The organism is Noviluteimonas gilva, from assembly GCF_009740395.1.
Classification (GTDB): Bacteria; Pseudomonadota; Gammaproteobacteria; order Xanthomonadales; family Xanthomonadaceae; genus Noviluteimonas; species Noviluteimonas gilva.
Map to the genome: position 1 here is coordinate 1,361,957 of NZ_WOXT01000001.1, position 54,801 is coordinate 1,416,757.

58 protein-coding genes (2 of these 58 only partly in view) are annotated in these 54,801 nt (G+C 66.8%); 27 read left to right on the plus strand and 31 right to left on the minus strand.

Going from position 1 to position 54,801, the window contains the following annotated elements; genetic code table 11:
- On the minus strand, positions 1-787 hold the 5' portion of the coding sequence (locus GN331_RS16740; protein ID WP_156641089.1) for a peptidylprolyl isomerase. 617 nt of this gene lie to the left of the window's left edge; only the first 787 of its 1,404 coding nucleotides appear in the window; the start codon lies at positions 785-787; its stop codon lies beyond the left edge, outside the window.
- Positions 784-3,147, minus strand: a complete 2,364-nt coding sequence (gene lptD / locus GN331_RS06530) for an LPS-assembly protein LptD (RefSeq protein WP_331713383.1) — start codon at positions 3,145-3,147, stop codon at positions 784-786. The genes GN331_RS16740 and lptD overlap by 4 nt, the downstream gene beginning before the upstream one ends.
- Positions 3,148-3,353: 206 nt before the next feature.
- Between lptD and msrB the strand changes: the two genes are divergently transcribed.
- The gene (gene msrB / locus GN331_RS06535) at positions 3,354-3,785 is read left to right on the plus strand and encodes a peptide-methionine (R)-S-oxide reductase MsrB (RefSeq protein ID WP_156641091.1); all 432 of its coding nucleotides are present in this window, start codon (positions 3,354-3,356) and stop codon (positions 3,783-3,785) included.
- Here the strand turns inward: msrB and GN331_RS06540 are convergent.
- From GN331_RS06540 to GN331_RS06550, 3 genes are read right to left on the minus strand one after another with little or no spacing between them, the layout of a single operon-like run.
- Positions 3,782-4,705 carry a histone deacetylase family protein gene (locus tag GN331_RS06540; RefSeq protein WP_156641092.1) on the minus strand — a complete coding sequence of 308 codons (924 nt, stop codon included), beginning with the start codon at positions 4,703-4,705 and terminating at the stop codon, positions 3,782-3,784. The two genes, msrB and GN331_RS06540, sit on opposite strands and share 4 nt — an antisense overlap.
- Positions 4,705-5,268, minus strand: coding sequence for a cob(I)yrinic acid a,c-diamide adenosyltransferase (locus GN331_RS06545; RefSeq protein WP_156641093.1), 564 nt, complete (start codon positions 5,266-5,268; stop codon positions 4,705-4,707). Before GN331_RS06545 ends, GN331_RS06540 begins: the two co-directional genes overlap by 1 nt.
- 36 nt (positions 5,269-5,304) lie before the next feature.
- Positions 5,305-5,892, minus strand: coding sequence for a DUF6580 family putative transport protein (locus tag GN331_RS06550; RefSeq protein WP_156641094.1), 588 nt, complete (start codon positions 5,890-5,892; stop codon positions 5,305-5,307).
- A 69-nt stretch (positions 5,893-5,961) separates the two neighbouring features.
- Between GN331_RS06550 and ubiH the strand changes: the two genes are divergently transcribed.
- Positions 5,962-7,170, plus strand: a complete 1,209-nt coding sequence (gene ubiH, locus GN331_RS06555) for a 2-octaprenyl-6-methoxyphenyl hydroxylase (RefSeq protein WP_156641095.1) — start codon at positions 5,962-5,964, stop codon at positions 7,168-7,170.
- On the plus strand, positions 7,167-8,360 hold the full coding sequence (locus GN331_RS06560) for an FAD-dependent oxidoreductase (protein ID WP_156641096.1): 1,194 nt from the start codon (positions 7,167-7,169) through the stop codon (positions 8,358-8,360). The genes ubiH and GN331_RS06560 overlap by 4 nt, the downstream gene beginning before the upstream one ends.
- Before the next feature lie 72 nt (positions 8,361-8,432).
- Here GN331_RS06560 and GN331_RS06565 read toward each other — a convergent pair whose 3' ends face one another.
- The 5 genes from GN331_RS06565 to GN331_RS06585 form a co-directional block, all read right to left on the minus strand.
- The gene (locus GN331_RS06565; protein ID WP_156641097.1) at positions 8,433-8,954 is read right to left on the minus strand and encodes an EF-hand domain-containing protein; all 522 of its coding nucleotides are present in this window, start codon (positions 8,952-8,954) and stop codon (positions 8,433-8,435) included.
- A gap of 89 nt (positions 8,955-9,043) precedes the next feature.
- A complete protein-coding gene (gene rlmM / locus GN331_RS06570; RefSeq protein WP_331713384.1) occupies positions 9,044-10,111 on the minus strand; it encodes a 23S rRNA (cytidine(2498)-2'-O)-methyltransferase RlmM in 1,068 nt (355 codons plus the stop codon).
- A 2-nt stretch (positions 10,112-10,113) separates the two neighbouring features.
- Positions 10,114-10,689 carry a nucleoside deaminase gene (locus GN331_RS06575; protein WP_156641098.1) on the minus strand — a complete coding sequence of 192 codons (576 nt, stop codon included), beginning with the start codon at positions 10,687-10,689 and terminating at the stop codon, positions 10,114-10,116.
- Positions 10,689-11,012 (minus strand): hypothetical protein, encoded by a 324-nt coding sequence (locus GN331_RS06580; protein WP_156641099.1) that lies wholly within the window; start codon positions 11,010-11,012, stop codon positions 10,689-10,691. Before GN331_RS06580 ends, GN331_RS06575 begins: the two co-directional genes overlap by 1 nt.
- Entirely contained in the window at positions 11,009-12,763 is a 1,755-nt protein-coding gene (locus GN331_RS06585) for a glutamine--tRNA ligase/YqeY domain fusion protein (RefSeq protein ID WP_331713385.1), read from the minus strand. Before GN331_RS06585 ends, GN331_RS06580 begins: the two co-directional genes overlap by 4 nt.
- Before the next feature lie 139 nt (positions 12,764-12,902).
- Here GN331_RS06585 and GN331_RS06590 point away from each other — a divergent pair, with 139 nt between their 5' ends.
- From GN331_RS06590 to GN331_RS06605, 4 genes are all read left to right on the plus strand, one after another.
- Complete coding sequence (locus GN331_RS06590; protein WP_156641101.1) at positions 12,903-13,166, plus strand: putative signal transducing protein; 264 nt, start codon at positions 12,903-12,905, stop codon at positions 13,164-13,166.
- A 104-nt stretch (positions 13,167-13,270) separates the two neighbouring features.
- Positions 13,271-15,340 carry a diguanylate cyclase gene (locus tag GN331_RS06595; protein ID WP_156641102.1) on the plus strand — a complete coding sequence of 690 codons (2,070 nt, stop codon included), beginning with the start codon at positions 13,271-13,273 and terminating at the stop codon, positions 15,338-15,340.
- A 95-nt stretch (positions 15,341-15,435) separates the two neighbouring features.
- Positions 15,436-16,092, plus strand: coding sequence for a glutathione S-transferase family protein (locus GN331_RS06600; protein WP_156641103.1), 657 nt, complete (start codon positions 15,436-15,438; stop codon positions 16,090-16,092).
- 12 nt (positions 16,093-16,104) lie between these two features.
- Complete coding sequence (locus tag GN331_RS06605) at positions 16,105-17,010, plus strand: DMT family transporter (protein ID WP_156641104.1); 906 nt, start codon at positions 16,105-16,107, stop codon at positions 17,008-17,010.
- 3 nt (positions 17,011-17,013) lie between these two features.
- Here GN331_RS06605 and GN331_RS06610 read toward each other — a convergent pair whose 3' ends face one another.
- Positions 17,014-17,646 (minus strand): hypothetical protein, encoded by a 633-nt coding sequence (locus GN331_RS06610; protein WP_156641105.1) that lies wholly within the window; start codon positions 17,644-17,646, stop codon positions 17,014-17,016.
- Positions 17,643-18,620: a DNA-binding transcriptional regulator OxyR gene (gene oxyR / locus GN331_RS06615; RefSeq protein ID WP_156641106.1), complete on the minus strand. Its 978-nt coding sequence runs from the start codon at positions 18,618-18,620 to the stop codon at positions 17,643-17,645. The genes GN331_RS06610 and oxyR overlap by 4 nt, the downstream gene beginning before the upstream one ends.
- A gap of 150 nt (positions 18,621-18,770) precedes the next feature.
- Between oxyR and GN331_RS06620 the strand changes: the two genes are divergently transcribed.
- From GN331_RS06620 to pip, 10 genes are all read left to right on the plus strand, one after another.
- On the plus strand, positions 18,771-19,307 hold the full coding sequence (locus tag GN331_RS06620; RefSeq protein ID WP_156641107.1) for a peroxiredoxin: 537 nt from the start codon (positions 18,771-18,773) through the stop codon (positions 19,305-19,307).
- Between the two features lie 115 nt (positions 19,308-19,422).
- On the plus strand, positions 19,423-19,956 hold the full coding sequence (ahpD, locus tag GN331_RS06625; protein WP_156641108.1) for an alkylhydroperoxidase, AhpD family: 534 nt from the start codon (positions 19,423-19,425) through the stop codon (positions 19,954-19,956).
- A 158-nt stretch (positions 19,957-20,114) separates the two neighbouring features.
- Complete coding sequence (locus GN331_RS06630) at positions 20,115-22,964, plus strand: TonB-dependent receptor plug domain-containing protein (RefSeq protein WP_197427024.1); 2,850 nt, start codon at positions 20,115-20,117, stop codon at positions 22,962-22,964.
- A 175-nt stretch (positions 22,965-23,139) separates the two neighbouring features.
- On the plus strand, positions 23,140-25,242 hold the full coding sequence (locus tag GN331_RS06635) for a DUF6531 domain-containing protein (protein ID WP_156641109.1): 2,103 nt from the start codon (positions 23,140-23,142) through the stop codon (positions 25,240-25,242).
- 42 nt (positions 25,243-25,284) lie between these two features.
- Positions 25,285-25,656 carry a hypothetical protein gene (locus GN331_RS06640; protein ID WP_156641110.1) on the plus strand — a complete coding sequence of 124 codons (372 nt, stop codon included), beginning with the start codon at positions 25,285-25,287 and terminating at the stop codon, positions 25,654-25,656.
- Positions 25,653-27,878, plus strand: a complete 2,226-nt coding sequence (locus GN331_RS06645) for an RHS repeat-associated core domain-containing protein (RefSeq protein WP_156641111.1) — start codon at positions 25,653-25,655, stop codon at positions 27,876-27,878. The genes GN331_RS06640 and GN331_RS06645 overlap by 4 nt, the downstream gene beginning before the upstream one ends.
- 989 nt (positions 27,879-28,867) lie before the next feature.
- On the plus strand, positions 28,868-29,107 hold the full coding sequence (locus GN331_RS06650) for a hypothetical protein (protein WP_156641112.1): 240 nt from the start codon (positions 28,868-28,870) through the stop codon (positions 29,105-29,107).
- 188 nt (positions 29,108-29,295) lie between these two features.
- Positions 29,296-31,992 carry a M1 family metallopeptidase gene (locus GN331_RS06655; RefSeq protein WP_197427025.1) on the plus strand — a complete coding sequence of 899 codons (2,697 nt, stop codon included), beginning with the start codon at positions 29,296-29,298 and terminating at the stop codon, positions 31,990-31,992.
- Positions 31,993-32,039: 47 nt separating this feature from the next.
- Positions 32,040-32,888: a peptide chain release factor N(5)-glutamine methyltransferase gene (prmC, locus tag GN331_RS06660; RefSeq protein ID WP_156641114.1), complete on the plus strand. Its 849-nt coding sequence runs from the start codon at positions 32,040-32,042 to the stop codon at positions 32,886-32,888.
- A gap of 49 nt (positions 32,889-32,937) precedes the next feature.
- Positions 32,938-33,879, plus strand: coding sequence for a prolyl aminopeptidase (gene pip, locus GN331_RS06665; RefSeq protein WP_156641269.1), 942 nt, complete (start codon positions 32,938-32,940; stop codon positions 33,877-33,879).
- Between the two features lie 40 nt (positions 33,880-33,919).
- On the opposite strand, the gene GN331_RS06670 is transcribed toward pip, so the two are convergent.
- Genes GN331_RS06670 through GN331_RS06680 form a run of 3 tightly spaced genes read right to left on the minus strand, consistent with a single transcriptional unit; the run spans position 33,920 to position 36,006 of the window.
- Positions 33,920-34,480, minus strand: coding sequence for an NUDIX hydrolase (locus tag GN331_RS06670; protein WP_156641115.1), 561 nt, complete (start codon positions 34,478-34,480; stop codon positions 33,920-33,922).
- 9 nt (positions 34,481-34,489) lie between these two features.
- Complete coding sequence (locus tag GN331_RS06675; RefSeq protein ID WP_156641116.1) at positions 34,490-35,416, minus strand: 5'-3' exonuclease; 927 nt, start codon at positions 35,414-35,416, stop codon at positions 34,490-34,492.
- Entirely contained in the window at positions 35,413-36,006 is a 594-nt protein-coding gene (locus GN331_RS06680) for a nitroreductase family protein (protein WP_156641117.1), read from the minus strand. The genes GN331_RS06675 and GN331_RS06680 overlap by 4 nt, the downstream gene beginning before the upstream one ends.
- A gap of 105 nt (positions 36,007-36,111) precedes the next feature.
- Between GN331_RS06680 and GN331_RS06685 the strand changes: the two genes are divergently transcribed.
- The 3 genes from GN331_RS06685 (at position 36,112) to GN331_RS06695 (ending at position 40,131) form a co-directional block, all read left to right on the plus strand.
- Entirely contained in the window at positions 36,112-38,271 is a 2,160-nt protein-coding gene (locus tag GN331_RS06685) for a DUF1631 family protein (protein WP_197427026.1), read from the plus strand.
- Positions 38,272-38,334: 63 nt separating this feature from the next.
- Positions 38,335-39,438 (plus strand): NAD(P) transhydrogenase subunit alpha, encoded by a 1,104-nt coding sequence (locus GN331_RS06690; RefSeq protein ID WP_156641119.1) that lies wholly within the window; start codon positions 38,335-38,337, stop codon positions 39,436-39,438.
- Between the two features lie 72 nt (positions 39,439-39,510).
- Positions 39,511-40,131 (plus strand): MuF-C-terminal domain-containing protein, encoded by a 621-nt coding sequence (locus GN331_RS06695; RefSeq protein WP_156641120.1) that lies wholly within the window; start codon positions 39,511-39,513, stop codon positions 40,129-40,131.
- Here GN331_RS06695 and GN331_RS06700 read toward each other — a convergent pair.
- Genes GN331_RS06700 through GN331_RS06710 form a run of 3 tightly spaced genes read right to left on the minus strand, consistent with a single transcriptional unit; the run spans position 40,128 to position 41,516 of the window.
- The gene (locus tag GN331_RS06700) at positions 40,128-40,556 is read right to left on the minus strand and encodes a DUF3106 domain-containing protein (protein ID WP_156641121.1); all 429 of its coding nucleotides are present in this window, start codon (positions 40,554-40,556) and stop codon (positions 40,128-40,130) included. The genes GN331_RS06695 and GN331_RS06700 overlap by 4 nt on opposite strands.
- A 4-nt stretch (positions 40,557-40,560) precedes the next feature.
- Complete coding sequence (locus GN331_RS06705; RefSeq protein WP_156641122.1) at positions 40,561-40,944, minus strand: hypothetical protein; 384 nt, start codon at positions 40,942-40,944, stop codon at positions 40,561-40,563.
- Positions 40,941-41,516: an RNA polymerase sigma factor gene (locus GN331_RS06710; RefSeq protein ID WP_197427040.1), complete on the minus strand. Its 576-nt coding sequence runs from the start codon at positions 41,514-41,516 to the stop codon at positions 40,941-40,943. The genes GN331_RS06705 and GN331_RS06710 overlap by 4 nt, the downstream gene beginning before the upstream one ends.
- A gap of 206 nt (positions 41,517-41,722) precedes the next feature.
- Here GN331_RS06710 and GN331_RS06715 point away from each other — a divergent pair, with 206 nt between their 5' ends.
- Both GN331_RS06715 and GN331_RS06720 read left to right on the plus strand, forming a co-directional pair.
- The gene (locus tag GN331_RS06715; RefSeq protein WP_156641124.1) at positions 41,723-42,025 is read left to right on the plus strand and encodes an NAD(P) transhydrogenase subunit alpha part 2; all 303 of its coding nucleotides are present in this window, start codon (positions 41,723-41,725) and stop codon (positions 42,023-42,025) included.
- Positions 42,022-43,458, plus strand: a complete 1,437-nt coding sequence (locus GN331_RS06720; RefSeq protein WP_331713386.1) for an NAD(P)(+) transhydrogenase (Re/Si-specific) subunit beta — start codon at positions 42,022-42,024, stop codon at positions 43,456-43,458. The genes GN331_RS06715 and GN331_RS06720 overlap by 4 nt, the downstream gene beginning before the upstream one ends.
- On the opposite strand, the gene GN331_RS06725 is transcribed toward GN331_RS06720, so the two are convergent.
- From GN331_RS06725 to GN331_RS06735, 3 genes are all read right to left on the minus strand, one after another.
- A complete protein-coding gene (locus GN331_RS06725; protein WP_156641125.1) occupies positions 43,459-43,950 on the minus strand; it encodes a hypothetical protein in 492 nt (163 codons plus the stop codon).
- Positions 43,947-44,402: a hypothetical protein gene (locus GN331_RS06730; RefSeq protein ID WP_156641126.1), complete on the minus strand. Its 456-nt coding sequence runs from the start codon at positions 44,400-44,402 to the stop codon at positions 43,947-43,949. The genes GN331_RS06725 and GN331_RS06730 overlap by 4 nt, the downstream gene beginning before the upstream one ends.
- Before the next feature lie 105 nt (positions 44,403-44,507).
- Positions 44,508-45,023 carry a hypothetical protein gene (locus tag GN331_RS06735; RefSeq protein ID WP_156641127.1) on the minus strand — a complete coding sequence of 172 codons (516 nt, stop codon included), beginning with the start codon at positions 45,021-45,023 and terminating at the stop codon, positions 44,508-44,510.
- A 108-nt stretch (positions 45,024-45,131) separates the two neighbouring features.
- Between GN331_RS06735 and pdxR the strand changes: the two genes are divergently transcribed.
- Positions 45,132-46,571, plus strand: a complete 1,440-nt coding sequence (gene pdxR, locus GN331_RS06740) for a MocR-like pyridoxine biosynthesis transcription factor PdxR (RefSeq protein ID WP_156641128.1) — start codon at positions 45,132-45,134, stop codon at positions 46,569-46,571.
- Between the two features lie 3 nt (positions 46,572-46,574).
- On the opposite strand, the gene GN331_RS06745 is transcribed toward pdxR, so the two are convergent.
- Positions 46,575-46,988 carry a hypothetical protein gene (locus tag GN331_RS06745; RefSeq protein WP_156641129.1) on the minus strand — a complete coding sequence of 138 codons (414 nt, stop codon included), beginning with the start codon at positions 46,986-46,988 and terminating at the stop codon, positions 46,575-46,577.
- Between the two features lie 95 nt (positions 46,989-47,083).
- On the opposite strand from GN331_RS06745, the gene sufT reads away from it, so the two are divergent.
- Positions 47,084-47,635, plus strand: a complete 552-nt coding sequence (gene sufT / locus GN331_RS06750) for a putative Fe-S cluster assembly protein SufT (RefSeq protein WP_156641130.1) — start codon at positions 47,084-47,086, stop codon at positions 47,633-47,635.
- A gap of 19 nt (positions 47,636-47,654) precedes the next feature.
- On the opposite strand, the gene GN331_RS06755 is transcribed toward sufT, so the two are convergent.
- The 3 genes from GN331_RS06755 to wrbA are packed head-to-tail and all read right to left on the minus strand — an operon-like array spanning position 47,655 to position 49,073.
- The gene (locus GN331_RS06755) at positions 47,655-48,140 is read right to left on the minus strand and encodes an asparaginase domain-containing protein (protein WP_156641131.1); all 486 of its coding nucleotides are present in this window, start codon (positions 48,138-48,140) and stop codon (positions 47,655-47,657) included.
- 19 nt (positions 48,141-48,159) lie between these two features.
- Positions 48,160-48,486: a DUF2069 domain-containing protein gene (locus GN331_RS06760; RefSeq protein ID WP_156641132.1), complete on the minus strand. Its 327-nt coding sequence runs from the start codon at positions 48,484-48,486 to the stop codon at positions 48,160-48,162.
- Entirely contained in the window at positions 48,483-49,073 is a 591-nt protein-coding gene (wrbA, locus tag GN331_RS06765) for an NAD(P)H:quinone oxidoreductase (RefSeq protein ID WP_156641133.1), read from the minus strand. The genes GN331_RS06760 and wrbA overlap by 4 nt, the downstream gene beginning before the upstream one ends.
- A 52-nt stretch (positions 49,074-49,125) precedes the next feature.
- Here wrbA and GN331_RS06770 point away from each other — a divergent pair, with 52 nt between their 5' ends.
- Genes GN331_RS06770 through GN331_RS06780 form a run of 3 tightly spaced genes read left to right on the plus strand, consistent with a single transcriptional unit; the run spans position 49,126 to position 51,251 of the window.
- Positions 49,126-50,391, plus strand: coding sequence for a YihY family inner membrane protein (locus GN331_RS06770; protein WP_156641134.1), 1,266 nt, complete (start codon positions 49,126-49,128; stop codon positions 50,389-50,391).
- A complete protein-coding gene (locus GN331_RS06775; RefSeq protein ID WP_156641135.1) occupies positions 50,375-50,980 on the plus strand; it encodes a TlpA family protein disulfide reductase in 606 nt (201 codons plus the stop codon). The genes GN331_RS06770 and GN331_RS06775 overlap by 17 nt, the downstream gene beginning before the upstream one ends.
- 1 nt (position 50,981) lies before the next feature.
- Positions 50,982-51,251: an acylphosphatase gene (locus GN331_RS06780; protein WP_156641136.1), complete on the plus strand. Its 270-nt coding sequence runs from the start codon at positions 50,982-50,984 to the stop codon at positions 51,249-51,251.
- Positions 51,252-51,254: 3 nt separating this feature from the next.
- Here the strand turns inward: GN331_RS06780 and ppk2 are convergent, their stop codons facing one another.
- The 6 genes in view from ppk2 to hemA are tightly spaced (at most 5 nt apart) and all read right to left on the minus strand, a layout consistent with a single transcriptional unit that may run on beyond the window.
- Positions 51,255-52,031 (minus strand): polyphosphate kinase 2, encoded by a 777-nt coding sequence (gene ppk2, locus GN331_RS16525; RefSeq protein WP_331713388.1) that lies wholly within the window; start codon positions 52,029-52,031, stop codon positions 51,255-51,257.
- Positions 52,028-52,378, minus strand: coding sequence for a helix-turn-helix domain-containing protein (locus GN331_RS16530; protein WP_197427027.1), 351 nt, complete (start codon positions 52,376-52,378; stop codon positions 52,028-52,030). Before GN331_RS16530 ends, ppk2 begins: the two co-directional genes overlap by 4 nt.
- A gap of 5 nt (positions 52,379-52,383) precedes the next feature.
- Positions 52,384-52,902 carry a molybdenum cofactor biosynthesis protein B gene (gene moaB, locus GN331_RS06790; protein ID WP_156641137.1) on the minus strand — a complete coding sequence of 173 codons (519 nt, stop codon included), beginning with the start codon at positions 52,900-52,902 and terminating at the stop codon, positions 52,384-52,386.
- On the minus strand, positions 52,899-53,348 hold the full coding sequence (locus GN331_RS06795) for a GNAT family N-acetyltransferase (protein WP_156641138.1): 450 nt from the start codon (positions 53,346-53,348) through the stop codon (positions 52,899-52,901). Before GN331_RS06795 ends, moaB begins: the two co-directional genes overlap by 4 nt.
- Complete coding sequence (prfA, locus tag GN331_RS06800) at positions 53,348-54,433, minus strand: peptide chain release factor 1 (protein ID WP_156641139.1); 1,086 nt, start codon at positions 54,431-54,433, stop codon at positions 53,348-53,350. Before prfA ends, GN331_RS06795 begins: the two co-directional genes overlap by 1 nt.
- Positions 54,430-54,801, minus strand: the final stretch of a protein-coding gene (gene hemA, locus GN331_RS06805) for a glutamyl-tRNA reductase (protein ID WP_156641140.1). It continues 927 nt past the right edge of the window; only the last 372 of its 1,299 coding nucleotides appear in the window; its start codon lies beyond the right edge, outside the window; it ends in the stop codon at positions 54,430-54,432. Before hemA ends, prfA begins: the two co-directional genes overlap by 4 nt.

Consider the following 54,801-nt stretch of genomic DNA (forward strand, 5'->3'; position numbering starts at 1 on the left):
GGCCGATGACCTGGCCGACCTGCATCGAACGAATCACGTTGGCGAAGGTCGGCGGGATTTCATCCAGCCCGCGCCAGCCCAGGTCGCCGCCTTCCAGCGCGTTGGGCGCGTCGGAGTAGCGCACCGAAGCCGCGGCGAAATCCATCTCGCCCTTGTCGATCAGCGCCTTGACGCCTTCGATCTTCTTCTGGCCCGTCGCGATCTGCTCGGCCGTCGCGCCGTCGGGCAGCGCCACCAGCAGGTTGGCGAGGTGGTACTGCGTGTTGTTGGCCTGCGCGGCGACGGCGGCGTCGACTTCCGCTTCGCTGATCGACACGCGGCCCTGCGCGAAGCTCTGGCGCAGCTGCTGGATCATGATTTCGTCGCGGATCGAGCGGCGGAATTCTTCCCACGTCTGCGACTGCGTGACCTGCGCGCGCAGCTGGTCGACCGTGATGTTGTTGCCTTCGGCGATGCGGCCGAGGGCGCCGTCGATGTCCTGGTCGCTGACCTTGATGCCCGAATCGGCGGCACGCTTGGTCTGCAACTTGTTGAGGATCAGGCGCTCGAGGACCTGGCGCTCGAGCACGTCCTGCGGCGGCAACTGGTCCGGGCGGTCGGTGTACTGGCCCTTGATGTTGGCCACCGCGTGGTCGAGCTCGCTCTTGAGCACGACGTCTTCCTCGACGACCGCGACCGGCCGATCGATCGGCACCAGCGACTGCGCATACGCGAAAGGCGCCAGCGCAAGCGCGACGGCGAAGACACCGGCCAGACGACGGCCGGCGGAAAGAAACGTTTGGGTCATGGCGTGGGATCCGGGTCGTCAGGGGGCTGGCCAACGGCGGTTTCCGGCGGCACCAGGTACAGATCGCCGCGATTGTAGCCAAGGATGGCCCTGCGCAGCGTCTTGCGGGTGTCCTGGCCGGCCGAGCCGAGGCCTTTGAGTTCGATCTCCAGCAGGATGCCGCGGCTGAGATCGCCTTCGCGATTGTGCACGTACCGCCGCCCCACAAGCCGAACGGCGATGCAACAGCTGTCCCACTGGACGCCGAGGATCTGCTCCAGCGGCTTGCTGTCGGCGATGGAGTAGTAATGCCGGCCGACCACGCTCCAGGTGGGGTTGATCGGGTACAGGAAGGAGAAGTCGGCCTGTTCGGAGACGTCGCGGCGGAAGCGGTAGGCCAGGTTGACGATGCCGTCGTCGGGCAGCATGTAGCGGCCGCGCACGCTCAGCAGGTCCTTCTCGCGTTCCTTCGGGTTCCACTGGTAGGAAGCGCCGAGGTTCCAGCGGTCGCTCGGCGCCCAGCCCACGTCCGCGACCCAGGCCGAGCGGCCCTGTTCGATCGGGCGTTCCCGGGGCAGCACGACGCGCGAGTCGTCGAAATACCGGATCTGGCCGATGCTCGCCGACAAACGCTCCTTGCCGTCGGCTTCGCGCAGCAGGCGCGTGGTGAGGGCGAGCGTCAGCTGGTTCGCATCCGCCTGCCGGTCCGCGCCGGAGTAGCGGTTGTCGCGGAACAGCTGGCCCCAGCTGAAGGTGAGCGCGCCGGTGTCGAAGACCGGCAGGTCGTCCTGGTTGCGATACGGCGCGTTGAGATAGAACAGGCGCGGCTCGAGCGTGTGCAGGTACGGGCGCCCGTCGATGGTGGTCGCGCGGTCGAAGTACAGGCCCGTGTCGATGCTGCCGATCGGCACGCTGCGCGTGGGCGAACGCGCCACGCGCGTGGCGGCGGCGTAGTCGCGGTCGACCTGGTAGGCGGTGTAGCGCCACGCGAGCGTCGGCTTGAAGAACCAGCTCGCGCCTTCCAGCGGCAGCGAGATGTAGGGTTTGACGTCCAGGCGCGAGCCACCGCCCGAACCGAACTGGCGCGGCACGCCCGGCCGCGCCGGCTGCGAAACGAAGGCCGCATCCTTCTGGAAGCGCACCGCGGAGGCTTCCACGCCGATGTCGAAGATCGTGTCGCGCCACTGGTAGGTCGCGTAGGCGCGCGGCACGCGGTCGAAGGGCAGGCTGGATTCGCTCAGCGTGTAGTCGGCGAGCTGGTAGGTGTCGGCCATCAGGCCCGCGGTCCAGTTGCGCCCGCGGCCGTAGATGCCCACGTCGCTGTGCGCGTTGTACACCGCGATGCCCTGGATCGAGTTGTTGAAATCCTCGAAATAGCGCGGATCGCTGATGTGCATGATGTTGGCGCGCGTTTGCCAGTTGCGCGACAGGTTGCGGTAGCCGTTGACCGCGAAATACCCGCGCGAGCCGAAGCCCGGCTCGTCCTCGCGCAGCTTGTCGTTGGGCATGTAGGCGCCGGAGATCGTCGCCATGCCGGTTTCGTGCAGGTAGCGGAACTCGGCGCCGAGCATCGACCCGCGGTCGGTCATGATCCGCGGGTACAGCGTCATGTCGTAGTTCGGCGCCAGGTTGATGTAGATCGGCTGCTTGTAGTCCAGGCCGTTGCGGTCGGAATTGGACAGCGACGGGAACAGCAGGCCCGTGCGGCGGCGATCGTCGATCGGGAACATGAACCACGGCACGTACAACACCGGCACCCTGCCCACGCGCAGGATCGCGTGGTGCGCGGTGGCGAAGCCTTCCTCGGAATCCACGTCGATGCGGTCGGCGCGCAATTCCCAGTGGCGGTCGTTGGGATCGCAGGTCGAATACGTGGAGTCGTGCAGCACCGCCTGCTGGCCGTGCATGTCGATCTCCGACGACTCGCCGTTGCCGCGGCGCGAGACCAGCTGGTACTTCAGGTCCTGGATCTTGTGTTCGTCGAGCGCCTGGTTGCCTTCGGCGTGTTCCGCCGTCAGGCGCATCGAGGCGTCCTGGTAGCGGATGTTGCCCTCGGCGATGTAGCGCTGCGTGTCGCTGTCGTATTGCAGGCGGTCTGCGCCCAGGAACTGGTCGCCGCGGCGCAGCGCGACGTTGCCTTCGAACTCCGGCGCGACATCCGTGCCCGACAGCGTGTCGCCTTCGATGTCCGTCGGCTGGGCGGCGCGGTTGCCGATGTTGATGCCGGTGGCGGGCACGTCGTCGAACGGCGCGATCGCGTCGCGCACCGGGCACAGCGAGAAATCGAGCGGCATGTCCTCCGTCGACTGCGCCCAGGCCTGCGCGGAGAGCGACAAACCGATGCACAGGGCGAGGGTGGACGGACGGAGGCTGGGTCGCACGGACATCCCGGTCGTTGCGTTGAGTCGGCGGGCAGGATGCCGCATGGCCCCGGAACGGGCAATGCACGCATCCCTCCGCGCCATCGCAGCGTATCTGTTCGTGCAGGCCGAAAAAGCCTCCGCACCGTTTCACTTCCCCTGAACACCCCGCGAGCGCGCAGCCGCCACACTCTGCGCGAGCCTCGCCTGTACCGATGAGGAATTCCATGGACAAGACCGCCCCGAACACCCATCCGACCGCTCGGAGCGATGCGCAGTGGCGCGAGCAGCTCACGCCGGAGCAGTACGCGGTGTGCCGCTGCGCGGGGACCGAGCGCGCCTTCACGGGCAAGTACTGGGACCACAAGGCAGACGGCGTCTATACGTGCGTGGCCTGCGGCACGCCCTTGTTCCTTTCCGAAGCCAAGTACGACTCCGGCAGTGGCTGGCCGAGTTATTTCGAGCCCGTCTCGCCGAGCGCGGTGACCGAACACGTCGACGATGGCCACGGCATGCGCCGCGTCGAAGTCCGCTGCGCGAGTTGCGAATCGCACCTGGGCCACGTCTTCCCCGACGGCCCGCCACCCACCGGCCTGCGCTACTGCATCAATTCGGCCGCGCTGGATTTCCACCCCGTGTCCGAGGTCGGCGGGGGCTAAGCCGGCTGGAGCCCCGACAGCGCCGCCACGTGCGCGACGCTGCATTCGGCGAGCGCCTGCAGGTCGTATCCGCCTTCGAGCATCGAGAGCATCCGGCCGCCCGCGTGGCGGCCGGCGATCGTCGCGAGTTGGTTGGTGAGCCAGGCGTAATCGTCCGCCTGCAGTTGCAACTGCGCGAGCGGGTCGCGCCAGTGCCCGTCGAAGCCGGCGGAGACGATCACCAACTGCGGGCGGAAATCTTCGAGCGCGGGCAGCAGGCGATCGCGCCACGCCGCGCGGAAGCGATCGCTGCCCGACCCCGGCGGCAACGGTGCATTGAAGATGTTCCCGTCGCCGCGCTCCTCGAGGTAACCCGTGTCGGGATACAGCGGCGACTGATGCGAACTCAGGTACAGCACGCGCGTGTCGTGTTCGAAGATCGCCTGCGTGCCGTTGCCGTGGTGCACGTCGAAATCGATGATCGCCACGCGTTCGAGCTTGCCGTGTTCGATCGCGTGCGCGGCGGCGACGGCCGCGCTGTTGAACAGGCAGAAGCCCATCGCCACGTCGCCGGTCGCGTGGTGGCCCGGCGGACGCACCGCGCAGAACGCGCGCTTGGCATCGCCGTGCAACACCGCCTCCGTCGCAGCCACGGCGGCGCCGGCCGCGCGCAACGCGGCTTCGGCGGACGCGGGCGACAGCACGGTGTCGGGATCCAGGTGCACGCGCGAGGTCGGCTGCGTGTCGAGCACGGTCGACAACAATTCGGGTGTATGCACGCGCAGCAATTGGCCGCGCGTGGCGCGCGGTGCCTCATGCCAGTCGAGCGTGGGAAATGCGGCGTGCAGCGCGTCGAGCACGGCGCGCAGGCGTTCGGGGCGTTCGGCATGGCCCGGGCCGGTGTCGTGCGCCAGGCACGCCGGGTGGGTCCACGCCTGCATCACTTGCGGCGCTCGTGTTTCCAGAGGACTTCGCCGTGGCCCGAATCGCGCGCGAGCACGCGCGCAATCACGAACAACAGGTCGGACAAGCGATTGAGGTAACGGATCGCCTCGGGGCGCACGGCGTCGTGGCGCGCGAGCGTCACCGTTTCGCGTTCGGCGCGACGCACGATGGTGCGTGCGAGATGGCAACGCGCCGCGGCTTCGCCACCGCCGGGCAGGATGAAATCCTTCAGCGGCGGCAGCGGATCGTTGAAGGCGTCGAGGTGTTTTTCGAGCGCATCGACGTCGCTTTCCTGGATCGCCGCATGCCCCGGGATGCACAGCTCGCCGCCGAGGTCGAACAACTGGTGCTGGATCGTCGTGAGCAGCGTGGCGATGGCCTCGCCCTGCGGCGCCGGCAGGGGCGATGCGAGCAACAGGCCGATCGCGGAGTTGGCTTCATCGACGGTGCCGTAGGCCGCAACGCGCGCCGAATCCTTCGCAACGCGCGTGCCGTCGCCGAGACCGGTCGTGCCGTCGTCGCCGGTCTTCGTGTAGATCTTGCTGAGGCGATTGCCCATTGAACTGACGTACTCGCTACGAGCCGTCGCGGGCGGTCAAACCGTCTGCGCGTGCAGCGCTGGCACGTGGCGGCGCAACAGCGCGAACCCGCCGAACAGCAGCGCCGAATAGAACAGCGTGCCGAGCACCGTCCACTGGAAGAACGGTAGTGCCTGCACGTAGCAGGGGAGGATCCCCGTCGTGCACGCGGGGTAGCCCGGCACCATCTGCGCCGTCAGCCACACGCCGAAGTTGCTGACCAGGAAGAACAGCACCGAGCCGGCCAGCGAATAGCCGAGCACGCGCGCGCCGGTCACCTTGCCCCGCAATCCGAAGCCCATCAGCGTGGTGAGCACGATGCAGGCGTAGACGATCCAGAAGCTCGGCGTGGAGAAGTAGTCGGCGTAGGAGCCGCCCATCTTCTGCGCGAGCACCAGGTCGGAGACGAACATGCCGGCCAGCGGCACGAGGATGGCCCACTTGCGCGCGGCGAAATAGGCGCCGCCGAACAGCGCGATGGCCTCGACCGGCGAGAAATTCGGCGGATGCGGCAACAGGCGCGTCAGCGCGGCGATCAGGATCAGGCCGGCCAGGGCGATGGGACCGGGCGCGATGGCGGCGGAAGTCGAAGGCTCGCGATTCATGCGTGACGGGCGATGGAGCGGATGGACCGTTAGCATACTCCACCCGACTCCACGGACCGGTCACGCCCCATGCCCAGCACCCGTTTCGATGTGGCCATCGTCGGCGGCGGGCTGGTGGGCGCGAGCCTTGCCATCGCGCTGGACCGCATCGGCCGCAGCGTCGCGCTGGTGGAAGCCGCGCCGGCGGGCGCGCCGCCGGCCGTGTTCGACGAGCGAAACCTGAGCTTCGCCGAAGCGACGGTCCACGGCCTGCGCGCGCTGGGCGTGCTGCAACACCTGCGCGCGCCCGCGGGTGCGATCCGCCGCATCCACGTCAGCCGCGTCGGCGACTTCGGTCGCGTCGTGCTCGATGCCGCCGAACACGGGCGCGAAACCTTCGGCCAGGTCGTGGTCGCCCGCGATTTCGGTCTGGCGCTCGAAGCGCGCTTGAACGAATGCACGCACGTGACGCGCTTCCGGCCGATGCGTTTCGAAGGCACGTCGATGGGCGAAGGCGTGCGCGTGTTGCACCTGCGCGATGGCGACGGCAACGCGAGCGAGATCGAAGCGCAACTGCTCGTCGGCGCCGACGGCACGCGCAGCGGCGTGCGCGAAGCGTTGCACATCGGCGCGGAGGAACACGATTTCCAACAGACCTTGTTCGTCGCGCGCGTGCGCGCCGAACAGGCGCCGGATGGCACCGCCTACGAACGATTCGGTCCGAATGGACCGACCGCCCTGTTGCCGCGCGGCGATGGGCATTTCGGTGTCGTGCACGGCGTGCCGCGCGAGGAAGCCGACGTCGTCGCTGCGTTGAACGAAGCCGCGTGGCTCGAACGCCTGCAATCCGCGTTCGGCTGGCGCGTCGGACGCTTGTTGTCGAGCGGCGCGCGCAGCGCGTATCCGATCGTGCAGGTCGTCGCGAAGGCGCTGATCGCGCAGCGCGCCGTCATCGTCGGCAATGCCGCGCAAACACTGCATCCGATCGGCGCGCAGGGCTTCAACCTGGGCTTGCGCGATGCGTTGACGCTCGCCGAATTGATCGAAGCCGGCGGCGATCCCGGCGATGCCGGGTTGCTCGCCGAACATGCGCGGCGTCGCGCGGACGATCGCGAACGCACGCTGGAATTCTCCGGCGGCCTCGCGCGCCTCACGGCGAACGAAGGCGAAGCGACGCGCCCCTTGCGCAGCCTTGGGTTCGGCGCCGTGCAGCATCTGCCGGCCTTGCGCGCGCAACTGGTCGGCGGTGCGCTTGGTTATCGCGGCGACGTCCCGCGGCTGTGCCGGGGCGAAGCATGAGCCGTCGCGGGCGTCTCGATGCGGTGATCGTCGGCGGTGGCGTCGTCGGTTGCGCGGCCGCGCTCGCGTTGGCGAAGCAGGGGCTGGACGTCGCCTTGCTCGAAGCGCACGTGCCCGCCGCGTGGTCGCCCGCCAAACGCGACCTGCGTGTCTACGCCTTCGCACCCGACAACGCAGCGCTGCTCGACCGCATCGGTGTGTGGCGCGGCGTGTGTGCAGGCCGGCTGCAGCCGTATCGTCGAATGCGCGTGTGGGATGCGGCGGGCGGCGGCGAGTTCGCGTTCGATGCGGACACGCTCGCGCGCGCCGAACTGGGCTGGATCGTCGAACACAATCTGCTCGTCGATCGCTTGTGGAACGCGTTGCCGGGCGCCGGCGTGCGCGTGCTTGCGCCTGCGCGCGCCGAAGCGATCGAACCGCACGACGAAGGCGTGCGCGTGCGCCTGGACGATGGCGTGACGCTCGATGCGCGCGTGCTGCTCGCCGCCGACGGCGCCGACTCCGCCGTGCGCGCGATGGCCGGTTTCGAAACCGATCTCCACGATTACGCACAGAAGGGCGTCGTCGCTTACGTCGCGAGCGAACGCCCGCACGAAGACACCGCGTGGCAACGCTTCCTGTCGACGGGGCCGCTCGCATTGCTGCCGTGCACGCGCGGCGAACACGGCGAACACCTGAGTTCGATCGTCTGGACGTTGCCCAACGCGGAAGCCGAACGCATGCTCGCGCTCGACGCCGACGCCTTCGGCATCGAGCTGACGAACGCCTTCGAACACCGCCTCGGGGCGCTCACGCTGCATTCGAATCGCGCTGCGTTCCCGCTTCGCCGCCAACTGGCGAACGACTACGCGAAGGGGCGCGTGCTGTTGCTGGGCGACGCCGCGCACGTCGTGCATCCGCTCGCCGGGCAAGGCGTGAATCTCGGCCTGCGCGACGTGGCCGCGTTGGCGCAGTTGATCGAAGACGCGAACGCGAAGCGCACCGACTGGACCGCGCCGCATCGCATCGCGCGCTGGGCGCGTGCGCGCCGCAGCGAGAACGTGACGAATGCGCACGCCTTCAGCGCGATCAACGCCCTGTTCTCGAACGACGACATGGCGAGCACGTTGTTGCGCGGGCCCTTGCTCGGACTGGCGGGAAAGATGCCGCCGCTCGCGCATGCCCTGTGGCGACACGCGGCCGGCGTCTGACGCACACAAAAACGCCGGCGTATCGCCGGCGTTTCCGTCCTCCGCTACCGCATGCTCGCGTGGAGCATGCGCCTACTGCAACCAGCCTTTCATTTCTTCCCTGGACAGGCGTCCGTTGTGGTTGCCATCGACCACCTGGAACTCGCGCATCAGGTCGGCGTTGCCGCTGGCGCGCACTTCCGAACGACTCACGTTGCCGTCGCCATTCTTGTCGAGCGCGCTCCAGTCGACCTTGTAGTTCGATGAGACCGAATCGGGCGCATGTTCGCGCACGGTGGGCGGCGGCGCATCCGGCGGTGGCGGCGCGTCCGGCGGCGGTGGCGGCATGGGCGCGTCGGGCGGCGGCGGAGGCGGCGGCATCGGGGCTTCCGGTGCGCCGGGCGGTGGCGGCATCGGCGGCGCGGGCGGCATCGGCGGTTGGTCGGTCGGCGGCACCGGCGGAACGGGCGGCGCCGGAGGCGTGGGCTCCGTCGGTGGCGTCGGCAGCGTCGGCGGTGGCGGCGGGGTCGGCGTCTCCGGATAGGTTTGTGCGAACGCCGGCGCGATCGCGAGCGCGGCGAGCAATCCAAGAATCAACGGCGTCTTCCGAATCATTGCGGGGCACTCCCTGCGTTGGACTCGGCGACCGTAGGAGTGCGCGGATCAAACGCCCGTCAATTCACGCGACCGCCGATCGCGTTCGTTCAGGTGCTGCCGCGCGCCATCGCGAAGACCGTGATCTCTTCGCGGTCGTGGTAGAGCTGCTTGGCGCGGATGCGCATCGGGCGCTGACTCTGCTGTTCGAACAACGCCAGGCAGTCGCGCGTTTCATCCCAGCGCTTCTTCATCGGCAGTTTCAGGTTGAACACCGCGTGCCTGCACCAGCCTTCGCGAAACCACTGCGCCATGCGCGCGGCGACGCGCTTGGGCGACTCGACCATGTCGCACACCATCCAGTCGAGCGGCTTGGGCGGTTGCCATTGGAAGCCGTCCGCGCGCAGGTGCTCGACCAAACCGGTGTCGAGGACGTGTTGGCGCAAAGGGCCGTTGTCGATCGCGGTGACGCGCAGGCCGTGGCGCGTGAGCACCCACGTCCAACCGCCCGGCGCCGCACCGAGATCGGCCGCGCGCATGCCTTGCTGCAACCAGCGCGCGCGTTCGTCGGGTTCGAGCAACACGAGGAAGGCTTCGTCGAGCTTCGAGGCCGAGCGCGATGGCGCGTCCGGCAGCGTGCGCAAACGCGGAATTCCCAGCGGCCAGGGCGAGGCATCGCGTGGATGGCCGCTCGCGAGCAGGACGTGATCGTTGGCGAGGAAGCACACATGCAAGCGCGGCAGCGCGGCATCGGGCTGCATCGTCAGCAGCTTTGCCTTGCGCAGCGCCGGGCGCAACGCATTGCCGAAACTGCGCGCAAGACCGGCCAGTTGCCGCGCCTCGTCGGAATCGGGATGTTCGACGATCAGATCGCCGAAGGCCGCGCGTTCGAACAGCGCAGCCACGATCGGCGTGATGCGGTCCTTCGCATCCAGCCCGCGCAAGTCGGCGAGCAGGCGCAGCTTCTGCCGCGCGAAGATGATGTCGCGCAAGGGCAGGGCCTGCGCGAGCGCGTGGCCCTGCGTGGTGAAGAACTGCACGAAGCCGGTATTGCGTTCTGCGCGCGCCCATCCGGCATCGCCGGCGTGCGCCGCGCGTTCGCCGAGTTCGGCGGCCAGTTCCGGTTCGAAACCGGGGCGGCAATAACAGAGCAGACCGTTGGCGCGTTCGACTTCCACGCTCAGTAGAACGCGCCGCCGGCCGCGCCGTAGCGACGCAGCACGTCGCACGCCGCGTCGCGATGCAGGTCGCGCGTGACGGCGATGCCGCGGCGTTCGAGTTCGCCGACCCAGTCGGCCGGCAACGGACCTTCGTCGAATTCGGTCAGGCGCATGACGTCTTCCGAACGCGCGCCGATGAGCAGCGCATCGATGCCCGCCCAGAACGTCGCGCCGTAGCACTGGCAACACGGCTGCGCGGAGGTCGCGAGCACGATCGGGCCCGCGCCTTCGCCCGGCGCGGATTCGTTGAGGCGCATGCGCTGCATGCGTTGCTGCGCGAGCATGTACGCCATGATTTCGGCGTGCGCGACCGAGCACGCGTGCGGCTCCACGCGATTCACGCCGACCGCGATGATGCGATCGTCGGGGCCGAAGACGGCCGCGCCGAACGGACCACCGGTTTTCGCATCGACGTTGCGCGCGGACAGATCGATCGCCAGCGCGACCTTGTCGGCGTCGCTGGCGTAGACGTGCGAAGTGTCGACCGCCTCGTGCACCCAGGCCGGCAGCGTGAGATGAACCTGTGCGTAGAGCATCAGCGCACCGACGAGGCCGGTGCGGGATCGATGACCGGATCCACCGCGTCGCGCTTGGCCAGGCACTTGTCCTGCACGCAACGGCACTGCGTGCCGATGCACTGCGGCTTCGCGCTGCAATCGGCGTCGACGGTGCAAGTGTTGTCCACCATGCGCTGCGGCGGCAACGGGCCGCCGGTGCGCCGCGGCATGGACACCGGGGGCGGCGACGCGGTCGATGCCGCAGCCGGTGGCTGCTGTTGCGAGGCATCCTGTGCCGCGGGCGCCGCGCACGCCGCGAGCACGAGGCACGTTGCGATCAGGAGCGTCCGCGCCAGGTTCATGCCTTGGTCGTCCAGGTGTCGCGCAGCGTGACGCTGCGATTGAAGACCGGCGCGTCGCTGCGATGGTCGCGGCGATCGGCCACGAAATAACCGATGCGTTCGAACTGGTAATGCTGTTCCGGCGCGGCGAGCGCGGCCGCCGGTTCGACGTACGCGCGCACGATGGTGCGCGAATCGGGATTCAGATGATCGCGATAGGTCTTGCCGTCGGTGTCGTCGTCCGGATCGGGCACGTTGAACAGGCGGTCGTACAGGCGCACTTCCGCGGGCACCGCGTGCTGCGCGCTCACCCAATGGATCGTGCCCTTCACCTTGCGATCGGCGCCGACCATGCCGGGGCGCGATTCGGGATCGAGCCAGCCGCGCAGTTCCACCACGTTGCCGTCGGCATCCTTGATCACTTCATCCACGCGCGCGATGCCCGCGCCGCGCAGTCGGATATCGCCGCCGGGCACCAGGCGCTTCCACCCCTTCGGCGGGACTTCGGCGAAGTCGTCCTGTTCGATCCACAGTTCGCGCGAGAACGGAATATCGCGTTCGCCCTGCGTTTCGTCCTTCGGGTGGTTGGAGAAGCGCAGCGTTTCGGTGTGGCCTTCGGGCAGGTTCGTCAACACGAACTTCAACGGCGCGAGCACCGCCATGCGGCGCGGCGCGTGCGCGTCGAGATCTTCGCGCAGCGTGTTCTCGAGCACCGAGAAATCGATCATCGAGTTCTGCTTCGACAAGCCCAGGCGCGAAACGAACAACTTCAGCGCCGACGGCGTGTAACCGCGACGGCGGATGCCCTGCAGGCTCGGCATGCGCGGATCGTCCCAGCTCTCGACCAGGCCGTCCTGCACCAACGCCATCAGCTTGCGCTTGCTCATCACCGTGTAATTGATGTTGAGGCGCGAGAACTCGATCTGGCGCGGCTTGCTCGCTTCGAAGGGCAGGCCCTTGCCGGTGAGCGGCGCGACGAGTTCGGGGTGGTGCGCGAGGTCGACCTTGTCCACGCACCAGTCGTACAGCGGGCGGTGGTCTTCGAACTCGAGCGTGCACAGCGAATGCGTGATGCCTTCCACCGCGTCGCTCAGCGAGTGCGCGTAGTCGTACATCGGGTAGATCGGCCAGTCGTTGCCGGTCTGGTGGTGTTCGGCGTGCTTGATGCGGTACAGCGCCGGGTCGCGCAGGTTGATGTTGCCCGCGGCCATGTCGATCTTCGCGCGCAGCGTGCGCGCGCCGTCGGGGAACTCGCCGGCGCGCATGCGGCGGAACAGGTCGAGGTTTTCTTCGATACTGCGGTCGCGATACGGGGAGTTGCGGCCCGGCTCGGTCAGCGAGCCGCGGTATTCGCGCACCTGTTCAGCGGTGAGGTCGCACACGAAGGCATCGCCTTGCGCGATCAGTTTTTCGGCGGCCAGGTACAACACCTCGAAGTAGTCCGAGGCGTGGCGCAGGTCGTGCCAGTCGTAGCCCAGCCAGCGCACGTCGTCCTTGATGGCTTCGACGTAGACCGGGTCTTCCTTCACCGGGTTGGTGTCGTCCAGGCGCAGGTTGCACCAGCCGCCGAATTCGGCGGCGATGCCGAAGTCGGTCCAGATGGCGCGCGCATGCCCGATGTGCAGGAACCCGTTGGGTTCCGGCGGGAAGCGGGTCTTGATCGACCCGTGACGACCGGAGGACAGGTCCTCGCGGACGATCTGCCGGATGAAGTCGGTGGGGCGCGGGGCGTCGGCGCCTTCGGCGGCCGGGGGGGCGGGGGCTGTGGACACGTTGGGTTCTGGGGGCCGGCCGGGCGAGCCCGGCGTAATGTGATGGTTGGCGAGTTTAGCCGACGGCCTGTCCGGGCATTGGTTTACGTTAGATGGCATGAAAGTTGCGACACAGTTCTCGAACCGGGAGTGACCGCGTATGCGGGTCGTGTACGAAGCAGCGCACGTGATCGACGCTCACCTGGTGCGCCACGCACTGGAAGCGGCGGGCTTGCCGGTGTTCGTGCGCGGCGAGGCCCTGCTTGGCGGCCTCGGGGAATTGGGGATCTTCGGATTGGTGCAGGTCTGCGTGCCCGAGGCCACCTGGCCCGAGGCGCGCGCCGTGGTCGAAGCGCTCGCCCTGGCCGTCGCGCCCGTCGAGGCGCCGGAGGCACCCCCACTCTCGCCAGGATTGCTCACCTGAGCGCGCGGCCGGCCATCGGGGGGAGGTCGGCCCAGTCAAACGCCTTCGGCGAAGGGCGCGCCGCGCTGTTGTGCGCCTACGCGTGGGTCCTGGCTTGGGGTTGCGTGACCTTCGCGAGCGATGCGGCGGCCGTCGCCCATCGACCGGTCGTCACGCGCGTGGTCGAAGGCGACAGCGTGCGCGTGCCGGCGTCGGAGCAGGCGGTGCGCATTCCGTTGCGCCTGAGCCGCGACGGCGGCGACATCGACCGACTGTGGGTGCAGCGCACGATGGTCGACGAGATCTGGCTCGAACATCGCGCACCGGGGCACGCCACGTGGCGTTCGCCCGTGCAGTCGTTCTTCCGACCGGAAGATGACGGTCCCTCGTTCCCCACCGGCTTCGTGTTCAAGCTGCCGGAGGGCGTGGAAGACGTCGACCTGATGGTCCGCACGCACGCGCCCGTGCAACTGCGGCCGACCTCGCAGACCGGCGCGACCGTCGCCGACATGCAGCAGCGCGGCGGCGCGCTCGCCGGCGCTAACTACGCCAGCCTGGCCGTGCTCGCGTTCATGGCCCTGTCGCTGTTCGCCGCAGTGCGCGACCGCATCTACCTCGCGTTGCTGGCCCTGTCGGCGAGCGCGTTGGCGTGGTTCGTCGCGTCCAATGGACATCTGTATGCGTGGCCCGGCGTGCGCTGGTTCGCGTTGTGGGGCGCGCAGGGCGTGTGGGCGCTGGAACTGTTGCATTGCGCGGCCGCCCTCTGGCTCGCGCAACGCTATGCGGAACTCGAAATCGCGGCGCGCAAGCTCGATCGCGCGGGCGATGTCTTGCGTTACATCGCCCTCGGGCTGGCCGCGCTCGCGCTGGTGCGCCTGGACGTGTTGGCGAGTTCGATGGCCTGGGCCGCCGCGCTCGTCGGTGGCGCGACGCTCGCCTTCATCATCGCAACCGCGGTCGTCGCGGTGCGCCATCGCATCTGGAACAGCCTGTCGGTGCTGACGATCGTGCTGGTGGTCGCGGGCGCCTTCACCTTGCGCGCGTTCACGCCCTTCGGGATCCACGGCTTCTGGGTGCGTTACGGACCGCAACTGGCGATCACCGTGTGCGTGTTGCTGGTGGCGGTGGGCATGATCGGGCGGATCGCGCACGTGCGCGATGAACGCGATCGCGAACGCCTGGCGCGCGGTGACAGCGAACGCCGCCTGGAACGCGAGGCCGCGCGCGTCGACCTCGTGCAACAACTGCAGCGCCGCCTGCGCGAACTGCCCGCGGGCGATCTGGAATGGGCCGCGTTCCGCAGCGTGTTCGAACGCCTGCTGCCGCTGTTGCGCCTGGAATCGGCGGCGCTGGTCGCCTACGGCTTCCACGGTTTCGACCTGCTGCTCGCCGAACCGATTTCGAGCAAGCCGCATTACACCGACCTGCTCGCCACGCGCATGGGCATGATGAAAGGCTTGGCGCGCACGCAGGCGCCGGTGCAATTGCAACTCGGGAACGGGGAGGCGTTGCATCTGCTGCATGCCGTCGTGCCGCTGCCGATCCGCGCGCCGGCGTGGGGCGTGTTGCTCCTGCAGCGTGGCGATGGATCGAGTTTCACCGACGAAGAACTCGCGCTGGCCAGCGACTTCGGTCGCCTGGCCGTGCAACACGCCGACGAAGCGGCGGCGGCGTTGAGCCTGCGCCGTTCGGCCGAACTCGATGCGCTGACCGGCACGTTCAATCGCCGCACGATCGATCTGTGGTTGTCGCGCTCGTTCTCCGAAGCGCACCGCGAAGACCAGTTGTTGTCGGTGTTGTTCGTCGACATCGACCACTTCAAGGCGATCAACGACAACCACGGCCACGCAGCGGGCGACGCCGTGCTGCGCCAGGTGTCCGACGTGTTGCGCAAGGAGTTGCAGCCGACCGACGTGCTGGGCCGCTACGGTGGCGAGGAGTTCGTCATCGTGCTGCCCGGCCGCAACGGCGACGACGCGCGCCAACTCGGCGAACGCATCCGCTCGGCGATCGAGCTGGTGCGGCTGGAATACGAGGGCAAGCCGATCCGCATCACCGTCAGCGTCGGCGTGGCCACGCGCCTGCCGCGCGAAAACGAACCGGCGGCGGCCGTCGCGCGCGCCGACCAGGCGCTGTATGCGGCCAAGCGCGGCGGACGCAATCGGGTGAATGTGGCGCCGGCGGTGTTCACTTAAGGGCGGCGACAAGGGAACAAGGGAACCGGGAACCGGGAACCGGAGAAGCCTTACCATTCGGTTCCCGGTTCCCGGTTCCCTTTTTTGACCTCCCCATGCTCACCCTCGTCATCGGCAACAAGAACTACTCGTCCTGGTCGCTTCGCCCCTTCCTCGTGCTGCGCACCTTCGGTGTGCAATTCGACGAAGTGCGCATCCTGCTCGACACGCCGCACTTCCAGCAGGACGTCGCCAAATGGGCGCCCAACCTGCGCGTGCCCGCGTTGCATGACGACGGCCTGATGATCTGGGATTCGCTGGCGATCTGCGAATACGTCAACGAGCGTTACCTCGACGGCCGCGGATGGCCGAGCGACGTGGCGGCGCGCGCGCAGGCGCGTTCGGCCGCGGCGGAAATGCATTCGGGCTTCATGGCGCTGCGCAAGCAGTGCCCGATGAACATGCGTCGCACGCCGGACAACTATCGCTGGGATGAAGCCGGCCAGCGCGACATCGAGCGCATCCAGGCGCTGTGGCGCGAGTTGAAGGACGCGCACGGGCAGGGTGGGCCGTTCCTGTGCGGCGAGTTCTCGATCGTCGATGCGATGTTCGCGCCGGTGGTTTCGCGCTTCCTTTCCTATGGCGTGCCGATGGACGACAACGCGCAGGCCTTCGCCGACGCGATCCAGTCGCTGCCCGCGTGGCAGGAATGGCGCGACGCGGGTTTTGCCGAAGTCGAGTATCTCGAAGACACCGAGAAGTTCCGTGCATAAGAGCCACCGCGCGTGAGCAACGCCGCCGCACGCGGGCCGCTCGCGACGATGCTGTTCGGCGCGGTGCTGATCAGCACCTCGGCGGTGTTCGTGCGATGGGTCGAGATGGGGCCGACGGCGTCGGCGTTCTGGCGCATGGCGCTGGCCACCGCGATGTTGTTGCCCGTGCTCGCGATCGCCGTGCGGCGTGGCGTTTCCACATTCACGCCGACGCCGCGCGTGCTCGGCCTGGTCGCCATCGCGGCGGTGTTCTTCGCCCTGGATTTGTGGATGTGGCACCGAAGCATCCTGTATGTCGGCGTGGGCATGGCCACCTTGCTCGGCAACTTCCAGGTGTTCGCGCTCGCGACGTACGGCGCGTTGATGCTCGGCGAGCACGGCGGCTGGCGCTTGTGGGCCGGCTTGTCGTTGGCCATCGTAGGCCTTGCGCTGATGCTCGTGCCCGGTTGGGCGGATTTCGACGAACACTTCCATGTTGGTGTGTGGTTCGGGCTCGGCACCGCCGCGGCGTATGCGGGATTCCTGATCGCCTTCCGCAAGGCGCAGGCCACGCGCGGCGGCGCGACCAACGAATCCCTGTTGTGGTGGATGTGCCTGTGCACGGCGGCGCTGTTGTTGCCGATGACGCTCGCCGGCGGCGAAGCCTTGCCGCCGAGCAGCGGTTCCGACTGGGGCTGGTTGCTCGCCTATGCGTTCATCGCGCAGGTGTGCGGTTGGCTGGTGATCGGCAAGGCGATGCCGAAATTGTCGGCGGGCGTGCTGGGCTTGTGCCTGTTGCTGCAGCCCCTGATGGCCTACGTGTGGGATGCGTTGTTCTTCGGCACGCGCCTGGATGCCGCGGGCCTGGTGGGGCTCGGCTTGTCGCTCGCGGGGATTTTCCTCGGGCTCACGCGCGGCGCGCGCACGGCGCAGGCGTAGGCGCTACTCGCGCGCGATCGAACACACGTAGACGACTTCGCACGCGCCGCTGCCGCTGTCTTCGCGCGTGAGCGAACTGCGCCAGTGCCAACCATCGGGCGCATCGGCTTCGACGAGCCAGCCGTCGATGCGCACGTTGTCGCCTGGGCGGATCTTCGACAGTTCGCGTGCGGCGCTCTCGTCGGCGGGAATCATGTGCATGTTCGCGCTGGAGCGCACGATCTCGCGCACGGGAATCGGCGGCTCGCCGCGCCAGCGATAGTGGTACCAGCGATTCGACTGATCGATGGACAGTTGCGACAACACCGTGTCATCGCGCATGCGGCCCCAGCCGAGCGCGAGGTCGGTGGGCGAGAGATCCGCTTCGCGACCGAGGCTGTAATCCTCGCGCGACAGCACGCGCGCATCGACGCTGAAACCGGCGAGCGGCTGCAAGCGCGCCGGCTTCAATCGGATGTCGTTGAACCCCTCCGGCACCGGGCTTTGCAACGGCGCTTCGCCCGCGAGTACGCGCGGCGGCGGCGGACAGGTGAAGGAAGCGCCGGACACTGCCGCGGGCGCTTCCGGCGTGCGTTGCCACCACCACCACGCGATGGCAACGATGACTGCGACGACGGCCCATTTTCTTGGACTCATGCAAGCCTGCCTTTCGAACCGTTTCCTTTCGCGACCACCGCGCGTTTCGCCGACGGCAGCACGAGATCCGCCGTCGGCGTGAACAATTCGGGCGGCAAGGTGCGGAAGATTTCCGCCAGGCGTTCGAGGAACGCGCTCATCGCCGAACTCTTTCGCCACACCATCGCGATCCTGCGGCTCGGGTGCGAGTCGCGGAAGGGGATGAGGTGGATGTCCTTCGAGCGTGCGACCGGCGGCTTCACCGCGAGCGTCGGCAGCAAGGTCACGCCGACATTCGCCGCGACCATCTGCCGCAGGGTTTCCAGGCTGGTCGCCTGGAAGTCGCGCATTTCGCCCGCGCCGGCGAGTTGGCAGACATCGAGGGCCTGGTCGCGCAGGCAATGGCCGTCTTCGAGCAGCAGCAGGCGCTCGTCGGCGAGATCGGCGAGCGCGAGATGGCTGCGCCTTGCGAGCGGGTGCGATTCCGGCACCGCGAGCAGGAAGGGTTCTTCGAACAAGAACTCCACGTGCAACTGATCGTCGTGGATCGGCAATGCGAGCAGGCCCGCATCGAGCCTGCCGTCGCGCAGGCGCGAAAGGATGACGTCGCTTTTTTCTTCGACGAGCAGCAATTCGAGTTTCGGGAATCGCGCGCGGATGCGCGGCACGACGTGCGGCAGCAGGTAAGGCCCGAGTGTCGGGAACAGGCCCAGGCGCACGGTGCCGGCTTCCGGATCGCGGCTGCGGCGCGCGGCTTCGCGCATCTGTTCGACCTCGGCCACGATGCGGCGCGCGCGATCGGCGATGTCGCGCCCGGCGGGCGTGAGCATCACCTTGCGCGGCGCGCGCTCGACGAGCGAGACACCGAGTTCTTCCTCCAGCTTGCGGATCTGCGTGGACAGCGTGGGCTGGCTGACGAAGCTGGCTTCGGCCGCGCGGCCGAAGTGCTTGTGGTCGGCGAGGGCCACCAGATAGCGCAGGTCGCGGAGGTTCATGAACGATAGCCTACACCTATCGTCAACATCCAAACAATCGACTTGCCGTATCGGACGACGAACGGCAGACTGCCTGTCTTCGCCGGGGGAATGCACCTGGCGGCCCCCAATACTTTCCACCTCTCCCTGTGCGAATAGGAGCACTGCTGCATGCTGACCGTCGGCGACAAGTTCCCCCAGTTCAACCTCAAGGCCACCGTCTCGAACGACCTCAACAACGCGTTCGTGGACATCACCAACGACACGTACAAGGGCAAGTGGCTGGTCGTGTTCTTCTACCCGAAGGACTTCACCTTCGTGTGCCCGACCGAAATCACCGGCTTCGCCAAGCTCGACCAGGCCTTCAAGGATCGTGACGCGCAGCTGCTCACCGGTTCGACCGACAGCGAGTTCGTGCACCACGCCTGGCGCACGCACCACAAGGACCTCAACAGCCTGCCGTTCCCGATGCTGGCCGACATCAAGCGCGAGCTCACCTCGGCGCTGGGCATCCTGGGTTCCGACGGCGTGGCGCAGCGCGCGACCTTCATCGTCGACCCGAACGGCGAAATCCAGTTCGTCTACGTGACCGCCGGTTCCGTCGGCCGCAACCCGGAAGAAGTGCTGCGCGTGCTCGACGCGCTGCAGACCGACGAGCTGTGCCCGTGCAACTGGAAGCAGGGCGAAGACACGCTCAAGGTCGCCTGAGCGACACCCTTCGCCCCGCGCGCGCCGTGCCCCCTCGCGGCGTCTCCCCTCCCCCGAAACGCGCGGGGCATTCGTGGCCGGGCATCCCCCGGCCACGTTCTTATCGGAGCTCGGAATGAACCTGCAGGAATTGCGCAACACGATCCCGGATTACGCCAAGGATCTGAAACTCAACCTCGACTCGGTGCTGAGCGAAACCGGCGCCGCGGGCCTGGACGCCAAGCGCATCCGCGTGATCGCCCTGGCCTGTGCGATCGCCTCGCGCCATCGCCCGTTGGTCGACGCCATCGAAGCCTTCGCCGCCGAGCAGCTCTCGCCGGAGGAATTGAACGGCGCGCGTTCGGCCGCCGCGATCATGGCGATGAACAACATCTACTACCGCGCCACGCACCTGATCCACAACGACGAGTACGGCACCATGCGCGCGGGCCTGCGCATGAACATCATGGCGAACCCGGGCGTCGACAAGATGACCTTCGAACTCGCCTCGCTCGCCGTGTCGGCCATCAATGGCTGCGGCGCGTGCCTGGATTCGCATGAGCGCACGCTGCGCATGCACGACATCAGCGCGCAGGGCGTGCAGAGCGCGTTGAAGATCGCGGCCGTGGTGCATGCGGTTGCGGTGACGCTGGAGCAGTCCGAGGCGTGATCTTCGGCCCGTATCCGGGTCTCCTCGGAGCTTTCCGCTTTCATGTGTGAAGGCTCTTCGACGCAGAGCGCGTCATTCCTCCGCCTGTAGAGCGAACGGATTTGTAACGTCCGTTCGTCGCCGATCAACGGCGACAAGCCCAGACCGGAGAGCCCCCAATGACACGCACCATGTTGCGCGACGCAGTCGCTCGCGCCTTGTTCGCAGGCGCGACGTTCGCCATCGCCCTGCCGCTCCACGCGCAGGATGCCACCCCCGCGGACGGATCCACTGAAGCCGCTTCCACCACCGCCACCCTGCAGACGGTCACCGTCACCGGTTCGCGCATCGCGCGGACAGTGGATGTCGAAACCGCGCAGCCGGTGCAGGTCATCACGCGCGAAGAGATGCAGCGGACAGGCCTGCAATCGGTCGCCGACATCCTGCAGCAGTCCACCGCCGTCGGCTCGCCGGCGATCAGCCGGGCCGATGCGCTTTCGAGCGGCGAGGCGGTCGGCGGTTCCTACATCGACATTCGCAACCTCGGAACGCAACGAACGCTGATCCTCATCGATGGCCAGCGCCTGGGCGTGGCAACGAACGGCTACTCCGACATTTCGCAGGTTCCGACAGCAGTCGTCGAACGCATCGAAGTCCTGAAGGACGGCGCCTCGTCGATCTACGGTTCGGATGCCATCGCCGGCGTGGTCAACATCATCACGCGCAAGCGCTTCAACGGCGCGGAAGCCAATGTGTACTTCGGCGAATACGACGTCGGCGACGGGCGCAAGCAGTCTTACGACGCCATCTTCGGCCTGACCAACGACCGTGGCTGGATCACCGCCGGCGTCGCGCACGCCCTGGAGGATCCGGTATGGGCCAAGGATCGTGAATTCACAGCCGGTGGCACCAGGAGCGCGGTGTCGCACACGGGCGTGCTGCGCGTCGACCCGAACAATCCAGGTTCCTGGCTCACCTATGCCGGCGGCGACCCGAGGGACATGGGGAGCTACCGGCCTTACACGACGGCCGACTACGCGACGCCCAACGACCAGATGACGTTGGCGACCGGCCTGGAACGCACGTCGGTGTTCGCCAATGCCGGCGTGGACATCAACGAAAACCTGACGCTCGTCGTCGATGCCCTCTACAACCACCGCGATTCGATGCAGCAAATCGCAGGTTACCCGTGGCGTTCCTCCGGGACCAACCTGCTCTCGGGCGACAGCTACTACAACCCGACCGGCCAGGACGTGCATTACTTCCGCCGTACGTGGGAAGTGCCGCGTGTGACCGAGAACAAGTCCACGACGCAGCGCATCGGCGCGAAGCTCGAAGGCCGGTTCGACATGCGCGATCTTCCATGGTCCTTCGACACCGGCTTCTACCAGAATACGTACCGCTCGGAGAAAGACGGCACGGGCAACCTGTTGATCCCGGCCGTGCAGAAGGCGACGGGTGCGTCGTGGTTCAATCCGGCGACCAACCGCGTCGAGTGCGGCAGCGCCGCCAATCCCATCGACTACGGTTCGAACTACGGCGCGGGCCAATGCATTCCCTGGAATCCGCTCGCGCCGCACGGCAGCGGCGTCGCCGGTTCGCTCGCCGATCCCGCGTTGCAGTCGTATCTGATGCCCGTCGGGCATGACGTCGGCGAGACCGAGACGACCTCGATGTTCCTCAATGCCGCAGGCGTGCTCGCAGAGTTGCCTGCCGGCGACCTCGGCCTCGCCGTGGGTTACGAACACCGTCGCGAACGCGGCTGGTTCTCGCCCGACGCGCTGCGCCAGACGGGCCTGTCGACCGACCTGGGTTCCGGCAACAGTGGTGGCGAGTACCACCTCGATGAGATGTACTTCGAAGCGAACGTCCCGCTGCTGGCCGACAAGCCCTTCGCGCAGACGCTCTCGCTCAACCTCGCCTCACGATATTCGAACTACAGCAACTTCGGTTCGACGATCAACAGCAAGGTCGGTTTCGAATGGCGCCCGATCACCGACCTGCTGGTCCGCGGCACCTGGGGCGAAGGCTTCCGTGCGCCGACGATCGATGATCTGTACGGGCCGAACAACCAGAGCTTCGTGTTCTACACCGATCCGTGCGATTCGCGCTTCGGCTCCGCGCGCGACAGTGCCGCGTGCGCAGCCGCCGTACCGCCGGGCTATGAGCAGATCGCGCAAGGCGGCGTGCCGGCAACCGGCCCGAACGCGCAATCGAACGAGCCCTTCCTGTCGGGCTCCAACCCGAACCTGCAGCCCGAGCAGTCGCGCAACACGACGGTCGGCACGGTGTTCAGCCCGAGCCAGGTCGAAGGCCTCAACGTGAGCCTGGATTGGTGGAAGGTGCGCGTCGACGACGCGATCATGGCCGACACTGCGACGGCGATCCTCAACGACTGCTACGTTCGCAACGTCGCAAGCAGTTGCGCACGTTTCACCCGCGATCCGCTGACGGGCGAAGTCACGAGCCTCACCTACACCGTCGACAACGTCGCGTACTTCGAAACCGCGGGCTACGATCTCGGCGTGACCTATCGCTTCCCCACGCGATCCTGGGGCACGGTGGGCTTTGCGTGGGATGCGACTTATGTCGACTACTACGAGGCGAAATCGAGCACCGATGCGTCGGTGGCGACGCAATACACCGGCTGGGCCGGCTACTTCCGCCTGCGTTCGAACCTCAGCGCGGACTGGAGCCTGGGCAACTACGGCTTCCGCTGGACGGCGCGTTACTACTCCGCGATGTACGAGGACTGCGATCCGACAAGCCGTTTCTGCAGCGATCCTACCTTCGCTGCGCCGTACACCAATGGTGCGATCTCCCCCCGCCACCGCGTCGGCTCCAATACCTTCAACGACGTGCAGTTCCGCTATTCGACGCCCTGGCAATCGACCGTGTCGCTCGGCGTGAACAACGTCTTCGACAAGGTAGGCCCCACCATGTACACCCAGCCGAACAGTAGCTTCAATTACTACGGCGGCTTCGACATCGGGCGGTTCCTGTACGTGCAGTACCAACAAAAGTTCTGATCGCTCACGCGTCGTGTAATTCGAAGCGGCCTACGGGCCGCTTCGTCTTTCCGGTGTCGAAACGTCGATTCGCTTTGCACGCAGGTTTCAGTGCGATGCGGCGGATTGCGCCGATTGCCGTGAAGGCTCTCCAACGCGCCAACTCACTCGTGTCACATCGAACGAGGAGTAAGCGATGCAAGGTCCAGCACGACACATCGGCGTCGTCCTCCTGCTGCTCGTGCCCGGGCTCGCGACCGGCGATGCACAAGCCAAAATGATGAGCGGGCCGGGTTGGCAATGTCACGCAGTGGGGATCGGGGTCGGGGGTGGTGACATCAATTGGGGTTGGCATTGCATATCCGATGGCGGGGGCGGTGGCGCAAGCTCCGGTGGGCCTCCCGGTGGAGGCGGAGGCGGCGGGGGTGGCGCAAACAATGGCGCCCAGCCTCCCGCTACAGCCAAGGAACAGGAAACCGACGACAGGATCGATGCTTCTTCCTGTGGCGAGACTGCCGGCAACCCGGTCGTGCTCTACACAGGCAACAAGGTGGAGCCGGAACTGGACTTCGCGGCTGGCGGCGAAATGGGGCTTTACCTGCGCCGAACTTACAACCGCATGTGGAGCGGCGTGGGCTTGTTCGGCAAGCACTGGCTGAGCACCTTCGATTATTCGCTCGCATTCTCCAGCGGCATGGCGTGGGCGCAGCGGCCGGATGGAAGGCGCATCAAGTTCGTTGCAGCCTCGGCAAATCGGTGGAATGCGGAAAGCGGGCCTGCGGCTTTCCAGATCACCAAGCATGCCGACGGCAGCTACACGCTGCACAACGACGAGCGCGGCACGGAGATCTACAACGCGGATGGTTACATCACGCAGCGTGTCAACGAGCAGGGCGTGAAGTGGACCTTCGCGTACAGCGGAAAGTACCTCCAGCGTGTCACGCATTCCTCCGGTCGAAGCGTGCAGTTGGCCTGGACGAACGGCCAGTTGACGCAAGTCACCGACCCTGCCGGCAACGTCTACAAATATTCGTACGCAGCCGACATCTTCGGTGCCGGCCGGGGCCGTCTTGCCACCACAACGTTGCCGGGAAGCCCGACCACGACGGTGACGTATCACTACGAGGACGATCGTCATGCAGGTGCGCTCACGGGCAAATCGCTGAACGGCGTTCGCTACTCGACGTTCGCCTACGACGGCGAGGGCAGGGCAGCATCCACGGAACACGCGGGTGGCGTTGCGCGCCACACCTTCGCCTACGCAGTCGAAGGCACTGAAACGGTCCCGACGCCGCCACCGCCGCCGCCACCGGGTGGCTTCTTCAGTGATGAAGAACGGGGTGGGTTCTGCACGCACAAGATGTGCACGCTGCCCCGCTCTGGCAGCGGTCCATCCACGCAAGTGCGGCCGACCCGCTTTCGCGTGACGGAAACCAACCCACTTGGGCTGAAGACCACGCACCTTTACGAAGACGGAAAGAAAGTCTCCGTCACCGGTCAGGCGTCCGTGAGCTGCGCCGCGCGATATCGCGAGCTCACGTACGACGCCAACGGCTTCCAGGACATCGTCAGCGATTTCACCGATCGCCTCACGGACTTCGATCATGACGCCGAAGGCCGCCTCCTCAAGACGATCGAGGCAGTGGGAACGCCTGTCGCTCGAACGACGCAGATGGAATGGCATGACGCCAGTAATCGCCTCCTGCGCGTCACGGTGCTTGGCGATCACGAAACGCGCTACACATGGCACGCCAACGGACGGGTCGCGTCGGAAGCGATCACCAACTTGTCGGAGAACGGAGTCCGGGGGCTGACGCGCACGACGACCCATCGATACACGCACCACGGCAATGGCCTGCTTGCGACCCACGAAGTCGACGGGCCGCTTCCGAATGACACGATCACATCGACCTACGATGCGACAGGCGACTTGCTGCGCGTCGAAAATGATCTCGGTCACGTTACGCGCTATGCGCAATTCAACGGGCTCGGCCAGCCCGGTCGCATCACGAGCCCGGCGGGCGCAGTGCATGAGTACGTCTACGACGCACGGGGGCGTGTTGTCGTCGAGCGCACCTATCCGAACGGCGCGCTGGTTGAAACGCGCTACGTGTACGGCGAGAACGGCCTGCCCGATACGATCCACACCGCTGACGGCAACACCGTCATGTACCACTACGACGCTGCGCGCCGCCTGATCCAGGAAGACCGCACCGACCCAGACGGCACCTTCGCGGTGCGTCGCATCACCTACAACGCGCTGTCGCAGCCGACCCGAATCGAAGTCGGGCGGGACTGATATGCGTGCGTCGATCTCTTCAGATTCGAGGACCCGAACCCAATGCGCATCCCGATACTCGTCGCATCCACGGCGGCGCTCTTGGCCGCGACGCCAGCCCTAGCGAACAATCCCGCCCTGCCGCCGCTCGAGGGCGCCGACGCAGGGCTGGCCACGCTGTCGACGTCCGAGCATCTGGCCGGACTCGTCAAGCGCATCTATCCCGTCGCCGACGGCACCGTCTATTTCCGGCTCGTCGGCGCGTGCAAGACCGTCACGTACTTCCACTTCTCGACCACCTCGCAGGCCGGCCGGAACTGGTACGCGATGCTGCTGAGTGCATCGGCGACCGCGCGCCCGGTGCGCATCTCTCTGCCGCAGCCTTGCAGCGACGCGGAACACCAGGCGGTCCAATACGTGTTCCAGGATCCATGACGATCGTCGCGGGGCTGGCCGCAACGCTCGCCGTCACTCAGGTGGCCACCTATCAATACGACGAACTCGGACGGCTGATCGCCGAACGCAGCGGCGTGGAGGGCAAGCTCGTTGCCGGTAGGTCATATGACGTTGAGGGCCGCCTTGTCGAAGTCGTCGACGGCAATGGACACAAGACGCGGCTGACGTACGATGCGTTGGGGCGCGTCGCGACGTCGACCGATGCCATGGGCGGCGTTACGCGGCTGACCTATGACGCAGGCGATCGGACGACGGCTGTCGTCGATCCGCGCGGCTTGTCCACGACGTATCGCTACAACGGGCTCGGCGATCTGCTGGAACTGCGCAGCCCGGATACCGGAACGACGACGCATGCCTACAGCGCAGGCGGGCTTCTAACTCGAACAGTGCGCAACGATGCGAGCGCCATCGACTATGCGTACGACGCGTTGGGTCGCGTGGTTGCGGTTACTGGCGGATCGGACCAAAGGACGTTCGCCTACGACACGTGCGGCGCAGGCTTCCTGTGCGAAGCGACGACGCTCAATGGCGGCGCTGTCCAGGCATCCACGCGGTTCACGTATCGCGCCGACGGCGTCGTACGCACTCGCACGGACACGGCGCAGGGCGTTGCCGACACGACCAAGCACCATTTCGATGCCTTGGGTAGGGTGACAAAACTCGAGTATCCAAGTGGTTCGTCGATCACCTACGCGTATGACATGGGCCGGCTGAGCAAGCTGACGGCAACGCACGGCGGACAGACGCAAACCGTCATCGAGGACATCCGCTACCGCCCGTTCGGCGGACCGGAATCGTGGACCTACGGCAATGGCCTGAAACGCCGCTACAACATCGACGACAACCGGCGCCTGTTCGGCGTAAGTGCCGTGGACGATGCCAATGGCAAAGTCGCGCAAAGCCTGACTTACGGATTCGAAGCGGCCGATCGCATCAATGCAATCACCAACGCCGCCGGAGAGCCGGGAAAGCAAACCTTCCTCTACGACGCGCAGGGCCGGCTCACGCAGGATGTGATCGTCGGGACGGGAGGGGCAAGAACCTCAACCCACGACGCCAACGGCAACCGCACCTCGCACACCTGGGGCGGCGCCGTCGCGCAACACGCGATCGATCCCTATAGCAACCGCCTTCTGGCGATCGGTGGGACGGCGAACCCAGCGCGACATCACACCTACGTCTACGACAAGCGCGGGAACCGGATCAGCGATACGACCGTGGGCGTCACGACGCAACTGCAGTACGACGCATTCGACAGGCTGCGCAACCTAACGCGCCCAACGGACGTGGAAGTGTGCGAATCGTACGGCGCGTGCAAGGCGCTGCCGGCGGGTTCGACGCAGCACACGGTCAACGCACTCGACCAGCGCGTCGCAAAGTCGGATGCCGCAGGTTCGAAGCGATTCGTTTATGGCAACCAGACGAAACTGTTGGCGGAACACGGCCCCGGTGGTTGGACCGATTACCTCTGGTTCGGCGGCGAATTGGTCGGCCTGCTAACACCAAGCGCAGGAAGCATCGTCGCCTGGTATGACGACCTGCCGATCACCGTGGGGCATCCCGGCGTCAAGTTCGTGCACAGCGATCACCTCGGGCGCCCGGAAGTGGTGACGAGTGGAACCCAAGTGCAGGTGTGGCGTGCGAAGAACTTCGCGTTCGACCGGCATGTCGCGCTCGACCTGATCGGCGGTCTGAACATCGGATTTCCGGGGCAGTACTACGACGCGGAAAGTGACCTGTGGTCGAACGGGTTCCGTGATCTGGATTTGAAGGCAGGGCGCTATTTGCAATCTGATCCATTGGGGTTAATTGCCGGAATCAACATGTATGCCTATGTCGGCGGGAATCCAATCAAATACATTGACCCCAGCGGGTTGGGGCCGGTTTCGTTTGGTGTCTGCACTGCTGCCAATATTCTTAAGCAAGGGTACGACTTGTGGGAGGCGTCGCAGTCGCCTCCGGCTGTCCAGAGGCTGACAGAAGAGATATATGAGGTCGGAAGGCAGCTGAAGGAGTGCCCTGTTGAAGACAACGATCGCTACCTCGAACTCCAGTCAAAGTTAGACGGCTTGGGGCAACAGCTTCTCACTGAGACCTCCAAGCACGCTGGGTCGAATGTGGGTACGTCCTGGCAGCAAGGTATGGATGCAGCGATTTGGGAGTCTGCCTGTCTGCTCGCATTGTTGCCGGTGCTGCCATGACTCTGAAAAACGTTACACGACTTCCCCAAAAACTGGCCTACTTGATGTGGGGCATTGCTTGCCTTGCAGCCGGTCTCCTGATGGATGGACACCAGGTGCTTAAGCCATTTCAGGAGCAAACGTTAGCGGTTCAGTTAGGCGCATGGCTTGGGCTATTCGCGTTCGCCATTGCTGCAATCTTTAGCTGCTTTCTCGTTGTGGTTTCGCTGAGAACCAAGTCCATTCAGTGGCCCATGGAGCTGCTGCCATGGCCAGCGAAATCTAACTCGACTTCCATTTTGGCATTTCGAGCGTCTTGCAGCGTGTGTGCCCTCGCGTTTCTAGCATTTTGCGCCCTGTTTCTGACCATCCTTTCGAATTAGCACTATGTCGGTCCGAAGCCAACAAACAAGCTTGACCAGTCAGCGCCCATGTCGTGATCACTTGCATGACGCTTACCTTGCCGGTGCACTTGCCCATGAACGCAACTAAGCCATCTTGGACTCGTAGTGCCTACTTGGTGACCGCGGGACTTGCCTTCTGCTTCGCCGTCATCGTGTGCATTGATTATTCGCAGACGCGTGAGTCGTATTTGGCCGTTGGATTCAATGACGGTCAAATTGATCAGAGAGTGCAAATCATGCAGAAAATCAGGCGCTCTATGCAGGTAGATAGCTGCAAGGACCACGCCCAAGCAAAAAAGCTCACGCAGTTCGTCTCCGTTAAAGCGCGCGCGATACACGCCTACGTTGAAGTTGACGGGGGCGCGCGCTCTTGCGAGTGGGAATAGGTCGATAAACGGAGCATGACAAGTGCCGTCAGAATGCCATCTCACGTATGCGTAATCGCGAGCGCTGGTCAGGTTGTGGCGCCGACGCCATGAATAGATATGCTCGCGAAGAGAATGTAGTGAGGAGCACCAAAGGAAGTCGCGTTTGTTTCTGGGTGGTGGTGTCGTCGCTCTTTGTGTCCGGCGTAATTCTGAAGCTTGAGCCTCTGGCCCATCGTTGATGAACGTGGGCGTCATCCTGGCTTTGTGTGTGTTCACGATAGGAGCTTGCTACTCCACCTACCTCGGCATCGGATCGTTTGTCTCAGGGCAATTTCCGGCACCGCACGCCAAGGTGTCCGTGGATTGCAAGGTCGTACGCGGAATCAAGGCAACCGTTTGTAGTTTGAGCAAGACGCTGGCGGGAATCTGCATGGCCATCTTCACAACCATGATCGCCTTGGTGTCGTTTGTCCGTTGACACGCCGAACGTGCGGAGAAGGGGTCGGCCGCTGGGGCGGGGCCACTTTCCTGTTTGCCTGAATGGCGTATCGCTCCATGCGGCAACGCATGGAGCAGACGTGAGTCACGTTCACTAGGACTTTCGTCATGGGTCCATTCGGGGACCCCCACGTACTCTCGGCGGCTTCGTCCCTGGAGCCATCATCGATGACCTTGCTTCGCCGCAGTCTCCTCGCCACCGCGCTGGTCGCCTCGCTCGGCATCGCGCATGCCGCCGACAACACGGGCGTGCCGCAAGGCCCGTTGCCGCGCACCGTCGTGCCGACGCTGGTCTCGCTGGAACTCAAGCTCGACCCGAAGCAGGCCAACTTCTCCGGCACCACGCGCATCGAAGCGCAGGTCAGCGAAGCCACTGATGCGTTCTGGATGCACGGCCGCGACCTGAAGATCTCGAAGGCCGAAGCCATCGTCGGCAAGAAGCGCATCGCGCTGACCGCGACGCCGGCCGATGTCTCCGGCGTGCTGAAGATGCAGGCCGCCGAAAAGATCCCGGCGGGCAAGGCGATCATCGAGATCGCGTACGAAGCACCGTTCGGCGAGTTGCAGGGCGCGTATCGCGTGAAGCCCGACGGCAACGATTACATCGTGACGCAGATGGAACCGATCGGCGCGCGCAACACCTTCCCGTCGTTCGACGAGCCGGCGTTCAAGCAGCCCTGGGACATCACGCTGATCGTTCCGGAAAACGACGCCGCCGTCGCCAACAGTGCGGAAGCGAAGACGGAAAAATTGCCGGGTGGCTGGAAGAAGGTCACGTTCAACCGCACCGAAGCGTTGCCGAGTTATCTCGTCGCCTTCGCGGTCGGTCCGTGGGACGTGCCCGCCGGCCCGGACATCGGCCCGAACGGCACGCGCACCACGCCGATCAAGTTGCGTGGCGTCGCGGCGAAGGGGCAGGGCGGCCGCATGCAGTACTCGCTGGCCAACACGCCGGAAATCGTGAAGGCGCTGGAGACCTACTTCGGCACGCCGTATCCCTTCGACAAGCTCGATAACGTCGCCGCACCCGACTTCTGGGCCGGCGCAATGGAGAACGCGGGCCTGATCGTGTATCGCGACAGCCTGATGTTCCCCGACGAGAAGTCCTCGGTGTCGCAGCGCCAGTCGTTCTGGGGCGTGAGCGCGCACGAACTCGCGCACCAGTGGTTCGGCGACCTCGTCACCATGCGCTGGTGGGACGACCTGTGGCTCAACGAAGCCTTCGCCACCTGGATGGGCAACAAGATCCACGGCCAGCTGCGCCCCGAGGCGCACACCGACCGCGGCCTGCTCGAAGGCGCGATCGGCGCGATGGGCGCCGACAGCCTGTCCAGCACGCGTCGCATCCACGAGCCGATCAACGATTTCACGCAGATCCAGTCGGCCTTCGACGGCATCACGTACCAGAAGGGCGGCGCGGTGCTCGGCATGTTCGAGCGCTACATCGGCGAGGACCAGTTCCGCACCGGCATCCGCAATTACCTGCACGACCACGCACGCGGCAACGCGACCAGCGCCGACCTGATCGCCGCGGTGGCGAAGCAGAGCAACGATCCGGTCGCCGTCGACGCGGCGTTCAAGAGCTTCATCGACCAGCCGGGCGTGCCGTTCGTCAAGGTCGCCGTCGAATGCGGCGCGGGCAAGCCGGCGCTGATCGTCACGCAGCAGCGTTACCTGCCGCTCGGTTCCTCGGCCAGCGCGAACCAGACGTGGGGCATCCCGCTCAGCGTGCGCTATGCGGACAACGGCACGATCCGCGAGCAGAAGGGCATCGTCACCGGCCAGTCGGCGCGCGTCGAACTGAAGGACGCCGCTTCCTGCCCGCAGTGGGTGATGCCCAACGCGCACGGCGCCGGCTACTACCGCTTCGCGCTGGAGCCGAAGTATCAGAAGTCGCTGTCGGATGCGTTCGCCAAGCTCGATGAGCGCGAACAGCGCGTCTACGCCGACTCGGTCACTTCGGCCTACGGCGCCGGCCATCTGTCGCCGAAGGAAATGCTGGCCGCGCTGCCGCAGTTCACCACCGCGCAGGTGCGCCAGACCGTCACCGCCGGCATGGGCTCGATCGGTTGGATGGATGAGCAGTTGCTCACCAGCGACGCCGAGCGCGTTGCGTTCCGTGCGAAGGCGGCGGAAATCTATCGCCCGCGCCTGACGATGCTGGGCCTGTCGCCGAAGGACGGCGAAGCCGACGACGATCGCCTGCTGCGCGCATCGCTCGTGAACTTCTTCGTCGACACGCTGAAGGACCCGCAGGTCCGCGAAGCGATGGGCAAGCAGGGCCGCGCGGTCCTCGGCCTGGGCGGCGATGGCCAGTTGCACGCCGACGCCGTGCCGAAGGACCTGCGCGGGGTCGCGCTGGAAGTCGCCGTGCAGGAAGGCGGCAGCGAAGCCTTCGACGCCGCCGAGAAGCACTTCCGCGCCAGCCAGGATCCGACGATCCGTTCGCAGCTGCTTTCCGCGATGGGCTCGACCCAAGATGCGAAGCTGACCGAACGTGCCCGCGCGCTGGTGTTCGAAAAGGGTCTGCTCCGCCGCAACGAGATCTTCCCGATCGTCGGCGGCCAGACTTCGGACGAGAAGACCCGTCCGGCGCTGCGCCAGTGGGTGGATTCGCACTTCAGCGAACTCGAAGCGCGCCTGGCGCCCGCGGGTGCGGCGCTGGTCGGCCTGTACTCGGCCGGCATGTGCAGCGAGTCGGAGGCGGCGGATGTCGAGTCGCGCTTCGCCGATCGCATGAAGTCGATCGAAGGCGGCCCGCTGGAGCTCAAGCAGACGGCGGAATCCATCCGCCTGTGCTCGGCGCAGAAGTCGGCCCGCAAGGGCATGCCGCTGGCCTTCGTCACGGAGAAGGCGAAGAAGTAAGCGAAGGCACGCGCGGCCGGGGGCGCATCGCGGGTAGGATGCGCCCCATGGCCGACTCTTCCCCCGTTCGCGTCGACGACCTGCTCAAGGTCGCGCGCGCGAAGGTCGAACATGCCGACGCCGAATGGCTCCTCGCCTTCGTGCTCGGCAAGTCGCGAAGCTGGTTGTACGCACGCGGCGACGATCCCGTCGCCGACGATGTCGCGCAGCGTTATGCCGCGTTGCTCGCGCGCCGCGTCGCCGGCGAACCGCTCGCCTATCTCACCGGTCGCAAGGGCTTCTGGCGTTTCGAACTCCAGGTCACGCCCGATACGCTCGTTCCGCGCCCGGAAACCGAACTCCTCGTCGAACTCGCGCTCGCGCATCTTTCGCGCGAAGACGTCATTCGCGTGGCCGATCTCGGCACGGGCAGCGGCGCCATCGCGCTCGCGATCGCGTACGAACGTCCGCGCGCGGAGATCATCGCCGTCGACGACAGCGCCGCCGCGCTCGAAGTCGCGCAATCCAACGCACGCGCGCTGCGCCTGACCAACGTCGAGTTCCGCCACGGACATTGGTGCGAACCGTTGGGCGAGGGCTTGTTCGACGCCATCGCGAGCAACCCGCCGTATATCGCACTCGGCGACCTGCACCTGGATGCGTTGCGTTACGAACCGGCGTCGGCCTTGTCGTCCGGCCACGATGGGCTCGATGCGATCCGCGACATCGTGCGCACTGCGCCCGCGCACCTCAAACCCGGTGGTGCGTTGCTCATCGAACACGGCCGCGACCAGGGCGCCGCGGTGCGCGCGTTGTTCACCGACGCCGGATTGATCGACATCGACACGGGCCTGGACATGGAACGCCGCGAACGCGTGACCTCGGGCATCAAGCCGGGCGGACCGTCGCTGGGATAGACTTTGCAGCCTCGATCGAAATGTCCCACGCGGCGGAGGCCGGTCCATGTTGCGCGAACTCTATCCCGACCTCCCCGCATACGACACCGGCACGCTGAAGCTCGACGCGCGCCACACGATGTACTACGAACAATGCGGCAATCCCGACGGCAAGCCCGTCGTGATGTTGCACGGCGGTCCGGGCGGCGGTTGCAGCGAGAAGATGCGCCGTTTCCATGATCCGAAGAAGTATCGAATCATCCTGTTCGACCAGCGCGGCAGCGGGCGTTCGACGCCGCACGCGGACCTCGTCGACAACACGACGTGGCACCTGGTCGCCGACATCGAAACCCTGCGCGAGAAGCTCGGCATCGAGCGCTGGCAGGTCTTCGGTGGTTCGTGGGGCTCGACGCTCGCGTTGGCGTACGCCGAGAAGCATCCAGAACGCGTGACCGAACTCGTGTTGCGCGGCATCTTCATGCTGCGCCGCTGGGAACTGGAGTGGTTCTACCAGGAAGGCGCGTCGCGCTTGTTCCCCGATGTGTGGGAGCACTACCTCGCGCCGATTCCGATGGTCGAACGCCACGACATGATGAGCGCCTATCACCGGCGCCTGACGAGCGAAGACGAAAACACGCGCCTGACCGCCGCGCGCGCGTGGAGCGTGTGGGAAGGCGCGACGAGTTTCCTGCGCATGGACCCGGACTTCATCAGCGGCCACGACGAAGCGGAGTTCGCACTCGCCTTCGCGCGCATCGAGAACCATTACTTCGTCAACGGCGGCTTCTTCGAAGTCGAAGACCAGTTGCTGCGGGACGTGCATCGCATCGCGTCGATCCCCGGCGTGATCGTGCACGGGCGTTACGACGTGGTGTGCCCGATGGCGAATGCGTGGGAACTCAAGCGTGCGTGGCCGGCCGCGGAGCTGGTGATCACGCCGACGTCGGGCCATTCGGCGTTCGAGCCCGAGAACACCGATGCGCTGGTGCGCGCGACGGACAAGTTCGCCTAGCTCCCTCCCCTGCGAAGGCAGGGGAGGGCCGGGGTGGGGTTCACTCGGGTCGCAGTGACCCATCCGGATTGCGTTCCAGCATCCACAACCCCGCCCACAACTTCAGATCGAGCTCAAAGCCTTCGGCACGTTTCTGCATCAGCCACGCAGCCGCGCTCGCACGCGGCACCGCGTGCACGATGATGTCTTCCCCATCCACGCCACCGCCTTCGCCCGTGCGCACCAAACCTTCGGCGCGCACGAACGCGATGCGCTCGTTGCTCATGCCGGCCGACGTCGGGCCGACCAGCAGCACTTCGACATGCGAAGGGCGCCAGCCGGTTTCCTCTTCGAGCTCGCGCGTCGCCGCCATTTCGAGCGTGTCCTCGCCCGATTGATCGCCGACCAGGCCCGCGGGCATTTCGATCGTCTTCGCGCCCAGCGGCACGCGGTATTGCTCGACGAACAACACTTCATCGTCGGGCGTGGCCGCGACGATGATCACCGCCATGCCGTCGCCATGCGTGCGTTCGCACGATTCCCAATGGCCGCGCTTGACCAGGCGGAGCCACTGGCCTTCGCAGAGGGTCGTCTTTTCGTCGTTCGCGGGGCGTGGGTCCATGCCCCGATGCTATCCCGCGACGGTGACCGCCGTCTGCACGTTCGAGATTTCCTGCAGGCGACGCCGCGTGAGCGGGCCGAAGCGCAGGGATTCGCACAGGCCGATCAACGCCGCGCTGTCCGGTTTGCCGCGGTGGAAGCCATCCTGCGACAGCGGCGCATCGAGCGCGATCGTCGTCAGCTGGCGCCAGAGCAGCGCCTGTTCCTTGTTCGCGCGCAGTTTCATCGCGACTTGCGCCGCGCCGCGAATGCGCAGGTACGTCACTTCGTCCACGCGCGCGAGCAGCGCATCGAGCGTGCCGAAATGCGCGAGCAGGAGCGCCGCGGTCTTCGGGCCCACGCCGGGCACGCCGGGAATGTTGTCCACCGAATCGCCGGTGAGCGCGAGGTAATCGGCGATCTGGTGCGCTTCGACACCGTGGCGGTCTTTCACGCCCGCCATCGTCCAGCGCACGTTCTTCGCGTAGTCCCATTGCTCGTCGAGGCCGGCGAGCAATTGCGAGAGATCCTTGTCGGCGGACACGATCACCGCGCGATGGCCGTTGGCGCGCCCGACGTGCACCGCGGTGCCGATCAGGTCGTCCGCTTCGTAATCCGAATGCGCGAGCGTGGCGAGGCCAAGTGCGCGGCACAGCGCCTTGCAGTGCACGAACTGGCGCTTGAGTTCTTCCGGCGCCGATTCGCGATTGGCCTTGTAGGCCGGGTAGAGCGTGTTGCGGAAGCAACTGTCGAGCGCTTCGTCGAAGGCGATCGCGATGTGGCGCGGGCGCTCGCGCTCGAGCAGCTCCAGCAGGAAGCGCGCGAAGCCGTGCACGGCGTTGGTCGGCCAGCCGTCGGCGTCGTGGAATTCGTTCGGCATCGAATGCCACGCGCGGAACACGTACATGCTCGCGTCGACAAGATAGAGCGGCGGCTGGATCGCGGCCGGTGCGTTCATGCGGGACTCCAGTCGGTGAGCAGCGCCTGCGGATCGGGGCGGTCGCGCTCGGGTGCGTCGAGTTTCGGCGTGCCGATGTGGATGAAGCCGGCGACGTGTTCGTCTTCGGCCAGGCCAAATGCCTGCGTGATGACCGGATCGTAAGCCGGCCATCCGGTCAGCCACTGCGCGCCGAAGCCGCACGCCTGCGCGGCCTGCAACAGCGCAAAGCACACGCACGAGGCGGCGCTGAAGCGTTCGGAGGCGGGGATCTTCTCGTCGGGCCCCTGCTTGGCGACGACCACGAGCACCAGCGGCGCATGCGCGAAGCGATTGCGATCCTTTTCGATCGCCCCTTCGCCGGCCTGCGGATCGCGTTCGAGCGCGCGCGCGACGAGGCGTTCGCCCAGCGCGTGGCGCGCATCGCCCGCGATGCGGATGAAGCGGAAGGGCACGCGCTTGCCGTGGTCGGGCACGCGCACCGCGGCGGCGAGGATCCGCGCAAACGTGGCCGGATCGGGGCCTGGTTCGCCCAATTGCTTGGCCGGCACCGACCGTCGCGCGTTCAGGAAATGCAGTTCGTCGGACGGATTGGGGTCAACTGGGGACATGGGTCACAGAACCGGAATTTCGAAGGTGAGTTGACACAACGCGACACTATGCTGCCCCTCAGTGTCGCATTTGGTCACATGGTGTCGCGGTCAGGGAGCACGGACATGTCGGGGCAGGCGATGGATCTTGAGACCAGGGAGCGGGCCAACCCCACGGACGTGCTGGAGGAGATGAAGCGCCTCGCCGTCGAGCAGCTCGGTGGCGTGCCCAGCGCATTGTACGCGCCGGTGGCCGAGGCCCTGGATGACGCCGCGCGCCGCGCAGGCCTGATCCAGATCCGCCGCGGCGACCACATCGCGCTGCTGAACCTGCGCCAGCGCAACGCCGGCAACGTGATGCGCTATCGCCAGCTGATCGCGCAAGGCTTCGAAGATTTCCGCGCGCTGCCCAACCGCATGCGCAACGGCCAGCCGCTCGGCCTGGTCGAAGACCGTCACCTCGGCTTCCACTACGCGGGCCAGAAGCTCGCCGAATCCATCGGCCAGCGCTTCGTGCGCCAGCTCGACATGCTCGACCAGCGGCTGGAATCGCTGGCGAACGAACTCGGCGCCAACTCCTCGTCCAATCCGATCGGCGCCACCCGCCTGGCCGGTGCGTTCCTGGCGACCTTCCACGACGCCGACCTGCCGGAAACGCTGCGCCCGCTGCTGTTCCGCCAATACGAACACGAACTCTCGCGCGTGCTCGGCGACCTCTACGGCCGCATCAACACGATGCTCGCGGCCGCCGGCTATGGCCTGAAGCAGCCCGTTGCACCGAACACCGCGCAAGCGGCCGAAGGCACCGACGCCGCATACGCCGTCCCGCACGCCCAATCCCATTCCCGCGATGTCGATGCGATGGAACGCTTCGGAGACCTGCGCGCCATGTTGCATGCCTGGAGAGACGGAACCGCCCCCGTTCGCACGGGCGCGATCGATCGCGCGCCGTCGACCGGTGGCCCGCGCCGCGAGCTGCGCTCGGCGGAAGTCATCAGCGTCACCTCGCTGCTGCAGCGCGACGGACCGGAGCCCTATGCCCGCGCGCTCGCCGGTGCCGGTTCGCTGGCCGACGCGATCCGCGAGCAACTGTCCGAAGGCGCGCGTCGCCTCGGCCTGGACCCCGAGCAGACGCAGATCGGCGCGCACGAAAACGATGCGATCGACCTCGTCGGCCTGCTGTTCGAATCGCTGTTCCAGACCCACGCGATGCTCGACCGCGCGCGCCGCGTGTATGCGCGCCTGGTGCTGCCGTACGTGAAGGTCGCGCTCAGCGACGACGGGCTGTTCCTGCGCCGCGACCATCCCGCGCGCCGCCTGTTCGACACGATCACCGAAGCCTGCGAAGGCAACGACGGCGCCACGCCGCAGGATCGCGAACTGCTCGAACGCGCCGCCGGCATCGCACAGCGCATCGTCGCCGACTACAACGAAGACCTCGAGATCTTCGCGCTGGCCAGCGCGGAACTCGAAGCGTTGCTCGAACAGCAGCGCAAGCGCGTGGACATGATCGAAAAGCGCGCCGCCGAAGCCGTGCACGGCAAGGAACGCCTGCTACAGGCGCGCCTGCAGGCCGGCGCGGCGCTCAACCAGCGCCTGCGCACGCCGCTGACCGAAGCGGTCGCCGAATTCCTCGTCGAACACTGGCAGCACCATCTGTTGCAGACGCTGCTGCGCGAAGGCCGCGAATCGCCGAAGCACGCCGACGTGCTCGCGCTCGCCGATGCGCTCATCGTCGTCGACGGCCTCGCTGCGCAGGCGCGCGGCGGCGTGGTGGCCGATCGCCTGATCGCGTTGCAGCCGGCGATCGTCGAATGCCTGGTGGCCTGCGGCCACGACGAGCACGGCGCGACCGATTGGCTCGCCGGCGTCGTGCGCGCACTCTCGCAGCCCGATTTGCCGCGCATGGTGCGCAACCTCCCGCCGCCGGTCGTCGCCGACGACGATTCGGAGCAGGGCGCGCTGCGCGTGGTCGGTGGCCATGCCGGCCTGGACTTCGATCCGGACGTCGCCCAGCGCATGCGGCTGCTCGCCCCGGGCGAATGGCTGCGCCTGCTCGACCAGCAGGGCGAACACGTGGCCGCGAAGGTCGCATGGATCAGTCCGCTGAGCGGGCGCCTGTTGCTCGTGAACCGTCGCGGCGCGCGCGTGCTCGTCGCTTCGGCCGAGCAGCTCGCCGCGCTGGTGGCCGAAGGCCGCCTGGTGGCGGGCACCGAGCAAGCCCCCTTCGACGAGGCCATGCGCCAGATGCGCGCCCGCCTCAACCGGGCCGTCGGGCAGAACTGATCCGCGCAAGGCCGGTGCGTCGCGCTAGGATGCAGCGGCGCACCTGATATGCGAGGCGGATCGATGGCGGTCGAAGTGGGAGTCGCGCGGGAAACCGCACCCGGCGAACGGCGCGTCGCGCTGACGCCCGAAACCTGCAAGAAGCTCGTGAAGGCCGGCGCGGCGGTGCGCATCGAGCGCGGCGCAGGCGCGTCGGCGGGATTCACCGATGCCGATTACACCGAAGCCGGCGCGCGTGTCGTCGATGACGGCCATCTCGCGCTCGGCGGCGCCGATGTCGTGTTGTGCGTGCAGTCGCCCGACGCGGTGCGGCTTTCGCAATTGAAGGAAGGCGCGGTGCTCATCGGCGTGCTGCAACCGCAGGCCGATGCCTCGCGCGGCGCGGAGATCCAGGCGCGCAAGTTGCTGGCCTTCCCGCTCGAACGCTTGCCGCGCACCACGCGTGCGCAGGCGATGGACGTGCTGAGTTCGCAGGCGGGCATGGCCGGTTACAAGGCCGTGCTGATCGCCGCGCAACTCACGCCGCGCTTCTTCCCGATGCTGACGACCGCCGCGGGCACGATCCGGCCTTCGCGCGTGCTGATCGTCGGCGCCGGTGTCGCGGGTTTGCAGGCGGTCGCCACCGCCAAGCGCCTCGGCGCGCAGGTCGAAGGCTTCGACGTGCGGCCCGAAACGCGCGAACAGATCGAATCGCTCGGCGGCAAGTTCCTCGACCTCGGCGTGAGCGCGGCGGGCGAAGGCGGCTACGCGCGCCAGCTCACCGACGACGAGCGCGCCGAACAACAGCGTCGTCTGGGCGAGCACCTGAAGAACATCGATGTCGTCGTTTGCACGGCGGCGGTGCCGGGCCGCCCCGCGCCGAAGATCGTGACGGCGGCGATGGTCGCCGGCATGCGCCCGGGCAGCGTGATCGTCGATCTCGCCGCGGAAACCGGCGGCAATTGCGAACTCACGCAACCGGGCGAAACGATCGACAGCAACGGCGTGGTCATCGCCGGCCCGCTGAACCTGGCGAGCATGGGCGCGCTGCATGCGAGCGAGATGTTCGCGCGCAACGCGTTCAACTTCGTGTCGCTGCTGTTGAAAGACGGCGCGCTTGCGTTCGACTGGGACGACGAGTTGCTCGCGAAGACGGTTTGGCCGGAGCGCACGATTCCTCCGGCGTAAGTCGCGCAACGTCCCTTCGCGAAGAAGACACGCCGCGTTTTGCGGCGTCATGTCGCTAAGCATGATCGCGCGATGCGCGATCGAAACATTGCAGCATCATTCTCCGAGCAGGTTTACGCGCGTCTCGCGCGTGGCGAGCTGCGAGGGCGGATGCTCGAGCACGCGCGGACACCCGCGGTCCTGAGAATACTCGGATTTCCCTCGCTCCCGTTGGCAATGACGCCTGGTGTCCTCTCCAAGATCGCAAGCGGAAAGAACGGGGGCCGCGCACCACTCACGTTGCGTCAGATCGCAACACTTCCTGAGCTGCTCGACGAAGCAGCGGCGGTTTTTCTCCAGGAGGATGGAAGTTCGGTCATCGTGCTGAGCACTGAATGCGACAGCGACGACAAACCCATCGTGATCTGCGTTCGGCCCGATGTGCGCGACGGCGTTCGCTTCGTCAATCTGATCGCGACCGCTTTCGGGAAGGACAACGCAGAATCGTGGGCGGCGAGGCATATGCACGCCTTGCGATACGCCGGAGAAAAAACAAACCCCCGGTTGCCGCTGCCAGGCCTGATCTACCATCAGACGGGTGCGCGCGAAACCGAGGGCTCGAGGCGAAAGATACTGGGGCCCGAGGACCTGCGCAAGTTCAAGGCGGCGGCGCGCGTCGCACTTCCTCTGCGAAACATCCCTCAGACGCGCTAATCCTTCGGCGGGTGCGCGTCGAGCCAGGCCTTGCGTTGCTCCGGCGTCATGTCGTGCCACTTGTCCTTGAGGGCGCGCCGCTCGTCCTGCGGCATCGAGCGCATGCGTTCGAACAGCTCGCGCGCCTGGTCGCGTTGGTCGGGGGTGAGGTGATCCCAGCGGCGCATGCCCTTGTGCGCGGCGGCGCGTTGTTCGGGGGTCATCGTTGTCCAGCGGCGTGCGTGGTCGAGCATGCGCTTACGCTGGTCGGCGTCGGCGTTGTTCCAGCGGTCGCGGATGGGCGCGATCAGCACGTCGCGCTCGGCGGGCGACAACTGTTCCCACTTCGCCGGCGCGGGCGTGGCCGGCGCGGGGCGCTGCTGCGCGAGCGCAGGTGCCGCGAGCAGCAGCAACAGGAGGGTGAGCCAAAGTCGGCGGCGGATCATCGGACTACTCCATGGCCATCAGGGCGGCGTCGTCGGACGCCAGCCACACGTAGAGATCGGGGTTTTCTTCGAGCGTCGCGGCGATGACGGTGTCGTCTGAGCCCGTGTGCGTCGAAACGGGTTGCGTTGTAACGATCGCCGGTGCGTTCGTCGTCGGTGGCAGCGAACGCAGCTGCATCCCGATCACGAGCGCGCCGACCGTCGCCGCGGCCGCGAGCGGCACGGCGAGGCGCCATTTCGATGCGGGCGCCTGCGCGCCTTCGCCCCGCAGCGCGGCGCGGCGACGTTGCTGCAGCTGTGCGCGCACGCGTGGCGAGAGATGGTCGAGTGCGTCGGTGTGCAACGCGCGGAGCGCGTCGTCGTGCTTGTCGTGTTCGCCGATGTTCATGCGAATTCCTCCAGTTGCGCCTGCAAGGCTTCGCGGGCGCGGAACAGATGCGTTTTCACCGACCCTTCGCTGCAGCCCATCACGCGCGCGGTGGTCGCGACGTCGAGCTCTTCGATCACGCGCAGGGTGAAGGCTTCGCGCTGTCGGGTGGGCAATGCGCGCACCGCCTGTGCGATGCGTGCGTAGGCTTCCCGGTTGTCGTGCTTGCGGGAAGGATCGGAGTCGGGATCGAGCGTCGGGCTGAGTTCCGTCCAGTCGATCGGGTCGTCGTCGTTGTGCGTGGACTGCGGGCGCAGCCAGCGCAGGCGAAAGCTGCGACGCCGCTGCGCATCGACGATGCGGCTGCGCAGGACGCTCCAGAACAGCGGCGTCCATTCCTCCGGCGGCTTGTCGGCATAGCCGAGCATCTTGAGCATCGCGTCCTGCACCACATCGAGCGCGTCGTCGCGATGGCGCAGGCCCATCTCGGCGAAACGGAACGCGCGCGCCGAGATGCCATCCAGGAAGGCATCGAGCGTGCGCGGCGCCTGCGCGGTGCGCGCGGGGGCGTCGACTGCCGTGAAGGCGGTCATCGGATCGTCGGGGGCATCGGTCACTCGAAGGAACATAGCAGCCGGTCGGTGGTGGGAATCCCAACGGCAGCCCGCCCGTGGGTCAGGGGGCGCGTCCCGCACCGCCTGCGAGGATGGGGAACGCGGGTGCGGTCGGGGCGTTGACCGGGCGCGCGCCGGGTTCACCTGTCGTTATGATGGTCCCGACACGACGATGGGGCAGAAGCATGGCGGCGGACGGGTTCGTGGTGCTCTACATCTTCATGCTGGCCGCCATCGCGGGCCACGTGATCATTTCCCGGGTCCCGGTGATCCTGCATACACCGCTGATGTCGGGTTCCAACTTCATCCACGGCATCGTGCTCATCGGTGCGATGGTGGTCCTCGGCCATGCCGACACCACGCTGGAGAAGGCGATCGGCTTCGTCGCGGTGCTGCTCGGCGCGGGCAACGCGGCCGGCGGGTACGTGGTGACCGAGCGGATGCTCGAGTTGTTCAAGTCCAGCAAGAAGCCGGAGGCCAAGCCGTGACGGTGTCCTGGCTGACGCTCGTCGTCGCGACGAGCTACCTCGTCGCCGCCACGCTGTTCCTCCTGGGCCTGCAACGCATGTCCTCGCCGGTGACCGCGCGCAGCGGCATCCAGTGGGCAGGCGTGGGCATGGTGCTCGCGACGGTCGCGACGTTCCTGCTGCCGGGCCTGCACAACATGGCGCTGATCGTGATCGCGCTCGTGCTCGGCACGGTGGTGGCGTGGGTGTGGGGCAAGAAGGTCGCGATCACCGACATGCCGCAGATGGTCGCGTTGTTCAACGGCATGGGGGGTGGGTCGGCGGCGGCGATCGGTGCGGTGGAGTTGTTGAGGCTCGATGCGCCTGCGAACGGGATGGTTGCGCGATCCGTCGAAGCCGGTGCGCTACACGTCGCACTCGCTGTCGTCGGTGCGTTGATCGGCGCAGTGTCGCTGACCGGTTCGGTCATCGCCTGGGCGAAGCTCGACGGGCGGATGGACAAGCGCTACACCTTTCCGGGCCAGCAAGCCTTCAACGCCCTCGTGTTCGTTGTCACGGTCGCGTTGGGCGCATACGCGGTCTACGCGTTGATGTGGCATGGCCACGTGGGCACGCCGATCATCGTGGCGTTCTTCGCCGCGGCGCTATTGCTCGGCATCCTGATGACGCTCCCCATCGGCGGCGCCGACATGCCCGTCGTCATCTCGCTCTACAACGCATTCACCGGCCTGGCCGTCGCCTTCGAAGGCTACGTCCTCGGCAACATGGCGTTGATCATCGCCGGCACCATGGTCGGCGCGGCCGGTATGTTGCTCACGCGCCTGATGGCCAAGGCGATGAACCGCAAGATCACCAACGTGCTGTTCTCCAACTTCGGCCCGGGCGGCGAGGCGCAGGAGATCTCCGGCACGCAGAAGCCGATCGAAGCGGGCGATGTCGCCGCGATGATGGCCTACGCCGAACGCGTGGTGATCGTGCCCGGTTACGGCATGGCCGTCGCGCAGGCGCAGCACAAGATCTGGGAACTCACGCAGCGCCTCATCGCGCGCGGGGTGAAGGTGAAGTTCGCCATCCATCCCGTCGCGGGCCGCATGCCCGGCCACATGAACGTGTTGCTCGCCGAAGCCGGCGTGCCCTACGACCTCATCGCCGACATGGACGACATCAACCCGGAATTCCCGAACACCGATGTCTCACTCGTCATCGGCGCGAACGACGTCGTCAATCCCGTCGCGAAGACCGACCCGGCCTCGCCGATCTACGGCATGCCGATCCTCGACGTGAACATGAGCAAGCAAACCGTCGTGATCAAGCGCGGCAAGGGCACGGGCTTCGCGGGCATCGAGAACGCGCTGTTCTACGCCGACAACACGCGCATGCTCTACGGCGATGGCGCCGAAATGGCGAGCGCGCTGGTCAGCGAACTCAAGGCGCTCGACGGCGGCGGTCACTGATCATCGGCGGGACAACGCACTGCGTGCGATGAACGCACAGGCGATGCCGATGATCACGTGCACGACCACGCTCGCGACCATCCAGGCCGGGCGCGTCGGCGCGGGCCCGGCCGCGGACAGGGGCACGATCACGAAATTCATCGCCACGTACAGGAACACGCCGTACGCCACGCCCCAGCGCCAGGGGTGCCGGATGAGCGTCGGCGAACGCGAGGCGACCAGCGCATAGGCGAGCACCATGCACGCGGCGATGAAGTAATGCGCGAGGACGCCGATCCCCGCGGTGCGCACGCCGCCATCGAAACTCGCATCCCCGTACACGCCGGCAGCGATCGACTGGAAGATGCGGATCGGCGGCACCTTCGCCGCGACCGCCCACCACGTGCAGGCGAAGATCAGATCAAAAGTCCCCACCGCGAACCCGCCCAACAGCAGTCGGGCGAGTCGGGGGCGCGGCGGGGAAAACCGAGCGGCGGCGTGCGCGGCGTTCATTGCGTGCAGATCGTCCCGGTGATTTCGGTGGTGACCACCGCGCCCGTCGTGCCGAACACGAACAGGTTGCCGGTGGCGCCCGCATAACGCCCCGTGCCCGACACCACTTCGTGGTGCGCGAGGACCTGGCCTTTTCCGGTGAGGCCGGCTTCGATCATGTTGAGCGTGCCGTCGCGCAACTCGTAGCGGAACGTTCCGGCGTAGGGCGACCATTCCGGGGAACCGGAGGCGGGCGTGCCGCCACTGTTGGCGCGGAAATGCGTGGTGCCGCGGAACCCGTGGTTGCCGTCGACCTCGCCGAGGAAACACGAGGGCTCACCGGCGTCGCATCCGGTGGTCACGCGGATCTCCGTCATGTCGGCGTGGATGTCCTTGCACTTGTCGTCCGCGAAGGCCGTGGGTGCGATGGCGAGCGTGCACAGCGCCACCGCGAAGCGGATTGCATGCGTCATGGCTGTTCTCTCCCAATCCGGCGAACCGATCGCCGGTGGACGCATGCTTGGTCTTGCGCATCACTCCCCGCGAGCACCGCCTGCACGGTGCGCGAGGGAGCCAAATCAGCGTGCGTGCGCGCGGGCGATCGTGGCGCAACCCATCCCGATCCCGGCATAAGCGGCCAGGCACGCGATGGTCCACGACAGCGGCGCGCTGCCGCCGCTCACGGTCGCCGCGGAGAAATACGGCACGATCACTTCGAACAGCAATCCATACATCGCCATGCCGTACACGCTGCCCGCGATCCACGCGTGTGCGTGCAGGCGAGGCCAGCGCGCCGTCAGGCGCATGTAGCCGGCGACCATCGCCGCGACCGCCGCGCAATACAGCAAGACGCCCGCGATCGCCGCATCGACGCCACCGGCATGCGCCGCATGCGAGCCGACGACCCACGAGGCGATGCCTTGCCCGATGCGCACCGGCGTCACGCCGCCGTAGAAGAACCAGTACAGCGACGCGAAGGCCAGGTCGGCCAGCGCGAACGCACTGCCGCCGAGGGCGACCGATGCCCAGGCCGGCCAGACGCGGTGGGCTCCGGAAAGGGCCGGGGAGTGGGACCAGGCGGGGCGAACGTGCATGGCTGACCTCGGGCAGGCAGGATTGGCCTCATCAAACGCCCGTGGATTGGCACTGGCAAGGGCCAATCGACCGGGCCGGAATGGGGCCATTCCCTCCGGAGGTCGGCCATGCACCTGCAACTCGACGGACGCGGTCCCCTGCATGCGCAGCTCACCCGCGCGCTGAAATCGGCGCTCGCCGGCGGCCGCCTGGGGCAGGGCAGCCGCTTGCCGCCGACCCGTGCGCTGGCCCGCGACCTCGGCCTGTCGCGCAACACGGTGCTGACCGCCTACGAACAACTGCGCGCCGAAGGATTCATGGCCGCGCGTGTCGGATCGGGGAGCTTCGTCGCCGCGCCCTTGATGTCCGAAGCGGCGAACGACGCGCCCTCGGCGATCGCGCCGCCGCAAACCGCGTATGCACGCCGCGCGCGCAACGCCGATATCCAACGTCTGCTGCGCAACAAGCCACGCGCGTCGGTGCGCTTCTCCTTCCAGTACGGCCTGCCGCTGGTGAATCCCGCGCTGACCACCGCATGGGCGCGCGAACTCGCGCACGCCGCCGCCTACACCCCACCCGACTATCCCGATCCGCAAGGCCTGCCCGCATTGCGCGAAGCGATCTGCGATTACCTCGCGCGCCGCCGCGGTGTGCAGGCGTTGCCGGAAGACGTGCTTGTCGTCGGCGGCACGCAGCAGGCGGTGTCGCTTGCCGCGCGCATCCTGCTCGATGCCGGCGACATGGCGGTCGTCGAAGAACCGCAGTACTTCGCCTTGCGCAAGGTGCTGCAGATCCACGGCGCGCGCCTGCACGGCGCGGATGTCGATGAAGATGGCCTGCGTCCGGATCGTTTGCCGGTCGATTCACCGCGCATGATCTGCGTCACGCCGTCGCATCAATTTCCCGGTGGATCGGTGTTGTCGTTGTCGCGGCGCCTGGAGTTGTTGCAGTACGCGCGCATGCACGACAGCTGGATCTTCGAAGACGATTACGACGGCGAGTTCCGCTACGACACGCAACCGCTCGCGGCGCTGCGTTCGCTCGATCGCGATGGGCGCGTGTTGTACGTGGGCACGTTCTCGAAGACCTTGTTCCCGTCCTTGCGCCTGGGTTATCTGGTGATGCCGCCTGCGCTGCGCGACGACCTGGTCACCGCGAAGTGGGCGCAGGATTTCGGCAGCTCGGCGATCGAGCAGGCGGCGCTCGCGCGCTTCATGGCCGGCGGTGGATTCGAGCGTCATCTGCGTCGCAGCGCACGCACCTTGCAGGAGCGCCGCACGATGCTGCTCGATGGCTTGCGCGAGATCGGAAAAGGTCGGCTCGAGATCGCCGATTCGCACGCAGGCATGCATCTGGTCGTGTGGCTGAAGGACAAGCCCGACGCGGCGCTCGATGCCATGCTCGCGCACGGCGAATCGATCGGCCTGGGCCTGTACACGATTCGCCCGCACTATCTGCGGCGCCCGCATCGCGCGGGGCTGCTCATGGGGTATTGCGGCCTGTCGCCCGCGCAGATCCGCGAAGCGATGCCCTTGTTCGAACAGGTGCTGGACCGCGCTTACGCGTAAGCGTCAGCGCGAGGCGATCGCCGCGACGAATACGCCGACCGCGATCCACGCCCAATCGGCGGGCGTGTTCGCAAGGTGCGTGAGCGACCACGCGAGCGAGGGCCCGAGCTTGGTGATCGTTTCGCCCAGCCCGAGCCCGAGCATCCCCGACAGGTGCGCGGCGACGATGCCCCACTGCGCGAGCACGACCGCCAGCAGCGTCGCGGCGACGCCGATGGCCATCCGGGTCCATCCGCTCGGCGTGCGGCCCAGGCGCAGGAGCCACGCGGCGTCGAGCGCGGCGAGGACCGCCATCCAACCGGCTTGCGAGGAGGTGACCATGGAAGCGGCGACCCAGGCTGCCGCGATGCCCGTGCTGCCGATCAGGGCGAGCGCGGCCCCCATCCAGGGCGAATGTCCGATTTCCTGCGACGCCATCTGGCTCCCCTGCGTGATCGCACAGCATACCGGGCGCGCGGGGCCTTAGAATGCACGGCCTTGCGGCGCGCGCCGCACGCCCCCACGTTCCCCGCATGTATTCCCGTAGCAGCGAACCCGTCCGCTTCGAGCGCGATTGCGCCGTCGTCCTCGTCCCGCAGGGCGAAGAAGTCACGTTGCCCGCGGGCAGCATCGGCTACATCACGCAGGCGCTCGGCGGCAGCTACACCGTGTTCGTCGAGGGCAATCTGTTCCGCGTGGCGGGCAAGGATGCCGACGCGATCGGCAAGGAACCGCCGGAGCCGCTGGAACTCGCGGCCGGCGCCTCCGACGACGAAGTCGAGAAGCTGGTTTGGAAGCAATTGCGCACGTGCTTCGATCCCGAGATTCCGATCAACGTCGTCGACCTCGGGCTGGTCTACGAAGCGACGGTCAAGCCGCGCGACGACGGCACACGTGAAGTCGCGATCCGCATGACGCTCACCGCGCCCGCATGCGGCATGGGCGACATCCTGGTCGACGATGTGCGCAGCAAGCTGGAAATGATTCCGACGGTGACCGAAGCGGATGTCGAACTCGTGTTCGATCCGCCGTGGAACCGGATGATGATGTCGGAGGCTGCGCGCCTCGAGACGGGGATGCTTTAACGCGCGTCGTACGCGCGCGTCAGATCTCTTCGAACTTGTTCGCCGCCACGTTCTTGCGCACCTTGTGGATATCCCACACGCGCCCGTTCATCGCGATGTAGACGCCCGGCGGCAAGCACTGCACCGCACCCACTGCGGTGCCCACGTTGAACTCCGCATCCGAGCCGCGGAAACGCGCGGGGCTCAGCGCGCCCGTCAGCACGATGGTGCGATCGGTCAGCGATTCCAGGACCTGCGCGGTTTCCACCATCGTGTCGGTGCCGTGCGTGACCAGCACGTGCTTCGCCGGTTGCGCGGCGATGGTCGCGCGGATCAGCTCGCGGTCTTCCTGCGAGATGTGCAGCGAATCCTTGCGGATGATCGGAATCACCGTGAACTGGAAGGCGACCCCGAGCTCGCGCAGGATGCCGCCGATCTGCGGTTCGCCGATCTGGTAGTCCGACTTGTCGTCGAAGTAGATCTTGTCGATCGTGCCGCCGGTGGTGACGATGCAGAGCTGGTCCATGGGCGGCGATTATAAGTGCCTAGCGCCGCCCACCGAAGCGCGCCAGCAGGCCGGGCAGCGTGGCGCCCGCGAAGACCACGAGCGCGAGCACGATTTCGATCAGCGCCAGTTCCCGGTTGGCCGGCTGCGACCAGGCGATCATCACGCCGTGCGAAAACCACCCCAGCGCGAACAGGCCCGCCCAGAACGCGGGCTTCTGCCCGCCCTTCCAGTTGAACGCCGCCAACAACAGCGGCGGACCGGCGAACCACGCCACCGCGTGCCAGCCTTCGTGCAGGAACCAGAACACGAACAGGGCCACCAGGCCGAACAGGCCCGCGAGCAACACACGCGTCGAAACGCTCATCCCAGTTTCCTTGCAAGTTCCGCCACGCGGCGCCCGAGTGCGCGCGCGAGTTGCGCTTCTTCATCGCTCGGGCGCGGATCGTCCTGCATGCCGGCATGGTGGCTCGCGCCGTAGGGCGTGCCACCGGTGCGCGTGGAATTCAGGCCCGGCTCGGTATACGGCAAACCGGTGATCACGCAACCGTGGTGCAGCAAGGGCAGCATCATCGAGAGCAGCGTGGCTTCCTGTCCGCCGTGCAAAGTGGCGGTCGAGGTGAACACCGCGGCGGGCTTGCCGACCAGCGTGCCGCTCGCCCATTCGGCGCCCAGGCCGTCGATGAAGTGCTTCAGCGGCGCGGCCATGATCCCGAAACGCGTCGGGCTGCCGAGGATCAGGCCCGCGCATTGCTCGAGGTCGCGACGATCGACATAAGGCGCGCCTTCGTCCGGCACCGGCGGCGCGGCGACTTCGGTCACCGGCGCCACGGGCGGCACGCAACGCAGCCGCGCGGTCATGCCGTCGACTTCCTCGATCCCGCGCGCGATCTGCCGCGCAAGCCGCGCGACAGAGCCACCACGGCTGTAGAACAGCACCAGCACTTCGGGCATCGGACCACCTCCGTTGCGCAGGATAGCCGAGCGGTGGGGTAGGCTTCCGCCGATGGAGCCCCTGGACTCGATCAATCGCTGGACCGGCTACCTGCGCGACCGCCATCGCCTGGGGACGTTCTTCCGTTACCTGTGGCAACGGTTCATGGGCGACAACCTGTTCCAGGCCGCGGGCGCGCTGTCGTACACGACGGTCTTCGCGCTGGTGCCCCTGTTCGTCGTGGGCTTCGGCGTGTTGTCGGCGTTCCCGGTGTTCGACCTGTGGCGCGATCGCCTGGTCGATTACATCTTCTCCAACTTCGTTCCCAGCTCGGCGCGCGCGGTGGAAGCCTACCTGCGCCAGTTCTCCGCGAATGCAGGCCAGCTCACCGCCGCGGGCATCGTGGCCCTGGTCGTCTCCTTGCTGATCACGTTGAACAGCGTCGAGGTGACGTTCAACCGGATCTGGCGCGTGCCGACGGCGCGGCCGAAATTCGCGCGCTTCCTGGTGTACTGGACGGTGTTCACGCTCGGCGCGCTGGTGGCGGCGACGAGCCTGGCGTTGTCGTCGCGCTTCTTCGCGATGGCGATGTTCGAAACCGAAGCGGGCCGTTGGCTGGAGCAGGTGCTCGTGCGCGCCACGCCCTTCGTCATCGAATTGCTGGCCTTCGCCACGGTCTTCAAGGTCGTTCCGCATCGCACCGTGTTGTGGCGGCATGCGTTCGCCGGTGCGTTCCTCGCGGCGGTGCTGTTCGAAGGCGTGAAGCTGTGGCTCGGTGTGTTCATCGGCAACTTCAGCAGCTACGGGAAGGTGTACGGAACCCTGGCGTTCCTGCCGATCTTCCTGGTGTGGATCTATCTGGGATGGACGTCGATCCTGCTGGGCGCATCGTTCGCCGCGTCGATGTCGTCGTTCCGCTACCAGCCGGCGTCGATGCGCCTGCCCGTCGGCTACGAGATGTACGGCTTGTTGCGCATGCTCGGCCGCTTCCACGAAGCGCGCGCGCACGGCAAGGGCCTGCATAGCCAGGACATCCAGGTGCTCGAACCGGTGCTCACCGATTCGATGGTGCAGGAGATGCTCGGGCAGTTGAGCCAGATCGGCCTGCTCAGCCGCGCCGAAAGCGGCGAATGGTTGCTCGCGCGCGACCTCGACGATCTGACGCTCGGCGAACTCTACGAAGCCTGCCAACTCCGCATTCCCGTCGCCGAGGCGCACGTGCCCATGCGCGACGACCCCCTCGGCCAGCGCGCGTACCATACGCTCGACGAGCTGCGGCTCCCGCTGCGCGACCTGTTGAAGAAGAAGGTGTCCTCGATTTATGACTCGCACGAATAAGTTCGCATCGCTCGCCGTGGCGATCGCGATGCTCGCGGCCTGCAAGCAGCCCGCCGCGCCCACGACCGACACCGCGAAGCCCGCGACCGCCGCTGCGGCATCGACCGCTGCTGCAGCGTCGACCGCCGCGGCGCCGGCGTCCGCGCAAGTCCGCGCGACGAAGGACGTGCCGACGTTGACGATCGCCACCGTCGACGGAAAACAGTTCGATCTGGCCGCGCATCGCGGCAAGTGGGTCGTCGTGAATTTCTGGGCGACGTGGTGCGGCCCGTGCCTGAAGGAAATGCCGGCGCTGTCCGCGCTCGACACGATGCGCGAACACATCGACGTCGTCGGCCTGGCGTACGAAGACACGACGCCGGCCGAAATGCAGGCATTCCTGAAGAAGCACCCGGTGTCGTATCCCATCGCGATCGTCGACGTGTACGACCCGCCGAAGGATTTCGAAACGCCCGCCGGTTTGCCGATGACCTATCTCATCGGGCCCGACGGCAAGGTCGCCAAGCGCTTCGTCGGACCGGTGGAGCCGCACGACATCGAAGCGGCGATCGCCGCCAACGGCGGTCCGCAACCGCCGAAGGGTGCGTGAGATGACCGCCGCGCGCTTCTTCATCGAAGGGCGCGTGCAGGGCGTGTTCTTCCGCGCGTCGACGCGGCAACAGGCGGAAGCACTCGGTCTGCGCGGCTACGCGCGCAATTTGCAGGATGGCCGCGTCGAAGTGCTCGCGGTCGGCGACGTGCAGGCGATCGAACGCCTGGAACACTGGTTGAAGCAGGGGCCGCCGGCGGCGCACGTCGAACGGATCGAACGCATCGCGGCGGACGACGGCGAAGCGGGCCCCGACTTCGAAACGGCCTGACGCTCAGACGTCGAGCGACTTGATCGGCGCGACGACGGTATAGCGTTCTTTTTTCGGCTTGGTCGCCAGCGCCTCCATGTTCAGCGCCGGCTCGGGCAGTTTCGTGTCGGGCAATCGATCGAGCAGATCGCGGATCAAGGTGAGCCGCCCGAGGCGTTGGTCGTTGAAATCGACCAGGGTCCAGGGCGCGTGCTTCGTGTGCGTCGCGCGCAGCATGTCTTCGCGCGCCTTGGTGTACTGGTCGTAGCGCGTCCGCGCTTCGAGGTCGATCGGCGACAGCTTCCAGCGTTTAAGCGGGTCGGCGGCGCGTTCGGTGAAGCGCTCTTCCTGCCGCGCCTGGTCGCAGGACAGCCAGTACTTGAAGAGCAGGATGCCGTCGTCGACCAGGAGCTTTTCGAACGCGGGCGCTTGTTCGAGGAACGCATTGACTTGCGCGGGTTTGGCGAAGCCCATCACGCGTTCGACGCCGGCGCGGTTGTACCAGCTGCGATCGAACAGGATGATCTCGCCGGCACTCGGCAGATGCGGCACGTAACGCTGGAAGTACCACGCGCCCTGTTCGGCTTCGCTCGGCTTGCCGAGCGCGACCACGCGGCACTGGCGCGGGTTCATGTGTTCGCGGATCGCGTCGATCGCGCCGCCCTTGCCGGCGGTGTCGCGGCCTTCGAACAACACGACGATGCGTCGATGGGTTTCGCGCGCCCATCGGGCCATCGCGACGAGCTCGACCTGCATCGGCTCCAGCGCCGCCTTGTAATCCTTCTTCTTGATCTCTTTCACTTGGCCGCCTTTCGGCGACGCGGCGACGGCTGGTTGGTGAGGCCGCGCGCGATTTCGAGCAACGCACCCTGTTGCCGCGTGGACATCGCGCGATACGCCGCGAGCAGATCGTGTTCGCCCTGCGTGCGCGAAGGATCCAGCGTGCTCGCCAATTCCGCGAGCAACGCGCCGGCGGGAACGCCGAGCAAGCGGGCGAGCGCATCGAGTTGATCCTTGCCCGGCATCTTCTCGCCGCGCAGCCAGGCCGAGACGGTGTCGACGCCCGCGCGCGGAATCGCGGTGGCAAGGTCGGTGACGCTCATGCCGCGCGCTTTGGCGAGCAACCGCAGGGTCGTGGCGAGCGGCATCGTGTTCACTCCTTGAGGCGGGGACGCAAGGTGGCGAGATTGCACGGGCGCGTGCGCGCATCGAGTTGCGCACGCAGGATCTTTTCCCACGCCGTGCGGCACGCGGAGGTCGAGCCGGGCAGCGCGAACAGGAAGGTCCCGTTCGCCATGCCCGCGAACGCGCGCGATTGCAGCGACGACGTACCGATCTCGTCGATGCTCACCGCGCGGAACATTTCGCCGAATCCGGGCATCTGCTTGTCGAGCAGGGGCAGCAGGGCTTCGGGCGTCGAGTCGCGGCCGGTGAATCCGGTGCCGCCGGTGACGAGGATGCCGTCGATGGTGTCGTCGGCGATCCACTTCGAAACGATGGCGCGCAGCTTGTATCTGTCGTCGGGCAGCAACGCGCGATCGGCGCAGCGATGGCCCGCCTCGGTCAGCGCCTGCACGAGATAATCGCCCGACGTGTCGTTGTCCGGCGTGCGCGAGTCGGAGACCGTCAGCACGCTCAGGGCCAGGGGGACGAAGTCGGCGGCGGGCTTCATACGTTCAATGAATACCACTGCGTGGCGTCTTCATGCCACCCGGCCGCGCGATACAGGGCGCGTGCGGGGGCGTTGTCGGTCATCGTTTCCAGCATCAGGCCCGCGGCGCCCTGTTCGCGTGCGAAGGCCGCGGCGGCATCGAGCAGCGCACGCGCCACGCCGAAACGGCGCGCGCCTTCGGCGACGAACAGATCGTTGAGCAACCACGTGCGAGCGGTGCGCACGGAGGAAAAGATCGGGTACAGCTGCGTGAAGCCGACGACTTCACCGTCGCGCTGTGCGAGCAGCACGACGGATTCGCCGAGCGTCATGCGCTCGTGCAAATAATCACGTGCGCGCTGCACATCACTGGGCTGCGAATAGAACTGGCGATACGCATCGAACAGCGGCGCGACCGCATCGAGATCGTCGAGCGTGGCGCGGCGGAGCAGGGTGTCGGTCGGCATCATCCGTTGTCCGTGAGGCGCGCGAGTTCGTCGGCCTGGTGTTCGCTTTGCAGGCGTTCCACCAGCGGATCCAGATAGCCTTCGAGCACGTGCGGGAGGTCGTAGAGCGTCAGGCCTTCCACGCGATGGTCGGTGATGCGGCCCTGCGGGAAGTTGTAGGTGCGAATGCGTTGGCTGCGATCACCGCTGCCGACCTGCAGCTTGCGGTCCTGCGCCTGCGCGGCTTCGCGGCGCGCGATGTCCGCTTCGACGAGCATCGCCTTCAGCCGTTTCATCGCCTTGTCGCGGTTGGCGTGCTGCGAGCGTTCGGTCTGCGATTCAACGACGATGCCGCTGGGCATGTGGGTGATGCGGATCGCCGACTCGGTCTTGTTGACGTGCTGGCCGCCGGCGCCGGAGGAGCGGAACGTGTCGATGCGCAGGTCGGCGGGATTCACTTCGATCGGCACGCCGGGCGCTTCTTCGGCGATGATCGCGACCGTCGCGGCCGAGGTGTGGATGCGCCCCTGCGATTCGGTTTCCGGCACGCGTTGCACACGGTGCGTGCCCGATTCGAACTTCAGCTTGGAATACGCGCCGCGACCTTCGATGCGCGCGACGATTTCGCGGAAGCCGCCGTGTTCGCCGGGGTTGGCCGATTCGACTTCGACGCGCCAACCCTGGCGTTCTGCGAAGCGCGCATACATGCGATACAGATCGCCGGCGAAGATCGCGGCTTCGTCGCCGCCGGTGCCCGCGCGCACTTCGAGATAGAGATTGCCTTCGTCGCGCGCGTCCTTGGGGACGAGTTGTGCGAGGAGTTCGGTGTCGAGTTTCTCCAGGCGTTCGCTGGCGGCGGCGATTTCCTCTTCGGCCAGTTCGCGCAGTTCGGGATCGCTGCGCATCGCTTCGGCGTTCGCGAGGTCGCGGCGCGCCTGGCCTTCGGCGGCGAGTGCGGTCGCGACGGGTTCGAGCTGCGAGAACTCGCGCGAGAGATCGCGGAAGCGCTCGGCATCGGAAATCGTGCCGGGATCGGAGAGCAGGCGTTCGACTTCCTCGCGTCGTTCGATGAGGGCTTCGAGTTTGCGGCGCAGGCTGGGGATCATGTGTCGGCGTCGCCGCCGTCGACACCGCCGTTATCGACGTGCGCTTCGCTTTCCGGCAGCGCGGGGAACAACTTGTCGGCGGCGCGCGCGAGTTCGGCGTCGCCGCTCAGCGCGGCTTCGCGCAACGCGGCGGTCGGTGCGTGCAGCAGGCGATTGACGAGCGTGTGCGCGAGCAGGTCGAGCACTTCCTGCGGATCGCGACCGGCGGCGAGTTGCGCGCGCGCCTTGTCGAGCGCTTCGGCGCGCGAGCGCTCGCCGTGCGCGCGCAGGCGCTTGAGCGGCGCATGGCGCGTGCTGGCCTGCAGCGTTTCGACATAGCGGGCGGTTTGCAGGTCGACGATGGCCTCGGCTTCGCGCGCGGCTTCGCG

What these genes read in the sequence shown, in the direction of transcription:
- msrB (WP_156641091.1), top strand. Translation starts at nt 3,354, where the DNA reads ATGGACAAGACCGCCCCGAACACCCATCCGACCGCTCGGAGCGATGCG.
- GN331_RS06540 (WP_156641092.1), bottom strand. Translation starts at nt 4,705, where the DNA reads ATGCAGGCGTGGACCCACCCGGCGTGCCTGGCGCACGACACCGGCCCG.
- GN331_RS06545 (WP_156641093.1), bottom strand. Translation starts at nt 5,268, where the DNA reads ATGGGCAATCGCCTCAGCAAGATCTACACGAAGACCGGCGACGACGGC.
- GN331_RS06550 (WP_156641094.1), bottom strand. Translation starts at nt 5,892, where the DNA reads ATGAATCGCGAGCCTTCGACTTCCGCCGCCATCGCGCCCGGTCCCATC.
- ubiH (WP_156641095.1), top strand. Translation starts at nt 5,962, where the DNA reads ATGCCCAGCACCCGTTTCGATGTGGCCATCGTCGGCGGCGGGCTGGTG.
- GN331_RS06560 (WP_156641096.1), top strand. Translation starts at nt 7,167, where the DNA reads ATGAGCCGTCGCGGGCGTCTCGATGCGGTGATCGTCGGCGGTGGCGTC.
- GN331_RS06565 (WP_156641097.1), bottom strand. Translation starts at nt 8,954, where the DNA reads ATGATTCGGAAGACGCCGTTGATTCTTGGATTGCTCGCCGCGCTCGCG.
- GN331_RS06575 (WP_156641098.1), bottom strand. Translation starts at nt 10,689, where the DNA reads ATGCTCTACGCACAGGTTCATCTCACGCTGCCGGCCTGGGTGCACGAG.
- GN331_RS06580 (WP_156641099.1), bottom strand. Translation starts at nt 11,012, where the DNA reads ATGAACCTGGCGCGGACGCTCCTGATCGCAACGTGCCTCGTGCTCGCG.
- GN331_RS06590 (WP_156641101.1), top strand. Translation starts at nt 12,903, where the DNA reads ATGCGGGTCGTGTACGAAGCAGCGCACGTGATCGACGCTCACCTGGTG.
- GN331_RS06600 (WP_156641103.1), top strand. Translation starts at nt 15,436, where the DNA reads ATGCTCACCCTCGTCATCGGCAACAAGAACTACTCGTCCTGGTCGCTT.
- GN331_RS06610 (WP_156641105.1), bottom strand. Translation starts at nt 17,646, where the DNA reads ATGAGTCCAAGAAAATGGGCCGTCGTCGCAGTCATCGTTGCCATCGCG.
- oxyR (WP_156641106.1), bottom strand. Translation starts at nt 18,620, where the DNA reads ATGAACCTCCGCGACCTGCGCTATCTGGTGGCCCTCGCCGACCACAAG.
- GN331_RS06620 (WP_156641107.1), top strand. Translation starts at nt 18,771, where the DNA reads ATGCTGACCGTCGGCGACAAGTTCCCCCAGTTCAACCTCAAGGCCACC.
- ahpD (WP_156641108.1), top strand. Translation starts at nt 19,423, where the DNA reads ATGAACCTGCAGGAATTGCGCAACACGATCCCGGATTACGCCAAGGAT.
- GN331_RS06630 (WP_197427024.1), top strand. Translation starts at nt 20,115, where the DNA reads ATGACACGCACCATGTTGCGCGACGCAGTCGCTCGCGCCTTGTTCGCA.
- GN331_RS06635 (WP_156641109.1), top strand. Translation starts at nt 23,140, where the DNA reads ATGCAAGGTCCAGCACGACACATCGGCGTCGTCCTCCTGCTGCTCGTG.
- GN331_RS06640 (WP_156641110.1), top strand. Translation starts at nt 25,285, where the DNA reads ATGCGCATCCCGATACTCGTCGCATCCACGGCGGCGCTCTTGGCCGCG.
- GN331_RS06645 (WP_156641111.1), top strand. Translation starts at nt 25,653, where the DNA reads ATGACGATCGTCGCGGGGCTGGCCGCAACGCTCGCCGTCACTCAGGTG.
- GN331_RS06650 (WP_156641112.1), top strand. Translation starts at nt 28,868, where the DNA reads ATGAACGTGGGCGTCATCCTGGCTTTGTGTGTGTTCACGATAGGAGCT.
- GN331_RS06655 (WP_197427025.1), top strand. Translation starts at nt 29,296, where the DNA reads ATGACCTTGCTTCGCCGCAGTCTCCTCGCCACCGCGCTGGTCGCCTCG.
- prmC (WP_156641114.1), top strand. Translation starts at nt 32,040, where the DNA reads ATGGCCGACTCTTCCCCCGTTCGCGTCGACGACCTGCTCAAGGTCGCG.
- GN331_RS06670 (WP_156641115.1), bottom strand. Translation starts at nt 34,480, where the DNA reads ATGGACCCACGCCCCGCGAACGACGAAAAGACGACCCTCTGCGAAGGC.
- GN331_RS06675 (WP_156641116.1), bottom strand. Translation starts at nt 35,416, where the DNA reads ATGAACGCACCGGCCGCGATCCAGCCGCCGCTCTATCTTGTCGACGCG.
- GN331_RS06680 (WP_156641117.1), bottom strand. Translation starts at nt 36,006, where the DNA reads ATGTCCCCAGTTGACCCCAATCCGTCCGACGAACTGCATTTCCTGAAC.
- GN331_RS06685 (WP_197427026.1), top strand. Translation starts at nt 36,112, where the DNA reads ATGTCGGGGCAGGCGATGGATCTTGAGACCAGGGAGCGGGCCAACCCC.
- GN331_RS06690 (WP_156641119.1), top strand. Translation starts at nt 38,335, where the DNA reads ATGGCGGTCGAAGTGGGAGTCGCGCGGGAAACCGCACCCGGCGAACGG.
- GN331_RS06695 (WP_156641120.1), top strand. Translation starts at nt 39,511, where the DNA reads ATGCGCGATCGAAACATTGCAGCATCATTCTCCGAGCAGGTTTACGCG.
- GN331_RS06700 (WP_156641121.1), bottom strand. Translation starts at nt 40,556, where the DNA reads ATGATCCGCCGCCGACTTTGGCTCACCCTCCTGTTGCTGCTGCTCGCG.
- GN331_RS06705 (WP_156641122.1), bottom strand. Translation starts at nt 40,944, where the DNA reads ATGAACATCGGCGAACACGACAAGCACGACGACGCGCTCCGCGCGTTG.
- GN331_RS06710 (WP_197427040.1), bottom strand. Translation starts at nt 41,516, where the DNA reads ATGACCGCCTTCACGGCAGTCGACGCCCCCGCGCGCACCGCGCAGGCG.
- GN331_RS06715 (WP_156641124.1), top strand. Translation starts at nt 41,723, where the DNA reads ATGGCGGCGGACGGGTTCGTGGTGCTCTACATCTTCATGCTGGCCGCC.
- GN331_RS06725 (WP_156641125.1), bottom strand. Translation starts at nt 43,950, where the DNA reads ATGAACGCCGCGCACGCCGCCGCTCGGTTTTCCCCGCCGCGCCCCCGA.
- GN331_RS06730 (WP_156641126.1), bottom strand. Translation starts at nt 44,402, where the DNA reads ATGACGCATGCAATCCGCTTCGCGGTGGCGCTGTGCACGCTCGCCATC.
- GN331_RS06735 (WP_156641127.1), bottom strand. Translation starts at nt 45,023, where the DNA reads ATGCACGTTCGCCCCGCCTGGTCCCACTCCCCGGCCCTTTCCGGAGCC.
- pdxR (WP_156641128.1), top strand. Translation starts at nt 45,132, where the DNA reads ATGCACCTGCAACTCGACGGACGCGGTCCCCTGCATGCGCAGCTCACC.
- GN331_RS06745 (WP_156641129.1), bottom strand. Translation starts at nt 46,988, where the DNA reads ATGGCGTCGCAGGAAATCGGACATTCGCCCTGGATGGGGGCCGCGCTC.
- sufT (WP_156641130.1), top strand. Translation starts at nt 47,084, where the DNA reads ATGTATTCCCGTAGCAGCGAACCCGTCCGCTTCGAGCGCGATTGCGCC.
- GN331_RS06755 (WP_156641131.1), bottom strand. Translation starts at nt 48,140, where the DNA reads ATGGACCAGCTCTGCATCGTCACCACCGGCGGCACGATCGACAAGATC.
- GN331_RS06760 (WP_156641132.1), bottom strand. Translation starts at nt 48,486, where the DNA reads ATGAGCGTTTCGACGCGTGTGTTGCTCGCGGGCCTGTTCGGCCTGGTG.
- wrbA (WP_156641133.1), bottom strand. Translation starts at nt 49,073, where the DNA reads ATGCCCGAAGTGCTGGTGCTGTTCTACAGCCGTGGTGGCTCTGTCGCG.
- GN331_RS06770 (WP_156641134.1), top strand. Translation starts at nt 49,126, where the DNA reads ATGGAGCCCCTGGACTCGATCAATCGCTGGACCGGCTACCTGCGCGAC.
- GN331_RS06775 (WP_156641135.1), top strand. Translation starts at nt 50,375, where the DNA reads ATGACTCGCACGAATAAGTTCGCATCGCTCGCCGTGGCGATCGCGATG.
- GN331_RS06780 (WP_156641136.1), top strand. Translation starts at nt 50,982, where the DNA reads ATGACCGCCGCGCGCTTCTTCATCGAAGGGCGCGTGCAGGGCGTGTTC.
- GN331_RS16530 (WP_197427027.1), bottom strand. Translation starts at nt 52,378, where the DNA reads ATGCCGCTCGCCACGACCCTGCGGTTGCTCGCCAAAGCGCGCGGCATG.
- moaB (WP_156641137.1), bottom strand. Translation starts at nt 52,902, where the DNA reads ATGAAGCCCGCCGCCGACTTCGTCCCCCTGGCCCTGAGCGTGCTGACG.
- GN331_RS06795 (WP_156641138.1), bottom strand. Translation starts at nt 53,348, where the DNA reads ATGCCGACCGACACCCTGCTCCGCCGCGCCACGCTCGACGATCTCGAT.
- prfA (WP_156641139.1), bottom strand. Translation starts at nt 54,433, where the DNA reads ATGATCCCCAGCCTGCGCCGCAAACTCGAAGCCCTCATCGAACGACGC.